This is a genomic window from Pseudomonas sp. G1002 (assembly GCF_013385455.1).
Taxonomy (GTDB): Bacteria; Pseudomonadota; Gammaproteobacteria; order Pseudomonadales; family Pseudomonadaceae; genus Aquipseudomonas.
This window is the reverse complement of the sequence record NZ_JACAPY010000032.1, coordinates 56,991-112,605: the sequence shown is the minus strand read 5'-3', so window position 1 is coordinate 112,605 and position 55,615 is coordinate 56,991. Positions and strand designations below refer to the sequence as shown.

Annotated in this window: 61 protein-coding genes and 1 tRNA gene (2 of these 62 only partly in view); 37 read left to right on the top strand and 25 right to left on the bottom strand. The window is 60.1% G+C overall.

Annotated features, from left to right (window positions below):
- Positions 1-921, top strand: partial view of a glycosyltransferase family 1 protein gene (locus tag HX801_RS21615; RefSeq protein ID WP_177022706.1) — the 3' portion only. 267 nt of this gene lie to the left of the window's left edge; the window shows 921 of its 1,188 coding nt (coding positions 268-1,188); its start codon lies beyond the left edge, outside the window; it ends in the stop codon at positions 919-921.
- A 216-nt stretch (positions 922-1,137) separates the two neighbouring features.
- Entirely contained in the window at positions 1,138-1,314 is a 177-nt protein-coding gene (locus HX801_RS21610) for a hypothetical protein (RefSeq protein WP_177010042.1), read from the top strand.
- Positions 1,315-1,396: 82 nt separating this feature from the next.
- Here HX801_RS21610 and HX801_RS21605 read toward each other — a convergent pair whose 3' ends face one another.
- The 3 genes from HX801_RS21605 to HX801_RS21595 form a co-directional block, all read right to left on the bottom strand.
- A complete protein-coding gene (locus HX801_RS21605) occupies positions 1,397-2,500 on the bottom strand; it encodes an NADH:flavin oxidoreductase (protein WP_177022705.1) in 1,104 nt (367 codons plus the stop codon).
- Positions 2,501-2,730: 230 nt separating this feature from the next.
- Positions 2,731-3,213: a glutathione peroxidase gene (locus HX801_RS21600; RefSeq protein WP_102606072.1), complete on the bottom strand. Its 483-nt coding sequence runs from the start codon at positions 3,211-3,213 to the stop codon at positions 2,731-2,733.
- Between the two features lie 135 nt (positions 3,214-3,348).
- Positions 3,349-3,834, bottom strand: a complete 486-nt coding sequence (locus HX801_RS21595; protein ID WP_003208457.1) for a peptidylprolyl isomerase — start codon at positions 3,832-3,834, stop codon at positions 3,349-3,351.
- Here HX801_RS21595 and HX801_RS21590 point away from each other — a divergent pair.
- Genes HX801_RS21590 through HX801_RS21580 form a run of 3 tightly spaced genes read left to right on the top strand, consistent with a single transcriptional unit; the run spans position 3,803 to position 7,201 of the window.
- Positions 3,803-4,141, top strand: coding sequence for a DUF3565 domain-containing protein (locus HX801_RS21590; protein WP_003208456.1), 339 nt, complete (start codon positions 3,803-3,805; stop codon positions 4,139-4,141). The two genes, HX801_RS21595 and HX801_RS21590, sit on opposite strands and share 32 nt — an antisense overlap.
- 60 nt (positions 4,142-4,201) lie before the next feature.
- Positions 4,202-6,301: a phosphate acetyltransferase gene (gene pta, locus HX801_RS21585; protein WP_017476010.1), complete on the top strand. Its 2,100-nt coding sequence runs from the start codon at positions 4,202-4,204 to the stop codon at positions 6,299-6,301.
- Positions 6,302-7,201 carry an acyltransferase gene (locus tag HX801_RS21580; protein ID WP_087693758.1) on the top strand — a complete coding sequence of 300 codons (900 nt, stop codon included), beginning with the start codon at positions 6,302-6,304 and terminating at the stop codon, positions 7,199-7,201. It abuts the gene before it with no gap.
- A 169-nt stretch (positions 7,202-7,370) separates the two neighbouring features.
- On the opposite strand, the gene cysN is transcribed toward HX801_RS21580, so the two are convergent.
- The 3 genes from cysN to HX801_RS21565 form a co-directional block, all read right to left on the bottom strand.
- A complete protein-coding gene (gene cysN, locus HX801_RS21575; protein WP_003208449.1) occupies positions 7,371-9,269 on the bottom strand; it encodes a sulfate adenylyltransferase subunit CysN in 1,899 nt (632 codons plus the stop codon).
- Between the two features lie 9 nt (positions 9,270-9,278).
- Positions 9,279-10,196: a sulfate adenylyltransferase subunit CysD gene (cysD, locus tag HX801_RS21570; RefSeq protein ID WP_003208447.1), complete on the bottom strand. Its 918-nt coding sequence runs from the start codon at positions 10,194-10,196 to the stop codon at positions 9,279-9,281.
- 256 nt (positions 10,197-10,452) lie between these two features.
- A complete protein-coding gene (locus HX801_RS21565) occupies positions 10,453-11,211 on the bottom strand; it encodes a Nif3-like dinuclear metal center hexameric protein (protein WP_177022704.1) in 759 nt (252 codons plus the stop codon).
- Between the two features lie 103 nt (positions 11,212-11,314).
- On the opposite strand from HX801_RS21565, the gene algW reads away from it, so the two are divergent.
- The 3 genes from algW (at position 11,315) to HX801_RS21550 (ending at position 15,421) form a co-directional block, all read left to right on the top strand.
- Entirely contained in the window at positions 11,315-12,469 is a 1,155-nt protein-coding gene (gene algW / locus HX801_RS21560) for a Do family serine endopeptidase AlgW (protein ID WP_003208442.1), read from the top strand.
- A 108-nt stretch (positions 12,470-12,577) separates the two neighbouring features.
- A complete protein-coding gene (locus HX801_RS21555) occupies positions 12,578-14,689 on the top strand; it encodes a TonB-dependent siderophore receptor (protein WP_177022703.1) in 2,112 nt (703 codons plus the stop codon).
- A 12-nt stretch (positions 14,690-14,701) separates the two neighbouring features.
- Positions 14,702-15,421 carry a DUF4198 domain-containing protein gene (locus HX801_RS21550; RefSeq protein WP_177022702.1) on the top strand — a complete coding sequence of 240 codons (720 nt, stop codon included), beginning with the start codon at positions 14,702-14,704 and terminating at the stop codon, positions 15,419-15,421.
- 548 nt (positions 15,422-15,969) lie between these two features.
- On the opposite strand, the gene hemH is transcribed toward HX801_RS21550, so the two are convergent.
- Positions 15,970-16,995, bottom strand: a complete 1,026-nt coding sequence (gene hemH / locus HX801_RS21545; RefSeq protein WP_134325751.1) for a ferrochelatase — start codon at positions 16,993-16,995, stop codon at positions 15,970-15,972.
- 14 nt (positions 16,996-17,009) lie between these two features.
- A complete protein-coding gene (locus tag HX801_RS21540; protein WP_177022701.1) occupies positions 17,010-17,909 on the bottom strand; it encodes a TIGR01777 family oxidoreductase in 900 nt (299 codons plus the stop codon).
- A gap of 209 nt (positions 17,910-18,118) precedes the next feature.
- Between HX801_RS21540 and HX801_RS21535 the strand changes: the two genes are divergently transcribed.
- The 12 genes from HX801_RS21535 to HX801_RS21480 all read left to right on the top strand — a co-directional run bounded on the left by HX801_RS21535 (position 18,119) and on the right by HX801_RS21480 (position 28,123).
- Entirely contained in the window at positions 18,119-19,105 is a 987-nt protein-coding gene (locus tag HX801_RS21535) for an NAD(P)/FAD-dependent oxidoreductase (RefSeq protein WP_003208434.1), read from the top strand.
- Positions 19,102-19,317 (top strand): TIGR02450 family Trp-rich protein, encoded by a 216-nt coding sequence (locus HX801_RS21530; RefSeq protein ID WP_003208432.1) that lies wholly within the window; start codon positions 19,102-19,104, stop codon positions 19,315-19,317. The genes HX801_RS21535 and HX801_RS21530 overlap by 4 nt, the downstream gene beginning before the upstream one ends.
- A 112-nt stretch (positions 19,318-19,429) precedes the next feature.
- Positions 19,430-20,401, top strand: coding sequence for a DUF523 and DUF1722 domain-containing protein (locus HX801_RS21525; RefSeq protein ID WP_008432288.1), 972 nt, complete (start codon positions 19,430-19,432; stop codon positions 20,399-20,401).
- 3 nt (positions 20,402-20,404) lie between these two features.
- Positions 20,405-21,334, top strand: a complete 930-nt coding sequence (locus HX801_RS21520) for a MerR family transcriptional regulator (protein ID WP_008432286.1) — start codon at positions 20,405-20,407, stop codon at positions 21,332-21,334.
- The gene (phrB, locus tag HX801_RS21515; RefSeq protein WP_177022700.1) at positions 21,335-22,780 is read left to right on the top strand and encodes a deoxyribodipyrimidine photo-lyase; all 1,446 of its coding nucleotides are present in this window, start codon (positions 21,335-21,337) and stop codon (positions 22,778-22,780) included.
- Positions 22,773-23,195, top strand: a complete 423-nt coding sequence (locus HX801_RS21510; protein WP_177022699.1) for a nuclear transport factor 2 family protein — start codon at positions 22,773-22,775, stop codon at positions 23,193-23,195. Before phrB ends, HX801_RS21510 begins: the two co-directional genes overlap by 8 nt.
- On the top strand, positions 23,192-23,974 hold the full coding sequence (locus tag HX801_RS21505) for an SDR family oxidoreductase (protein ID WP_008432280.1): 783 nt from the start codon (positions 23,192-23,194) through the stop codon (positions 23,972-23,974). Before HX801_RS21510 ends, HX801_RS21505 begins: the two co-directional genes overlap by 4 nt.
- Positions 23,971-25,218, top strand: a complete 1,248-nt coding sequence (locus HX801_RS21500) for an FAD-dependent oxidoreductase (RefSeq protein ID WP_177022698.1) — start codon at positions 23,971-23,973, stop codon at positions 25,216-25,218. Before HX801_RS21505 ends, HX801_RS21500 begins: the two co-directional genes overlap by 4 nt.
- Complete coding sequence (locus tag HX801_RS21495; protein WP_087693766.1) at positions 25,215-26,021, top strand: DUF1365 domain-containing protein; 807 nt, start codon at positions 25,215-25,217, stop codon at positions 26,019-26,021. The genes HX801_RS21500 and HX801_RS21495 overlap by 4 nt, the downstream gene beginning before the upstream one ends.
- A complete protein-coding gene (locus HX801_RS21490) occupies positions 26,008-27,279 on the top strand; it encodes a cyclopropane-fatty-acyl-phospholipid synthase family protein (RefSeq protein WP_087693767.1) in 1,272 nt (423 codons plus the stop codon). The genes HX801_RS21495 and HX801_RS21490 overlap by 14 nt, the downstream gene beginning before the upstream one ends.
- Positions 27,272-27,763 (top strand): DUF2878 domain-containing protein, encoded by a 492-nt coding sequence (locus HX801_RS21485; RefSeq protein ID WP_102368128.1) that lies wholly within the window; start codon positions 27,272-27,274, stop codon positions 27,761-27,763. Before HX801_RS21490 ends, HX801_RS21485 begins: the two co-directional genes overlap by 8 nt.
- Positions 27,764-27,817: 54 nt before the next feature.
- Entirely contained in the window at positions 27,818-28,123 is a 306-nt protein-coding gene (locus tag HX801_RS21480) for a YkgJ family cysteine cluster protein (protein WP_003208416.1), read from the top strand.
- Positions 28,124-28,260: 137 nt separating this feature from the next.
- On the opposite strand, the gene HX801_RS21475 is transcribed toward HX801_RS21480, so the two are convergent.
- The 6 genes from HX801_RS21475 to hemA all read right to left on the bottom strand — a co-directional run bounded on the left by HX801_RS21475 (position 28,261) and on the right by hemA (position 33,627).
- A complete protein-coding gene (locus tag HX801_RS21475) occupies positions 28,261-28,779 on the bottom strand; it encodes an acyloxyacyl hydrolase (RefSeq protein ID WP_177022697.1) in 519 nt (172 codons plus the stop codon).
- A gap of 112 nt (positions 28,780-28,891) precedes the next feature.
- Positions 28,892-29,686 (bottom strand): glutamate racemase, encoded by a 795-nt coding sequence (murI, locus tag HX801_RS21470; RefSeq protein WP_003208413.1) that lies wholly within the window; start codon positions 29,684-29,686, stop codon positions 28,892-28,894.
- On the bottom strand, positions 29,679-30,434 hold the full coding sequence (locus HX801_RS21465) for a molybdopterin-synthase adenylyltransferase MoeB (protein WP_177022696.1): 756 nt from the start codon (positions 30,432-30,434) through the stop codon (positions 29,679-29,681). The genes murI and HX801_RS21465 overlap by 8 nt, the downstream gene beginning before the upstream one ends.
- The gene (prmC, locus tag HX801_RS21460) at positions 30,431-31,258 is read right to left on the bottom strand and encodes a peptide chain release factor N(5)-glutamine methyltransferase (protein ID WP_177022695.1); all 828 of its coding nucleotides are present in this window, start codon (positions 31,256-31,258) and stop codon (positions 30,431-30,433) included. Before prmC ends, HX801_RS21465 begins: the two co-directional genes overlap by 4 nt.
- Positions 31,259-32,341 carry a peptide chain release factor 1 gene (gene prfA / locus HX801_RS21455; protein ID WP_003208405.1) on the bottom strand — a complete coding sequence of 361 codons (1,083 nt, stop codon included), beginning with the start codon at positions 32,339-32,341 and terminating at the stop codon, positions 31,259-31,261.
- A complete protein-coding gene (gene hemA / locus HX801_RS21450; RefSeq protein WP_008432265.1) occupies positions 32,338-33,627 on the bottom strand; it encodes a glutamyl-tRNA reductase in 1,290 nt (429 codons plus the stop codon). The genes prfA and hemA overlap by 4 nt, the downstream gene beginning before the upstream one ends.
- Positions 33,628-33,901: 274 nt before the next feature.
- Here hemA and HX801_RS21445 point away from each other — a divergent pair, with 274 nt between their 5' ends.
- The 14 genes from HX801_RS21445 (at position 33,902) to HX801_RS21380 (ending at position 45,296) form a co-directional block, all read left to right on the top strand.
- Positions 33,902-35,626: a tetratricopeptide repeat protein gene (locus HX801_RS21445; protein WP_008432263.1), complete on the top strand. Its 1,725-nt coding sequence runs from the start codon at positions 33,902-33,904 to the stop codon at positions 35,624-35,626.
- A gap of 4 nt (positions 35,627-35,630) precedes the next feature.
- Positions 35,631-36,248, top strand: a complete 618-nt coding sequence (gene lolB, locus HX801_RS21440) for a lipoprotein insertase outer membrane protein LolB (protein WP_008432261.1) — start codon at positions 35,631-35,633, stop codon at positions 36,246-36,248.
- 1 nt (position 36,249) lies between these two features.
- Positions 36,250-37,101: a 4-(cytidine 5'-diphospho)-2-C-methyl-D-erythritol kinase gene (gene ispE / locus HX801_RS21435; protein WP_003208395.1), complete on the top strand. Its 852-nt coding sequence runs from the start codon at positions 36,250-36,252 to the stop codon at positions 37,099-37,101.
- A 36-nt stretch (positions 37,102-37,137) separates the two neighbouring features.
- Positions 37,138-37,212, top strand: a tRNA-Gln gene (locus HX801_RS21430).
- A gap of 45 nt (positions 37,213-37,257) precedes the next feature.
- Complete coding sequence (locus HX801_RS21425; RefSeq protein ID WP_003208392.1) at positions 37,258-38,199, top strand: ribose-phosphate pyrophosphokinase; 942 nt, start codon at positions 37,258-37,260, stop codon at positions 38,197-38,199.
- A gap of 138 nt (positions 38,200-38,337) precedes the next feature.
- Entirely contained in the window at positions 38,338-38,937 is a 600-nt protein-coding gene (locus tag HX801_RS21420; protein ID WP_003208391.1) for a 50S ribosomal protein L25/general stress protein Ctc, read from the top strand.
- A gap of 165 nt (positions 38,938-39,102) precedes the next feature.
- Positions 39,103-39,687, top strand: a complete 585-nt coding sequence (gene pth / locus HX801_RS21415; protein ID WP_003208389.1) for an aminoacyl-tRNA hydrolase — start codon at positions 39,103-39,105, stop codon at positions 39,685-39,687.
- A gap of 23 nt (positions 39,688-39,710) precedes the next feature.
- Positions 39,711-40,811, top strand: coding sequence for a redox-regulated ATPase YchF (gene ychF, locus HX801_RS21410; protein WP_010177033.1), 1,101 nt, complete (start codon positions 39,711-39,713; stop codon positions 40,809-40,811).
- A gap of 402 nt (positions 40,812-41,213) precedes the next feature.
- A complete protein-coding gene (locus tag HX801_RS21405; protein WP_177009586.1) occupies positions 41,214-42,146 on the top strand; it encodes a sigma 54-interacting transcriptional regulator in 933 nt (310 codons plus the stop codon).
- A gap of 206 nt (positions 42,147-42,352) precedes the next feature.
- Positions 42,353-42,523 carry a hypothetical protein gene (locus tag HX801_RS21400; RefSeq protein ID WP_177022694.1) on the top strand — a complete coding sequence of 57 codons (171 nt, stop codon included), beginning with the start codon at positions 42,353-42,355 and terminating at the stop codon, positions 42,521-42,523.
- Between the two features lie 131 nt (positions 42,524-42,654).
- Entirely contained in the window at positions 42,655-43,017 is a 363-nt protein-coding gene (locus HX801_RS21395; RefSeq protein WP_023659153.1) for a hypothetical protein, read from the top strand.
- 7 nt (positions 43,018-43,024) lie between these two features.
- Complete coding sequence (sctJ, locus tag HX801_RS21390; RefSeq protein ID WP_102368124.1) at positions 43,025-43,831, top strand: type III secretion system inner membrane ring lipoprotein SctJ; 807 nt, start codon at positions 43,025-43,027, stop codon at positions 43,829-43,831.
- Positions 43,832-44,382: 551 nt separating this feature from the next.
- Positions 44,383-44,970 (top strand): type III secretion system stator protein SctL, encoded by a 588-nt coding sequence (gene sctL / locus HX801_RS21385; RefSeq protein ID WP_003208376.1) that lies wholly within the window; start codon positions 44,383-44,385, stop codon positions 44,968-44,970.
- A gap of 107 nt (positions 44,971-45,077) precedes the next feature.
- Positions 45,078-45,296 carry a hypothetical protein gene (locus HX801_RS21380; protein ID WP_003208375.1) on the top strand — a complete coding sequence of 73 codons (219 nt, stop codon included), beginning with the start codon at positions 45,078-45,080 and terminating at the stop codon, positions 45,294-45,296.
- A gap of 9 nt (positions 45,297-45,305) precedes the next feature.
- Here HX801_RS21380 and HX801_RS21375 read toward each other — a convergent pair whose 3' ends face one another.
- Entirely contained in the window at positions 45,306-45,632 is a 327-nt protein-coding gene (locus tag HX801_RS21375; RefSeq protein ID WP_173406097.1) for a hypothetical protein, read from the bottom strand.
- Positions 45,633-45,704: 72 nt separating this feature from the next.
- On the opposite strand from HX801_RS21375, the gene sctC reads away from it, so the two are divergent.
- From sctC to HX801_RS21360, 3 genes are read left to right on the top strand one after another with little or no spacing between them, the layout of a single operon-like run.
- Positions 45,705-47,846, top strand: a complete 2,142-nt coding sequence (sctC, locus tag HX801_RS21370) for a type III secretion system outer membrane ring subunit SctC (protein ID WP_177022693.1) — start codon at positions 45,705-45,707, stop codon at positions 47,844-47,846.
- Positions 47,843-48,037 carry an HrpT family type III secretion system protein gene (hrpT, locus tag HX801_RS21365; RefSeq protein ID WP_003208370.1) on the top strand — a complete coding sequence of 65 codons (195 nt, stop codon included), beginning with the start codon at positions 47,843-47,845 and terminating at the stop codon, positions 48,035-48,037. Before sctC ends, hrpT begins: the two co-directional genes overlap by 4 nt.
- Positions 48,038-48,042: 5 nt before the next feature.
- Positions 48,043-48,402, top strand: a complete 360-nt coding sequence (locus tag HX801_RS21360; RefSeq protein ID WP_177022692.1) for a transcriptional regulator — start codon at positions 48,043-48,045, stop codon at positions 48,400-48,402.
- Here HX801_RS21360 and sctU read toward each other — a convergent pair.
- The 10 genes from sctU to sctV form a co-directional block, all read right to left on the bottom strand.
- Complete coding sequence (gene sctU, locus HX801_RS21355) at positions 48,399-49,496, bottom strand: type III secretion system export apparatus subunit SctU (RefSeq protein ID WP_177022691.1); 1,098 nt, start codon at positions 49,494-49,496, stop codon at positions 48,399-48,401. The genes HX801_RS21360 and sctU overlap by 4 nt on opposite strands.
- Positions 49,489-50,280 carry a type III secretion system export apparatus subunit SctT gene (sctT, locus tag HX801_RS21350; protein ID WP_003208364.1) on the bottom strand — a complete coding sequence of 264 codons (792 nt, stop codon included), beginning with the start codon at positions 50,278-50,280 and terminating at the stop codon, positions 49,489-49,491. The genes sctU and sctT overlap by 8 nt, the downstream gene beginning before the upstream one ends.
- A gap of 10 nt (positions 50,281-50,290) precedes the next feature.
- Positions 50,291-50,554, bottom strand: a complete 264-nt coding sequence (gene sctS / locus HX801_RS21345) for a type III secretion system export apparatus subunit SctS (protein ID WP_003208363.1) — start codon at positions 50,552-50,554, stop codon at positions 50,291-50,293.
- 7 nt (positions 50,555-50,561) lie between these two features.
- Positions 50,562-51,215, bottom strand: coding sequence for a type III secretion system export apparatus subunit SctR (gene sctR / locus HX801_RS21340; protein ID WP_003208361.1), 654 nt, complete (start codon positions 51,213-51,215; stop codon positions 50,562-50,564).
- Positions 51,212-52,225, bottom strand: coding sequence for a FliM/FliN family flagellar motor switch protein (locus HX801_RS21335; protein WP_177022690.1), 1,014 nt, complete (start codon positions 52,223-52,225; stop codon positions 51,212-51,214). Before HX801_RS21335 ends, sctR begins: the two co-directional genes overlap by 4 nt.
- Positions 52,222-52,680: a type III secretion system HrpP C-terminal domain-containing protein gene (locus HX801_RS32060; RefSeq protein ID WP_256344277.1), complete on the bottom strand. Its 459-nt coding sequence runs from the start codon at positions 52,678-52,680 to the stop codon at positions 52,222-52,224. Before HX801_RS32060 ends, HX801_RS21335 begins: the two co-directional genes overlap by 4 nt.
- Positions 52,677-53,105 (bottom strand): YscO family type III secretion system apparatus protein, encoded by a 429-nt coding sequence (locus HX801_RS21325; RefSeq protein WP_003208357.1) that lies wholly within the window; start codon positions 53,103-53,105, stop codon positions 52,677-52,679. The genes HX801_RS32060 and HX801_RS21325 overlap by 4 nt, the downstream gene beginning before the upstream one ends.
- The gene (locus HX801_RS21320) at positions 53,092-54,450 is read right to left on the bottom strand and encodes a FliI/YscN family ATPase (protein WP_177022689.1); all 1,359 of its coding nucleotides are present in this window, start codon (positions 54,448-54,450) and stop codon (positions 53,092-53,094) included. The genes HX801_RS21325 and HX801_RS21320 overlap by 14 nt, the downstream gene beginning before the upstream one ends.
- Positions 54,447-55,346 carry an FHA domain-containing protein gene (locus HX801_RS21315; protein ID WP_177022688.1) on the bottom strand — a complete coding sequence of 300 codons (900 nt, stop codon included), beginning with the start codon at positions 55,344-55,346 and terminating at the stop codon, positions 54,447-54,449. The genes HX801_RS21320 and HX801_RS21315 overlap by 4 nt, the downstream gene beginning before the upstream one ends.
- An 85-nt stretch (positions 55,347-55,431) precedes the next feature.
- Positions 55,432-55,615 carry the 3' portion of a type III secretion system export apparatus subunit SctV gene (gene sctV / locus HX801_RS21310; RefSeq protein WP_177022687.1) on the bottom strand. The gene runs 1,913 nt beyond the window's last position, so only the last 184 of its 2,097 coding nucleotides appear in the window; its start codon lies off the right edge, out of view — the gene reads right to left on this strand; the stop codon is at positions 55,432-55,434.

Sequence of the window (55,615 nt, the reverse complement as noted above, 5' to 3'; positions counted from 1 at the left end):
CAGCGCCCGGATGTGTTGTATATCGCCACGGAAGGGCCGCTGGGTTTGTCGGCGTTGCGGGCGGCGCGGCGCCTGGGGATCAGCGTGGTGAGTGGCTTCCACACCAACTTCCAGCAGTATTCCAACCAGTACGGCCTGGGCATGCTGAGCCGGGTGCTGACCCACTATCTGCGCTGGTTCCATAACCGCTCGACCCTGACCCTGGTGCCCAGCGCCAGCCAGCGACTGGAGCTGGAGCGGCGCCATTTCGAGCGCCTGGGCATGCTCGCGCGCGGTGTCGACAGCCAGCTGTTTCACCCGGCCAAACGCGACCCAGCCCTGCGCGAGCAGTGGGGGCTGAGCGATGAAGACATCGCCGTGCTGCACGTCGGACGCCTGGCCCAGGAAAAAAATCTCGGGCTGCTCAAGCGCTGCTTCGACTCGCTGCAAACCACTTACCCACAGCGCCGGTTGAAACTGATCATTGTCGGCGATGGCCCCCAACGGACAATGCTTGAGAAATCGCTGCCTCAGGCAATTTTTTGCGGTACCCGACGCGATGAGGAGCTGGCTCGGCACTACGCCTCAGGGGATCTGTTCCTGTTCCCCAGCCTGACCGAAACCTTTGGCAATGTAGTGTTAGAGGCCATGGCCGCAGGGTTGGGGGTGGTGGCTTACGACCAGGCAGCTGCAACCCAGCATATTCGCCATGGTTACAACGGTGTGCTGGCGATGCCTGGGGACGAGGAGGCATTTTGTGATGCCGCCAACTGGTTGTTGGAGGAGCGTGAAAGTTTGCGCAGGGTCAGGCTCAATGCCCGACAACACGCCAGTCGCCAGGGCTGGCCGGCAATTATTGAGCAGTTTGAAAGCAAGTTACTGGATGTATGCAGGGGGATATCGAGTGTGTACAAAGTCGGCAGCAGCACTATGAATGTCTAGTATTCGATGTAGATATTTTTGATCTGCCCAAGCGAACACCCTTGAATGACCAGTAGACAAGCCAACTCAGTGCTGCGTGAGGGGGAATGTTGCGAGTTGCAGTTGGGAACTAGTGCGCAGGTGAACGCCACAACATCAGTGGCGGTTGTTCAGGGTCATAGGAAGAACCAGCCATAAAGCCCAAATACTCTTAGATAAAATATGTGGAGTTCTCCCATGTCGATGCCACTCAACAGCATCCAGCCTTCGTCGTTCAGTCTGCCTCCTGCGCCTTCGGGCTTAGAGAACGGGGGTATTCGCGGCAAGCGGCCTGACGATCAACAAGCAGGCCTCCTTGCATTGCAGCAGCAGCAGAAGCAGCAGGAGCAGGAAAAAAACCAGCTGAAGTTTTAATACAACTCAAGGCAACTTGGCAAAAATGCCTGGAAACTGGTTCCAGGCATTTTTTGCAGCCACGCAGTTAAACGTGTGCGCGTCAAACGAGGGTCGTCAACGCCTCACGACTGAAAGGCAGGATGTCGCCTTCACGGCCTTCGCGAACCTTCAGCGCCCAATCCGGATCCACCAGCAGCGCACGGCCCACAGCGACCAGGTCGAACTCGTCGTTGTTCAGGCGCTCCAGTAGTTTTTCCAGGCTGGCGGGTTGCGCCACTTTATCGGTGTTGACCATGAACTGCAGGAACTCGCCATCCAGGCCGACGCTGCCCACGGTGATGGTCGGCTTGCCGGTAAGCTTGCGGGTCCAGCCGGCCAGGTTCAGCTCGGAGCCTTCGAACTCCGGCTCCCAGAAACGACGGGTGGAGCAGTGGAAAATATCCACGCCGGCGTCAGACAGTGGCTTGAGGAATTCACCCAAGGCTTCCGGGGTTTGCACCAGGCGCGCCGTGTAGTCCTGCTGCTTCCACTGGGAGAAACGCAAGATGATCGGGAAGCCCGGCCCAACGGCGGCGCGGACGGCCTGGATCAATTCGATGGCGAAACGCGAACGATTGGCCAGGCTGCCGCCGTATTCGTCGGTGCGCTGGTTGGTGCCTTCCCAGAAGAACTGGTCCACCAGGTAACCATGGGCGCCGTGGATTTCAACGCCGTCCATGCCGATGCTCTGGGCATCCCTGGCAGCCTGGGCGAATGCGGCAATCACGTCCTTGATGTCTTGCACGGTCATGCCGTGGACGACGACGTTGCCGTCCTTGAGTTTTTCGGTGGGGCCGTAAGCCGGCACGCTGGCATCCGGCTCGGTGCCGATGCGCCGAACGCTGCCCACATGCCACAGTTGCGGAACGATCTTGCCGCCTTCGGCATGTACCGCGTCGACTACTTTCTTCCAGCCGGCCAGGGCGGCTTCACCATAGAAATGCGGGACGTTCGGGTAGCCGTTGGAAGCCGGGTGGCCGACCACGGTGCCTTCGGTAATGATCAGGCCGACACCGGCGGCGGCGCGGCGGCGGTAGTACTCGATCACTTTGGAGTTGGGCACGCCACCCGGAGAAAAGGAACGGGTCATCGGCGCCATGACCACGCGACTCGGCAGTTGCAGTGCACCGAGCTGGAACGGTTTGAACAAAGCTTGGACAGGCATGGGAGCACTCCATCGGAAAGGAATTTATGATGTGGATAATATGGAGTGTGCAGCGTGTTGGATAGCACTATTGATTGGGGTGATTAAGGGGTAAAAGCGGAGGGCATGGGGCTGCTTCGCAGCCCAGCGGGAGCAAGCTCCCTCGCCACAGCAAGCTCCCTTGCCATAGGAAACTCCCTGCCACAGGAAGCTCCCTTGCCACAGAAACTCACTCGACAATGCTGAAAGTATCAGCTCAATGCTTTTTCGATCGCCTGAATAATGGAGGGGTCATCCGGCGGTGTACGCGGCGAGAAACGCGCCAGCACCCGGCCGTCCTTGCCCAACAGGAACTTCTCGAAGTTCCAGGTGATGTCCCCGGGAAATTCGGCGCCCTCGCCCGCCAGCAATCGATACAGCTGGTGGCGATCGTGGCCATTCACCTCAAGCTTGCTGCCCAGGGGAAAGGTCACGCCGTAGTTGAGGCTGCAGAATTTCTGGATTTCTTCTTCAGTACCCGGTTCCTGCCCGGCAAATTGATTGCACGGCAGCCCGAGTACGGTGAAACCCTGGTCTTTGTATTGCTGATAGAGGTTTTCCAGCGCGGCGTACTGTGGGGTCAACCCACATTTGGAGGCGACGTTGACCACCAGCACGACTTGCCCCTTGAAGGGCGCCAGAGGCAGCTCCTGACCATCCAGGGCTTTGAGTTTAAGGTCGTGGAAAGCACTCATGACGAACTCCAGATATCCCATGTTCTTCGTAACGGCCATTCGAGATTACAGCCGCCAAGTCGGCAAGAATAGCCGCCAAATGAAAAAGGCGCCCGAAGGCGCCTTTTTCCAACTGACAGAGCGTCGCTCAGTCAATTAATGGTGGTGACCACCTTCGCCGTGCACGTGGCCGTGGGCCACTTCTTCCTGGGAAGCGTCACGGATAGCGACGATCTTCACCTGGAAGTTCAGGCGCTGGCCAGCCAGCGGGTGGTTGCCGTCGACGGTCACGTCGTCGCCGTCCAGGTCACGGATGGTGACGATTTGCATCTGGCCGTCCGGAGCGGAAGCGTGGAACTGCATGCCCACTTCCAGCTCGTCGACACCTTCGAACATGCTGCGGCTCAGGGTGCTGACCAGTTCGGCAGCGTATTCGCCGTAGGCATCTTCAGGTTCTACGGCAACGGTCAGTTCGTCACCGACCTCTTTGCCTTCCAGGGCCTTTTCCAGGCCCGGGATGATGTTACCTGCACCTTGCAGGTAGACCAGCGGCGCGCCGCCGGCAGAACTGTCGATGACCTCACCAGCGTCGTTGGTCAGGGTATAGTCAATGGAGACAGCCTTATTGGCGGCGATCGGCATGGGGCGAGACCTTTTGCAGAAGAATGAAGAACGGACAAGTCTAAACAAGGATTTGCCCGAAAGCGAACACAACCCGGACGGACGGGGTCGAACAACTGACCCGACGGTCGTCGGATTTCACCAGGACGAAGACCGGCACTGGGTCGTCGAGCTTTCCTGCGGCCACACCCAGCACCTGCGCCACCAGCCACCGTGGCAATCCCGGGCCTGGGTCACGGACCCGGCGCAACGCCTTGAAAAAATAGACAAGCCCTTTACGTGCGGCTGGTGTGCGCAAGGCTCAGATAAAGATAACCTTGGCACCTGATTCCCGGTAGGCAGCCAGCCATAGGCCGCCACCGAAGCCATGCACCTCCAGAGAATTCGCATGCAGACTTTTTTTATCGCGCCCACCGATTTTGGTGTGGGTCTGACCTCCATCAGCCTTGGGCTGGTGCGCACTCTTGAACGGGCCGGGCTGAAAGTCGGCTTCTTCAAACCGATTGCCCAGCCGCACCCCGGCGACACCGGCCCCGAGCGCTCCACCGAGCTGGTGGCCCGCACCCACGGCCTGAAACCGCCCCAGCCTCTGGGCCTGGCCCATGTCGAACGGATGCTCGGCGACGGCCAGCTCGACGAGCTGCTGGAAGAAATCATCACCCTTTACCAGCAAGCCGCCGTGGGCAAGGACGTGCTGATCGTCGAAGGCATGGTGCCAACCCGCAGCGCCAGCTATGCGGCCCGGGTCAACCTGCACCTGGCCAAGAGCCTGGACGCCGAGGTGATCCTGGTCTCGGCCCCGGAAAACGAAGTGCTGACCGAACTCTCCGGCCGCGTGGAATTGCAGGCCCAGCTGTTCGGCGGCCCGAAAGATCCAAAAGTGCTGGGTGTGATCCTCAACAAGGTGCGCACCGACGAAAGCATGGAAGCCTTCTCGGCGCGGCTCAAGGAGCATTCGCCTTTGTTGCGCAGCGGCGATTTTCGCCTGTTGGGCTGCATTCCCTACCAACCGGAACTCAACGCCCCGCGCACCCGCGACGTGGCCGACCTGATGGGCGCGCAGATCCTCAATGCCGGTGATTACGAAACCCGGCGCATGACCAAGATCATCATCTGCGCCCGTACCATGCGCAACACCGTGGAGCTGCTCAAGCCCGGCGTATTGGTGGTGACACCCGGCGACCGCGACGACATCATCCTCGCCGTCAGCCTGGCCGCCATCAATGGCGTGCCGCTGGCGGGCCTGTTGCTGACCAGTGACACCCTGCCCGACCCACGGATCATGGACCTGTGCCGTGGCGCGTTCCAGGCCGGGCTGCCGGTGTTGTCGGTGAGCACAGGTTCCTACGACACGGCCAACCAGCTCAACAGCCTGAACAAGGAAATCCCGATTGATGACCGCGAACGTGCGGAGATCATCACCGATTTCGTCGCCAGCCACCTCGACGCCCGCTGGCTGCACCAACGCTGCGGCACGCCGCGGGAGATGCGCCTGTCGCCGGCGGTGTTCCGTTATCAACTGATCCAGCGCGCCCAGGCGGCCAACAAGCGCATCGTGTTGCCCGAAGGCAGCGAGCCGCTGACCGTGCAGGCCGCCGCCATCTGCCAGGCACGCGGGATCGCCCGTTGCGTACTGTTGGCCAAGCCGGCCGACGTGGAAGCCGTAGCCCGCGCCCATGGCATCGAGCTGCCCGAAGGCCTGGAGATTCTCGACCCCGACCTGATTCGCCAGCGCTACGTGGAACCGATGGTGGCCCTGCGCAAAACCAAAAGCCTCAACGCGCCGATGGCCGAGCAGCAACTGGAAGACACCGTGGTGATCGCCACCATGATGCTCGCCCTGGATGAAGTGGACGGCCTGGTCTCCGGCGTCATCCACTCCACTGCCAATACCATTCGCCCGGCCTTGCAACTGATCAAGACCGCGCCGGGCTGCACCCTGGTCTCGTCGGTGTTTTTCATGCTGTTCCCCGAGCAAGTGCTGGTATACGGCGACTGCGTGATGAACCCGCACCCCAGCGCGGCGGAGCTGGCGGAAATCGCCCTGCAAAGCGCCGACTCGGCCGCCGCATTCGGTATCACGCCACGGGTGGCGATGATCAGTTACTCCAGCGGTGATTCGGCCACGGGCGAAGAAGTCGAGAAAGTCCGCGAAGCCACTCTGCTCGCCCACGAAGCCCAAAGCTCACTGCTGATCGACGGCCCGTTGCAGTACGACGCCGCCGCCAACGAAACCGTGGCCCGGCAACTGGCGCCCAACAGCCTGGTGGCGGGCAAGGCCACGGTGTTCGTGTTCCCCGACCTGAACACCGGCAACACCACCCACAAGGCCGTGCAGCGCAGTGCCGATTGCGTGAGCCTGGGGCCGATGCTGCAAGGCCTGCGCAAACCGGTGAACGACCTGCCCCGCGGGGCGCAGGTGGACGACATCGTGTACACGATCGCATTGACCGCGATTCAAGCCGCCAACCGACCGATGGATGTCTGAATGCTGGATTTTCTACCTGCCGCCGTGCGCGGGGTGATCGCCTCGCTGTTGCTGGCGTTGAATACGATTTTGCTGTGCTCGTTCCTGTTTATCGTGGCGCTGTTCAAGGCGCTGCCGTTTGCCAAGCGCTTCAGCGAATGGCTGATGAACCAGACCCACGAGGCCTGGATCAGCAACAACAAGGCCTGGATGAACCTGGTGCGACGCACCCGCTGGCACCTGAAAGGCCTGGAAGGCCTGGACTATGAACACTCATATCTGGTGACCAGCAACCACCAGAGCTGGGTCGATATCATGGTGCTGCAATACGTGCTCAACCGGCGCATTCGCCCGCTGAAGTTCTTCCTCAAGCAGGAGCTGATCTGGGTCCCGGTGATTGGTTTGGCGTGGTGGACGCTGGGCTTCCCGTTCATGAAGCGCTACACCAAGGCGTACCTGGAAAAGCACCCGGAAAAGAAAGGCAAGGACCTGGAAACTACCCGCAAGACCTGCGCGAAGTTTCGCCACAACCCGGTGGGAATCTTCAACTTTGCCGAAGGCACGCGGTTTACCCCGGGCAAGCATGCACAGCAACAGTCACCGTTTCGCTACCTGCTCAAGCCCAAGGCCGGCGGCATTGCCTTTGTGCTGGATGCCATGGGTGAACAGCTGAAGTCGCTGGTGAACGTGACCATTCACTATCCTGGTGGGCGCCCCGGTTATTGGGATTTGCTGTGCGGGAATGTGAAGGACGTTGTCGTGCAGTTTGAAGAGGTGCGGATTCCGGCCGAGTTTATCGGCAAGAATTACGAGCAGGATGGGGAGTATCGGTTGGCGTTCCAGGGCTGGATCAACCGGTTGTGGGAAGAGAAGGATGTGTTGCTCGCCAAATTGCACACAGATTATCCCGCCAGTCACTGATCAAAATGTGGGAGCGGGCTTGCTCGCGAATGCGGTGTGCCAGCCTATACATGTGGCGGCTGACACTCTGCTTTCGCGAGCAAGCCAGCTCCCCCATTTGACCGAGTTGTTTCCAAGGCCCCATAAAAAAAGCCCACCAACATGGCGGGCTTTTTTGTGCACTTGAAGCTTAGATCGCGCCGCGCTGGCGCAGCAGGTCCAGCACTTGCTTGACGCTGTCTTCCAGCGACAACGCCTGGGTGTCGATCACCAGGTCCGCATTCAACGGTACGTCATACGGGAACGACTCACCCGGGATGTTATCGCCGCCCGCCGCGTACAAACCTTGCGGATCACGCTCGGCACACACCAAAGGCGAAGCCTGCACGTACACGGTCAGCAAACGATCACCGCCGATCAGCGCCTTGGCCTGTTCACGCCCTTCAGCATCCGGGGCAACAAACGCCGCCAACGTCAGCAAGCCGGCTTCGTTGAACTGACGCGCCACGTGCGCGGCACGACGCCAGTTCTCGGTACGCCCGGCACGGTCCTGCGGCAAGCCCTTGTTCAGGTCGTGGCGCAGGTTCTGGCCGTCCAGCACAAACACCGCACGGCCCATGTCGAACAGCTTGCGTTCAACCGCGTAGGCCAGGGTGCTTTTGCCGGCGCCCGACAAGCCGCTGAACAACACGGTCGCCGGTTGCTGGCCGAAGCGCTGGGCGCGTTCTTCGGTGGCCACGTGAGCCAGTTTGCCGTGCTGCGCCGCGCTGCCATGGGTCACCGGCGGCGCGATGATCATGCCCGCAGCCACGGTGCCGTTGGTCAAACGGTCGATGACGATGAACGAACCGGTGGTGCGGTTGCTCGCGTAACCGTCCAGGGCGATGACCGTGTCGAGGCTGACCTTGACCCGGCCAATCTCGTTCAACTGCAAGGCGCTCGCCGGGCCTTCTTCCAGGGTGTTCACATCCACGCGATGCACAATGCTGGTGATGGAACCCGGCACGTAGCTGGTGGCGCGCTTGATGTCGTATTTCTTGCCCGGCAGCATCGGTTCTTCAGCCATCCACACCAGCATGGCGTCGAAAGCGTCGGTCACTTGCGGCACGTTGTCGGCATGCACCAACAGGTCGCCACGGGAGATGTCGATTTCGTCTTCCATGGTCAGGGTCACGGCCTGGCCGGGACCTGCGTTTTCCAGTTCACCTTCAAAGGTGACGATGGATTTGACGCGGCTGCTCTTGCCCGACGGCAGCACCACGACTTCGTCGCCCTTGTGCACGATGCCGCTGGCCAGGGTGCCGGCAAAACCACGGAAGTTCAGGTTCGGACGGTTGACGTACTGCACCGGGAAACGCAGGTCGGTGTAGTTGCGGTCGTTGGCGATCTCGACGGTCTCGAGGATCTCCATCAGCGACTGGCCGGTGTACCAGGGCGAACGCTCGCTCTTGTTCACCACGTTGTCGCCCTTGAGGGCCGACATCGGCACGAAGGCCAGGGTGCTCGGCTTGAACGCGATACCGTCGGCAAACTTCAGGTAATCAGCCTTGATCGACTCGAATACGCTTTGGTCAAAGCCATTGATGTCCATCTTGTTGACGGCCACCACGATGTGCTTGATGCCCAACAACGAGGCGATGAAGCTGTGGCGACGGGTCTGGGTCTGCACGCCGTAGCGGGCGTCGATCAGGATGATCGCCAGGTCACAGGTGGAGGCACCGGTGGCCATGTTGCGGGTGTACTGCTCATGGCCGGGGGTGTCGGCGATGATGAATTTGCGCTTGGCGGTGGAGAAGTAGCGGTAGGCAACGTCGATGGTGATGCCCTGCTCACGCTCGGCCTGCAGGCCGTCGACCAGCAACGCCAGGTCGATGTCGTCACCGGTGGTGCCGGATTTTTTCGAATCGCGGGTGATGGCTTCCAGGTGATCTTCGTAGATCATCTTGGAGTCGTGCAGCAGGCGCCCGATCAGGGTGCTCTTGCCGTCGTCGACGTTGCCACAGGTCAGGAAGCGCAACATTTCCTTGCGCTCGTGCTGGCCCAGGTAGGCGAGGATGTCCTCGCTGATCAAATCAGATTGATGCGACATGACAGCCCCTTAGAAATAGCCTTGACGTTTTTTATCTTCCATCGAGCCTGCACCATCGTGGTCGATGACACGGCCCTGGCGCTCGGAAGTTCGCGTCAGGAGCATTTCCTGAATGATGTCCGTCAGCGTCTCGGCTTCGGACTCCACCGCGCCCGTCAACGGGTAGCAGCCAAGGGTACGGAAACGTACTTTCTTTTTGACGATTCGGGCTTTGTCTTCGTCGGACAGGTGCTCGAGGATGCGGTCGTCGTCGATCATGATCAACGTGCCGTTCTTCTCGATCACTTCGCGTTCGGCGGCGAAGTACAGCGGGACGATCGGGATGCCTTCCAGGTAGATGTACTGCCAGATATCCAGCTCGGTCCAGTTGGACAGCGGGAACACACGGATCGACTCGCCTTTGTTGACGTTGCCGTTGTAGACGTTCCACAGCTCCGGGCGCTGGTTTTTCGGGTCCCAGCGGTGCTTGCTGTCGCGGAACGAGTACACGCGCTCTTTGGCACGGGATTTCTCTTCATCGCGACGGGCACCGCCGAATGCAGCATCGAAACCATACTTGTCGAGCGCCTGTTTCAGGCCCTCGGTCTTCATGATGTCGGTGTGCTTGGCGCTGCCGTGGGTGAACGGGTTGATGCCCTGCGCCACACCGTCCGGGTTGACGTGAGTGATCAACTCAAGACCAAGCTCTTCGACCATCTTGTCGCGGAACTTGTACATCTCCTGGAATTTCCAGCGGGTGTCGACGTGCATCACCGGAAACGGCAGCTTGCCCGGAAAAAAGGCCTTGCGTGCCAGGTGCAGCATCACGGCGGAGTCTTTACCGATCGAGTAGAGCATCACCGGGTTATCGAACTCGGCGGCGACCTCGCGGATGATGTGGATGCTTTCCGCCTCCAGCTGTTTCAGATGCGTCAGTTTGTCGACCATGGTTACTCACGGAAAAACGATCTTATGGACGGCCAGCGGGCCGTGTTCGAGCGGGGCATGCTAGCACAGCGCCTGATTCTATTGAGGGGGCTGGCTAGATCGAAACGGTATATCAATATACCGCCCGGTTTGGCTCAACTCGATCAAATGTGGGAGCGGGCTTGCTCGCGAATGCGGTGTGTCAGTCAATGCATATGGCGACTGATGCACCGCATTCGCGAGCAAGCCCGCTCCCACATGTGTCCGGTGGTGTTCGTTAGATCGGGTTTGGGCAATCGATGAAGAGGTGTTCGAGGGCGAAGCGCCGTGCGAGGTAATCGCCCAAGGCTTGCACGCCGTAACGCTCGGTGGCGTGGTGCCCGGCCGAGATAAAGCTGATGTCGTTTTCCCGGGCGCTGTGGAAGGTCTGCTCCGAAGCTTCGCCGCTCAGGTACAGGTCGACACCGGCCAGCACCGCCTGGTCGATATAGCCCTGGCCACCACCGGTGCACCAGCCCACGCGGCGGATCATCTCGCTGCCTTCGATCAGCAGCGGCTCACGGCCCATGGCTTCCTGCACGCGGCGGGCAAAATCACGGGGCGACGCCGGCTCGGCCAGGGAACCCACCAGGCCGACGACCTTGAGGTTGTCCGGGTCCAGCGGGCCTTCGACGGTGATGTCCAGTTGCCGGGCCAGTTGCACGTTGTTGCCGACCTCAGGGTGCAGGTCCAGCGGCAAGTGATAGGCCAGCAGGCTGATGTCGTGCTTGAGCAGGGTTTTCAGGCGGCGCTGCTTCATGCCGGTGATGCACGGGCTTTCGCCTTTCCAGAAATAACCGTGGTGCACCAGCACCAGGTCGGCCTGGGCTTCGACCGCCGCGTCCAGCAATGCCTGGCTGGCGGTCACGCCGCTGACGATGCGCAGCACTTGCGGACGGCCCTCGACCTGCAGGCCGTTGGGGCAGTAATCGGCGATTTTGGCACTATTAAGGTAGCGGTCCGCTTCCTCGACTAAGGTGCTCAGGGCAACGGCCATAAAAGACTCCTAAATATCCCGTTCAGAGGCGCTCACGGCCTCGTATAATGCGCGACATTATGGGCGCTCTCCCGCCCCCTGCAACCTGTCAGGATTTTTCTTAATGCTCAAGGCACTGCGTTTTTTTGGATGGCCATTGTTGGCTGGCGTGCTGATCGCGATGCTGATTATTCAGCGTTATCCACAACTGGTCGGCCTGCCGACCCTTGATGTCAACCTGCAACAGGCACCGCAAACCAGCGCGGTGGTACAAGGCCCGGTGACTTACGCCGATGCGGTGGTGATCGCCGCCCCCGCCGTAGTCAACCTGTACACCACCAAGGTCATCAACAAACCGGCGCACCCGCTGTTTGAAGACCCACAGTTTCGTCGCTATTTCGGCGACAACTCGCCCAAGCAGCGGCGCATGGAGTCCAGCCTCGGCTCCGGCGTGATCATGAGCCCGGAAGGCTACATCCTCACCAACAACCACGTGACCACCGGCGCCGACCAGATTGTGGTGGCCCTGCGTGATGGCCGGGAAACCCTGGCCCGCGTGGTCGGCAGCGACCCGGAAACCGACCTCGCGGTGCTGAAAATCGATTTGAAAGGCCTGCCCTCGATCACCATCGGGCGCTCCGAAGGGCTGCGCGTAGGTGACGTGGCGCTGGCCATCGGCAACCCGTTCGGCGTCGGCCAGACCGTGACCATGGGCATCATCAGCGCCACCGGGCGTAACCAGTTGGGCCTCAACAGCTATGAAGACTTCATCCAGACCGACGCGGCGATCAACCCGGGCAACTCCGGCGGCGCGCTGGTGGATGCCAACGGCAACCTGACCGGCATCAACACCGCGATCTTCTCCAAGTCCGGCGGCTCCCAGGGCATCGGTTTCGCGATTCCGGTGAAGCTGGCCACTGAAGTGATGAAGTCGATCATCGAGCATGGCCAGGTGATTCGTGGCTGGCTGGGGATTGAAGTCCAGCCGCTGACCAAGGAACTGGCCGAATCGTTTGGCCTGACCGGGCGCCCTGGCATCGTGGTCGCCGGGATCTTCCGCGACGGCCCGGCGCAGAAAGCCGGCCTGCAACTGGGGGATGTGATCCTCAGCATCGACGGCGAGCCGGCCGGAGATGGTCGCAAGTCGATGAACCAGGTGGCGCGGATCAAACCCACCGACAAGGTGGCGATCCAGGTGATGCGCAATGGCAAGGAAATCAAGCTGTCGGCGGAAATCGGCCTGCGTCCGCCGCCTGCACCGGTGAAAGAAGAGGAATAACGGCTTCGGGAGCCCGTTCGCGGGCTCCTGTTACCTAATATTTCAAAAGAAATTCATTCTCATTAGTCATGTTATATTGTTTCAATATCGCTATTGGAACGCTCTATCATGCCGTCTCGAAGATTTGCCCCGCTGGCGGGAATCGCCCTGGGTTTGCTGGTGGACCCGGCCTACGCCGAAGACACCGCCCCCGTTGAACTGGAAGCCACCCGCATCACCAGCGAGGCGTACGAATCAGCCACCGGCCCGGTCAAGGGCTATCGCGCTACCCGCTCCGCCAGCGCCACAAAAACCGACACCGCCTTGCGGGATATCCCACAGTCCATCAGCGTGATTCCCGCTTCGGTACTCAACGACCTGGGCAGCACCAACGTCGAGCGTGCCCTTGAGTTTGCCGGCGGCGTGTCCAAACAGAACAACTTCGGCGGCCTGACGCTCTACGAATACAGCGTTCGCGGCTTCACCACGTCAGAGTTTTACGTGGACGGTTTCAGCGCCAACCGCGGTTACCCGAGCACGCCGGACGCGGCGAATATCGAGCGCATCGAGGTGCTCAAGGGCCCCGCCGCCAGCCTGTATGGCCGTGGTGACCCAGGCGGCACGGTGAATATCGTCAGCAAAAAGCCGCAGCCCGAGGCCTTCACCACACTGCAGACCAGCGCCGGCAGTTGGGACCGCTACCGCACCGCGCTGGACGTGAACACGCCGCTGGACAGCGAGGGCAACGTGTTATCGCGGGTCAACCTGGCGGAGGAAGACAACCACAGCTTCCGCGACCACGTTGAAGCCAGGCGGGTCTTCGTCGCGCCCTCCATCAGTTGGCAACTGGACCCGGACACACACCTGCTGGTGGAAAGTGAATTCGTGCGTCACCGCTCCACTTTCGACCGCGGCATCGTCGCGCCCAACAACCGCTGGAGCGGCGTCTCCCGCTCGACCTTTCTCGGCGAGCCCGACGACGGCGATATCCGCAACCACAACAACCGCCTGCAAGCCAGCCTCGAGCATCACCTCAACGATGCCTGGCAACTGCGCCTGGCCAGCCATTACAAACAAGGCAGCCTGTGGGGCAACGCCTCGGAAAACCGCGCGCTGGATGCCGATGGCCACACCCTCAGCCGCCGCTACCGCGAGCGCTCCACCGGTTGGCATGACAGCATCACCCAGCTCGAACTGCGCGGTCGGTTCGACATCGGCAGTTGGCAGCACGAATTGCTGATCGGCACCGAGTACGAGGACTACCGCAAGAAAGAACGGGTGACCGCCATCGCCGGCGGCGATTACGCCATCGACATCTATGACCCGGTCTATGGCCAGCCCAAACCGAACGGCAAGCGCTCCGGCACTGACTTTTTCGAACAGGTGAAAAGCCAGGCGCTGAACCTGCAAGACCAGATCATCTTCACCGACCGCCTGCGCGGGATGATCGGCGCGCGGTTCGAACACTTCGAGCAACACACCGACGACTTCAGCCGCAACCATGCCAAAAGCCGGCAGACCCACGACACCCTGACCCAACGCGCCGGCTTGCTCTACCAACTGACGCCTGAAGTGGGCCTGTTCGCCAACGCCTCCACCTCGTTCAAACCCAACAATGGCCTGGACGCCGGCGGCAAATCCTTCAAGCCGGAAGAAGGCGTGGGGTATGAAATCGGGATCAAGAGCGAGCTGTTCGACGACCGCCTGAGCACCACCCTCGCCGCCTTCCATATCGAGAAAGAAAATGTCCTGGCCCTGGACCCGGCTACCGACACACAGCGCGCCATGGGCAAGGCCCGCAGCCAGGGTTTTGACCTGCAACTGACCGGCCAGGTGACTGACGCCTTACGGGTGATCGGCGCCTTTGCCTACATCGACGCCGAAGTGACCAAAGGCGACAAAGCCATCCCCACCGGCAGCCGGATTCTCGGCGTAGCCAAACGTAGCGGCAGCTTGCTCGGCGTGTATGAATTCCAGGACGGCCTGTTGCGTGGCTCCGACCTCGGCGCGGCCTTTACCTACGTCGGCGACCGCTCCGGTGAAGCCGGGGGCCGCTTTGAATTACCGGCCTACCACACCGTCGATTTACTGGCCCATTACAAGGCTAGCGACAACGTCACCGTGGGCCTGAACCTCAACAACCTGTTCGATGAAAAGTACTACGAGCGCTCCTACAGCAACTACTGGGTCAATCCCGGCGAGCCGCGCAACTTCACCGTCAGCCTGACCCTCAACCTGTAAAAGGACGTCACCATGCAAGCCTTCAAATCCCTGGCCGTGCTCGGCCTGCTGTTTGCCACCCAAGTCTCGGCCCACGGACTGTGGACCGAACAACGGCGCGGCAACATCGAAGTGATCTACGGCCACGGCGCCGAAGACAACGCGTTCAAGGCGCAGAAAATCAGCGGCGCCTGGGCTTATGACGCCAGCGGCAAAATGATCCCGGTGACCGTGGAACGTCTGCCCGACCATGCGCGCCTGAAGCCGCTCAAATCGCCGGCTGTACTGGCGGTCGCCCTGGATAACGGGATGTGGTCACAGACGCCTGACAAGAAGTGGATCAACGAGGGCCGCAGCAAGGTGCCGGGGGCGATTGAGTCGACCCAGACCTTCAAGTACAGCCTGGCGATCTACCAGCCGGGGGCGAAGTTGCCGAAGCTGGATCAGATCAAGCTACTGATCTTGCCGGAAGTTGATCCGCTGACGGTCGGCCCGGGTAAATCACTGCCGGTACGGGTGCTGCTGGATGGCAAGCCGGCGGCTGGGGTCAAGCTGATCGGAGACTATCGCAACGCACCGAACACCCTGAGCACCGAGACCGATAAAGACGGTCGCGCCCAGGTGCTGGTGAGAAATGAAGGATTGAATGTGATTGCGGCGCAGGTGGAAATCCCGCTCAAAGACAATGCTGATGTCGCGACTCGCGGACTGTTCAGTTCCCTGACTTTCCTGGGCGAGCCGCATCACGAGTAACCCCGCAAATCCAAAGTGGGCACAGTCAATGTGGGAGCGGGCTTGCTCGCGAAAGCGGTGTGTCAGTCGCCATCTTCATTAACTGACCCACCGTCTTCGCGAGCAAGCCCGCTCCCACATTCAGTCCTCACTCGGCTTGATTACAGCGCGACCGGCGCTCTTTCCAGTTCCCTGAGCTTTCAGGGCGAGCCGCATCACGAGTAACCCCGCAAATCCAGAGTGGGCACAGTCAATGTGGGGGCGGGCTTGCTCGCGAAAGCGGTGTTTCAGTCGCTATCTTCATTAACTGACCCACCGTCTTCGCGAGCAAGCCCGCTCCCACATTTAGTCCTCACTCGGCTTGATTACAGTGCAACCGGCGCTCTTTCCAGTTCCCTGACCTTCCTGGGCGAGCCGCATCACGAGTAACCCCGCAAATCCAAAGTGGGCACAGTCAATGTGGGAGCGGGCTTGCTCGCGAAGGCGGTGTGTCAGTCGCCATCTTCATTAACTGACCCACCGCCTTCGCGAGCAAGCCAGCTCCCACACTCAGGCCTCACCCGGCTTGACTACAGCGCGACCGGCGCTCTTTCACACAGGGTATTGAGCGCCGCCGCCCACTGCGGGTCATCGTTCAGGCACGGCACCAACACCAACTCCTCGCCCCCCGCCTCGCGGAATTGCTCCAGGCCGCGATCACCAATTTCCTCCAGTGTCTCGATGCAGTCCGCAACAAACGCCGGGCACATCACCAGCAGCTTCTTCACGCCCTGCTGAGCCAACGCTTCAAGGCGTGCCTCGGTGTACGGTTCGATCCACTTGGCCCGGCCCAGCCGCGACTGGAACGCCACCGACCATTTGCCATCCGGCAAGCCAAGGCGCTCGGCAAAATCCCGCGCAACGCTGAAACACTGCGCGCGATAGCACGTGGCAAGCACCTCGGGAGAGGCGTTCTGGCAGCAGTTGGCGTCCTTGAAGCAGTGTTGCCCCGTAGGGTCGAGCTTTTTCAGGTGGCGCTCGGGCAACCCATGAAAGCTCAGCAGGAGGTGATCGAAATCCTCTTCCACATAGGCTCTGGCGCTGTTGGCCAAGGCGTCCAGGTACTCCGGTTCATCGTAGAACGGCTGCAGAATCGAAAACTCGATCGCCAGCTTTTTGTGCCGCACCACGCGCCGGGCCTCTTCGATTACCGTGGTCACGGTGCTGTCGGCAAACTGCGGGTACAACGGCGCCAGGGTCACTTTCTGGATGCCTTGGGACGCCAGCCGGGTCAGTACGCTTTCAATCGACGGCTCGCCATAGCGCATGGCCAACTCCACCGGCCCCTGGGTCCACTGTGCAGTCATCTGTTGTTGCAAGCGACGGCTAAGAACTACCAGCGGCGAGCCTTCGTCCCACCAGATCGAGGCGTAGGCATGGGCCGATTGCTCCGGGCGCTTGATCAGGATCAGCGACACCAGCAAACGCCGAACGGGCCATGGCAGGTCAATGACGTAAGGGTCCATCAGGAACTGATTGAGGTAGCTGCGCACATCCGCCACCGAAGTGGACGCCGGTGAACCCAGGTTGACCAGTAACAACGCGTGATCCGTCATGCAACATCCTATCTCTAGAGGCGGCTGGACAAGTCGTCCAGGGCCGCATGCAACTCAGTGAACTGGAAAGTGAAACCGGCCGCCAACAGCGGCTGCGGCAAAGCCCGCTGGCCACCCAGCAACAAACCGGACAACTCGCCCAGGCCGATACGCAAGGCAAACGCCGGCATGGGCATGAACGCCGGGCGGTGCAGCACCTTGCCCAGGGTCTTGGCGAACTCCAGGTTGCGTACCGGGTGTGGCGCGCAGGCATTATAAGGACCGCTGGCATCGGTCTTGTGCAGAAGAAAATCAATCAGGGCGATTTGATCCTTTATATGGACCCATGGCATCCACTGCCGACCATTGCCGATAGGCCCGCCCAGCGCCAGTTTGAACGGCAGCAACAGCCGCGACAAAAAGCCGCCCTCCGCCGCCAGCACCAGCCCGGTACGCACCAGTACCACGCGGATGCCCAATGCCTCGGCACGCTGGGCGGTTTCTTCCCAGGCAATGGATAACTGGCTGCCGAAATCGTCCTGCACCGGGCCGCTGTCTTCGGTCAGCTCGCGCTCACCGCCGTCGCCGTACCAGCCCACCGCGGAACCGGAGATCAACACCGCCGGTTTGTGCTCAAGGTCCTCAAGCCAGGCCAGCAGGGTTTCGGTGAGGCCGATACGGCTGCTCCACAACAGCGCCTTGCGTTTATGCGTCCAGGGCCGGTCGGCAATCGGCGCGCCGGCCAGGTTGACCACCGCGTCCACCGCCTCGTTTATGTCTTGCAGGCGGGCGACGCCACGCACCTGGGCGCCGCACAATTTAGCCACTTGTTCGGGATGGCGGCTCCAGACCGTGAGGCGATGGCCCTGGGCAAGCCAGTATTGGCAAAGTTGACGGCCGATCAAACCGGTACCGCCGGTCAGCAAAATGTGCATGAGTTGTTCCTCGTGTAACGTTCGCCGACCACCGTTAGTCTATTTTATAAACAGGGATGTTTTAATCGGGCGCAACGCTGGTTAAACCTTCAGGTTTAACCATAGGTCACGCCAAACGATCAGGTACGCCAAAACTTATACCAAAAAACAATATTGTACAGCTATTGGTGTCGGCGTAGTCTGTACCCAACGGTAAAACGAGGCCTCCCATGACTGTTCCCATCGCGATCATTGGCACCGGCATCGCCGGTCTCTCCGCCGCCCGAGCGTTGAAAGACGCGGGGCACGTTGTACAACTCTTCGATAAAAGCCGCGGCAGTGGCGGTCGCATGTCCAGCAAGCGCAGCGATGCGGGCTCGCTGGACATGGGCGCACAGTACTTCACCGCCCGCGACCGGCGCTTCGTCAACGAGGTGCAACGCTGGCAGGCCAATGGTTGCGCCGAGCAATGGAAGCCACAGCTGTACAACTTCAAGTCCGGCCAACTGACGCCCTCCCCCGATGAACAGATCCGCTGGGTCGGCACGCCGCGCATGAGTGCGATCACCCGCGCCCTGCTCGATGACTTGCCGGTGCAGTTCGGTTGCCGCATCACCGAGGTGTTCCAGGGTAAACATCACTGGAACCTGCTGGACGCCGACGGCGAAAGCCACGGCCCGTTCAGCCACGTGATCATCGCCACCCCGGCGCCCCAGGCCACCGCTCTGCTGGCCGCTGCGCCCAAGCTGGCGAGTGTCGCCGCCGGGGTCAAGATGGACCCGACCTGGGCCATTGCCCTGGCCTTCGACAAGCCGCTGGATACGCCCATGGAAGGCTGCTTCGTCCAGGACAGCCCGCTGGACTGGCTGGCGCGCAACCGCAGCAAACCGGGGCGCGACACCACCCTCGACACCTGGGTTTTGCACGCCACCAGCACCTGGAGCAAGCAACACCTGGACCTGTCCAAGGAAGCCGTGATCGAACACCTGCACGGCGCCTTCGCCGAGCTGCTGCACAGCGCCATGCCGGCGCCATCCTTCACCCTCGCCCACCGCTGGCTGTACGCGCGGCCGTCCACCAGCCATGAATTTGGCGTGCTGGCCGACGCCGACCTGGGCCTGTATGTATGTGGCGACTGGTGCCTGTCAGGCCGCGTGGAAGGTGCGTGGCTCAGCGGCCAGGAGGCGGCGCGGCGGTTGATCGAGCACCTGCGATGAACCGCATCAATCCCGCCAAGCTGCTGCTGTCGAAGTGGACAGCAGCTCGCCCGCAGCACAAGGAAAAACATTTTCTGGTGACCAAACTGCTGCGTGATGACGAAGGCGATGTGCAGGAAATCGAGCTGGAAGCCGTGATGAGCCATCGCGTGCAGCGCCTGGCCTGGCAAACCCTGCAGAACGCCGAAGACTGGAAAATCGGCTGGAAATAGCCATTCCGCAAATACCTGTACAAATTATTTGACTTGTACAGCTTCAAACCTATGATGAGATTAAGTTGTACAGAAATTTAACTCTGTACAGGAATTTCATCGAGGTTTGGCCATGTCCAGCACCCTGCCCGCCACCGGCAAACCGAAAATCGCCATCAGCGCCTGCCTGTTGGGCGAGAACGTGCGCTTCAACGGCGGGCATAAACAATCCCAGCTGTGTAGCCAGACCCTGGCCGATTATTTCGACTTCGTGCCGCTGTGCCCTGAAGTCGCCATTGGCCTGGGCATCCCCCGCGAACCGATTCGCCTGGTGGGCGACCCGCTCAATCCACAGGCCGTTGGCACCGTAAACCGCGAACTTAACGTGACCCAGCCGCTGGACGATTACGGCCAGCAAATGGCTGCTGAACACACCGACCTCTGCGGTTACATCTTCATGCAGAAATCCCCGTCCTGCGGCCTGGAGCGGGTCAAGGTCTATCAGGACAACGGCATGCCCATCGACGGCGGCGGGCGCGGCATCTACGCCCAGGCGTTTTGTGCGCGCCACCCCAACCTGCCGGTGGAAGAAGACGGTCGGCTGAATGACCCGGTGCTGCGGGAAAACTTCCTGACCCGGGTGTTCGTCTACGCCACCTGGCAGCAACTGCTCGCCGAAGGCCTGACCCGTCACCGCCTGCTGGAATTTCACTCGCGCTACAAATACCTGCTGATGGCCCACAGCCCGGTGCATTACAAAAGCCTCGGCAACCTGCTGGGCAGCATGCCCAGGGACGTCGACCTGGGCGCCTTGGCCGCCGGCTACTTCAGCGAACTGATGAGCGCCCTGACCCAGTGCGCCACACGCGGCACCCACACCAACGTGCTGCAACACATCAGCGGCTACCTCAAGCAAGCCATCAGCGCCGAAGACAAACAGGAAATGCAGACCATCATCAGCCAATACCGCCAGGGCATCGTGCCGCTGGTGGTACCGCTGACGCTGCTCAAGCACCACTTTCGCCAGCATCCGGACCGCTATATCGCGCAGCAGGCCTACCTGCAACCGCACCCGGAAAACCTCAGCCTGCGTAATGCGATTTAACCTATGACTTTTCCCCTGCAAGAACCTGGCGAAGACATCGCCGAGGCCATCGAACAAGGCTGGCTGCCGATCCGCGAAGTGGCGCGCCAGACCGGCGTCAACGCCGTGACCTTGCGCGCCTGGGAGCGGCGCTACGGCCTGATCGTGCCCCAGCGCACGCCCAAGGGGCACCGCCTGTTCAGTGCCGAGCACGTGCAACGCATCCATACCATCCTGACCTGGCTCAACCGCGGTGTGCCGGTCAGCCAGGTCAAGAGCCTGATCGACACCGCGCAAGCCACCAGCGAACCGCCGGTGGAAAACGAATGGCACAACCGCCGCCAGCACCTGGTGCAGGCCATCAGCGAACTGGCCGAGCGCCGGGTGGATGATGCCTTCAACCAGGCCATGGCGCTGTACCCGCCGCGCACCTTGTGCGAGCAACTGTTATTGCCGTTGCTCAAGGAGCTCGAACTGCGCTGGCAAGGCCAGTTCGGCGCGCAGATGGAACGGGTATTTTTCTATTCCTGGCTGCGCAGCAAATTCGGTGCGCGGATGTATCACAACAACCGCCAGCTCAACGGCGCCCCCCTGCTGCTGATCAATCATTCCGACCTGCCGCTGGAGCCGCACCTGTGGCTCACCGCCTGGCTCGCCAGCAGCGCCGATTGCCCGGTGGAAGTTTTCGACTGGCCATTGCCGGTGGGCGAACTGGCCCTGGCCGTCGAGCATCTGCAACCCCGCGCGGTACTGCTGTATTCGAGCAAGGCACTCCATACCTCGGTGCTGGGCAAACTGTTGAGCGGCTTCAGTTGCCCAAAACTGATAACCGGACCAACGGTATGCATCCACCAGGCGGAGCTGTCCGTATTAACCCAAGAGATTCCTGAATTGCTCCTGGCCGAAGACCCGTTGTCGGCCCATCAGGTACTGATCCAGCGTGGACTTATTTAAATGCACTTGATCTGGCTGCGCACCGACCTGCGCCTACATGACAACACCGCCCTCGCCGCCGCCGCACAGCGTGGCCCGACAGCGGCCGTCTACCTGATCAGCCCCGGGCAATGGCTGGCCCACGATGACGCGCCGTGCAAGGTCGATTTCTGGCTGCGCAACCTGCAGCGCTTGAGCTCGGCGCTGGGCGAGTTGAACATTCCGTTATTGATCCGCCATGCCGACACTTGGGATCAAGCACCTGAAGTCCTGGCAGGCCTGTGCCAGGAACTGGCGGTGGAGTCGGTACACGTCAATGACGAATACGGCATCCACGAAGAGCGCCGCGACGCCGCCGTGGCCAAGGCCCTCGAAGCTCAAGGCATCACGTTCCACACCTATCTGGACCAGTTGTTTTTCCAGCCCGGCAGCGTGCTGACCAAGACCGGCACCTACTTCCAGGTGTTCAGCCAGTTCCGCAAGGTCTGCTACAGCCGCCTGCATGGCGCCTTGCCGCGTTTGGTCGCCACTCCCAAGGCGCAGGCACCGCTCAAACTCAAAAGCGACGAGGTTCCGGATCACGTCGAGGGCTTCGCTACCCCGAGCGAAGCCTTGCGCGCCCTGTGGCCTGCCGGCGAAGCCGAAGCCCGGCGCCGTCTCGACCAGTTCGCCGACGCACAAATCAGCTACTACAAGGACGAACGCGACTTCCCGGCCAAGCCCGGTACCAGCCAGCTTTCGGCCTACCTTGCAGCGGGCGTGGTTTCACCGCGCCAGTGCCTGCATGCCGCGCTGCAAAGCAACCAGGGTGAATTCGAAAGCGGCGACATCGGCGCGATTACCTGGATCAACGAGCTGCTGTGGCGCGAGTTCTACAAACATATTCTGGTGGGCTACCCACGGGTCTCGCGCCACCGCGCATTCCGCCCGGAGACCGAAGCTGTGGCCTGGCGCAACAGCCCGGAAGACTTGAAAGCGTGGCAGGAAGCACGCACCGGCCTGCCGATCATCGACGCCGCCATGCGCCAGCTGCTGGAAACCGGCTGGATGCACAATCGCCTGCGCATGGTGGTGGCGATGTTCCTGACCAAAAACCTGCTGATCGACTGGCGCGAAGGCGAGCGCTTTTTCATGCGTCACCTGATCGACGGCGACCTGGCAGCCAACAACGGTGGCTGGCAGTGGAGCTCGTCCACCGGCACCGACTCGGCCCCGTACTTCCGGATTTTCAGCCCCTTGAGCCAATCGGAAAAATTCGACGGCGAAGGTGTGTTTATCAAGCACTGGCTGCCACAGTTGTCGGCGATGAACAAAAAGGAAGTGCACAACCCCGACGCCGTGGGCGGCCTGTTTGGTGTGGCCGACTATCCTCGTCCTATCGTCGATTTGAAAAAATCCCGCGAGCGCGCCCTCGCCGCTTTCCGCAGCCTGCCTTCACGCCAGGCGGTCGGAGGTGCTTATGAGTGATTTCCTGCGCCGCTTCGCCCAGGTGTTCGCCAGTGTGGACAAGCACAACCTGCACCTGCTCGACGGCCTGTACAGCCAGGACATCAGTTTCACCGACCCACTGCACGAGGTGCACGGGCTACCGGCGTTGCACCGCTACTTCGCCGAGCTGTACGACAACGTTACCCAATTGCGCTTTGACTTCCATGGCTTTGATCAAGTGGCGGAAGGCGAAGGCTACCTGCGCTGGACAATGAGCTTCTGCCACCCGCGCCTGGCCAAGGGCGAAGTGATTCGTGTGGAAGGCTGCTCGCACCTGCTGTGGCGCGACAAGGTGTATCGCCACCGGGATTATTTTGACGCTGGACAGTTGCTGTATGAACACGTGCCGTTCCTTGGCGGTGTGGTCAGCTGGCTGAAAAGGAGAATGGGATGAGCCTTAACCTTCCACGTCGTTACTGGTTGACCGGTGCCAGCAGCGGCATCGGTGCCGAACTGGCCAAGACGCTGCTCGAAAGCGGTGCCCATGTGGCCCTCAGTTCCCGCTCCAAGGCGCCCCTGGAACAGCTTGCCCAGCAATATCCCGGGCAAGTGCTGGTGGTGGCCGGCGACCTGACCAACAGCCAGACCGTACGCGAGATCGGTGAACACATCGCGGTGGCCTGGGGTTCGCTGGATACGGTGATCCTGAATGCCGGCACCTGCGAATACGTGGATGCCAGGCAGTTCGACGCCTCGATCATCGAGCACGTGGTGCGCACCAACCTGCTGGCCAGCAGTTACTGCATCGAGGCCGCGCTGCCGCTGTTGCGTGCCGGTCATACACCGCACCTGGTCGGTGTGGCCAGTGCGGTGACCTACCTGCCGATGCCCAGGGCGGAAGCCTATGGTGCGTCGAAGGCAGGCCTGCGTTACCTGTTCGAGTCCCTGCGTATCGACCTGTCACCTGAAGGGATCGACGTCACCGTGGTCAGCCCGGGGTTTGTCGACACGCCGCTGACCGCCCGCAATGATTTCCCGATGCCCCTGAGCTGGCCGGCGGACAAGGCCGCGCGACATATCTTCGCCAAGCTGCAAAACCGCCCATTGGAAATTGCCTTCCCTGCCCTGTTTATTGCCGCCTTGTGGCCACTGTCGAAACTGCCGAACCGCGTCCAGTTGATCATTGGCAAACGCATGCTGCGCAGCCCGCCGCCGAGAAAGGACGACCTGTGAAGATCGCCATTATCGGCAGCGGCATTGCCGGGCTGACCAGCGCCTACCTGCTCAGTCGCCGCCACGACATCACCCTGTTCGAAGCGGGCGACCGCATCGGCGGGCACACTCACACGGTGAATGTCACGGTGGAAGGCAAAAGCCATGCGGTGGACACCGGCTTTATCGTGTTCAACGACTGGACCTATCCCAACTTCATCAAGCTGCTGGGGCAAATTGGCGTGACGTACAAACCCACCGAGATGAGCTTTTCGGTGTGCGACCCGAACGCCGGGTTCGAGTACAACGGCAACAACCTCAACAGCCTGTTTGCCCAGCGCCGGAATATTCTGTCGCCGGGGTTCTGGGGCATGTTGCGCGATATCCTGCGCTTCAACCGCCAGGCGCCCCTGGACCTGCAAGAGCAACGCATCAGCGCCGAGATGACCCTGGGCGAGTACCTGCAAGCGGGCGGCTACGGCCAGCGATTTATCCAGCACTACATCGTGCCGATGGGCGCGGCGATCTGGTCGATGTCCCTGGCTGACATGCTCGGGTTTCCCCTGCAATTCTTCGTGCGGTTCTTCAAGAACCATGGCTTGTTGTCGGTGAGCAACCGGCCGCAGTGGTGCGTGATCGAAGGCGGTTCCAGCCGCTATATCGAACCGCTGACCCAGTCCTTCCGCGAAAATATCCGCCTCAATTGCCCGGTCACCCGGGTTGAGCGTTCAGCCATCGGCGCAGTTATCCACAGCGCCGCCGGCAGCGAGGCATTCGACAAGGTGGTGTTCGCCTGCCACAGCGACCAGGCTCTGGCCTTGCTGGGGGATGCGAGCCTGGCCGAGCAACAGATCCTTGGCGCCCTGCCCTACGCCGACAATGACGTCGTCCTGCACACCGATACCCGTCTGCTGCCCGACCGCAAACTGGCCTGGGCCAGCTGGAATTACCGCCTGGATGGCCGCGCGCAAAAACAGGCGGCGGTGACCTACGACATGAACATCCTGCAGGGCATCGACAGCACCACCACCTTTTGCGTGAGCCTCAACCAAACGGCGCTGATCAACCCGCTCAAAGTCCTCGCCCGCTACACCTACGCCCACCCGCAATACAGCCTGGCCGCCGTGGCCGCCCAAGCGCGCTGGGAAGAACTGCACGGCACGCAGCACACCTATTATTGCGGCGCCTACTGGGCCAACGGTTTCCACGAAGACGGCGTGGTCAGCGCATTGCGCGTGGCCAAGGCGTTCGGGGAAATCCTGTGAACAGCGCCCTGTACAGCGGCTGGATCGCCCATCGGCGGTTTACGCCAAAGGGCCATGCCTTCCGCTACCGGATCGGCCTGCTGTACCTGGACCTCAGCGAACAGGACGAAGTGTTCGGCTTGTCGCCATTGGCGGGCGAGCGCTGGGCGCCGTTCGCGTTTCGCCAGCAGGATTACCTGCGTGAATTGACCCGTCACGGCATGAGCTTGACCGATGCCGTACGCCAAGAAGTCGGCAAGGCCCTGGGGCGCATCCCCTCGGGCGTTATCTGCCTGCTGACCCAGGCCCGCAGTTGGGGCCTGGCCTTTAACCCGGTGAGTTTCTTCTACTGCTTCGAGGCCGACGGAACGCTGGCCGCGATCCTTTGTGAAGTGACCAACACCCCGTGGCGCGAGCGCTATCACTACGTGCTGCCAGCCCAGGCGCTGCCTGCCGGTGAGCATCAGCACTTCGCCGTGGCCAAGGCGTTTCATGTGTCGCCGTTCTTGCCCCGGGACCTGGAATACCGCATGAGCTTCAGCCCGCCCGCCGCCAGGCTCGGCGTGCATATGGCCGACTGGCAGGGCGAACTGAAAGTCTTCGACGCCACCTTGAGCCTGCAACGCGAAGCCCTGAACCGCGCCAGCCTGCACCGCTACCTGTGGCGCTTCCCGTGGATGACCGCCAAGACCTGCCTGGCCATTTATTGGCAGGCCTTGCGCCTCTTGCTTAAACGCACGCCGATTTTTTCCCATCACGCCGCCGAAGGCGCTTCTCGCACCGCAGTCGGTTACACCAAGGATCGCCGCCATGAAATCCCCTAGCTTATCGGTCAAATCCAACCGCTTGAACGTCAACGGCATGACCGCCGCGCTGCTGCGCAAAGCCGTGCTTCGCCAGCTCGGCCAACTGCGCCACGGCCAGTTGGTGGTGATCGAGGACGGCGAACGGCAAGTCTTCGGCGCACGGGAAGCGCACCTGCTGGGGGAGATCCAGATCCTCGATTCAGCCGTGTGGGGGCTGGTGGCGGCCAACGGCTCCATCGGCGCCGGCGAGGCATTTATCCATGGTTACTGGAGCAGCCCGGACCTGACCGCCGTGGTACGAGTGATGGTCAGTAACCTCGACGTGCTGGATGCGCTGGAAGGTGGCCTGGCCAAACTGGCGCGGCCCTTCACCCAGGGCCTGCACTGGCTCAACCGCAATACGCGCAAGGGCTCGCAGAAAAACATCGCCGCCCACTACGACCTGGGCAACGACCTGTTCGAGGAATTCCTCGACCCGACCATGATGTATTCGGCCGCGCAGTTCCTCACCGCCGATGACACACTGGAACAGGCACAACTGAACAAGCTGGAACGCATCTGCCAGAAGCTCGCGCTGAAACCGTCCGACCACCTGCTGGAAATCGGCACCGGCTGGGGCAGCATGGCGATTTATGCCGCGCAGCAGTACGGCTGTAAGGTCACCACCACGACCCTGTCCAAAGAGCAGTTTGCCTACACTGAAAAACGCATCGAGGCCCTGGGTTTGCAGAATCAGGTGACGTTGCTGCTGGAGGACTACCGCGACCTGACCGGGCAGTACGACAAGCTGGTGTCGATCGAGATGATCGAAGCCGTGGGCCACCGCTTCCTGCCGACCTATTTCAAACAGTGCGCGCAGTTGCTCAAGAGCAACGGCCTGATGTTGCTGCAAGCCATCACCATTCGCGAGCAGCGCTACGAACAAGCCAAGAGCAGCGTGGATTTTATCCAGCGCTATATCTTCCCCGGCGGCGCCCTGCCCTGTGTACAGAAGATGCTGGAGGTCGTCAGCCGCGACACTGACATGAACCTGCTGCACATGGAAGACTTCGGCCTGCACTACGCGCGAACCCTGCGCCTGTGGCATGAGAACTTTCGCCGCGCCCACAGCCGCCTGACGGAAATGGGCTACGACGAATACTTCCTGCGGCTGTGGGAGTTTTACCTGTGCTACTGCGAAGGCGGCTTTATGGAGCGCACCATCGGCACCGCGCAGATGCTGCTGGCCAAGCCGGCGGCGCTGACCCAGCCACTGCTCGGGCGCTTTGATGCTTAAACCACTGGCAAATGCCGTGCTGTTCCAGTGCGGCTGGTTTGCCTGTGTGCTGGGCGGCGACAGTCTGTGGCTGTTGGTGGGGTTGGCGGTGCTGGTAATCCACCTGCTGTGGATAAGTTCGTGGTCAGCGGAAGGCCAGGTGATTCTTGCCGTCACCATGTTGGGCACCGTGATCGACACCGTGCTACGAGCATTCGGCGTGTTTCATTTCAGCCTGCCCGGACCGTTGGCACCATGGTGGCTGATCCTGTTGTGGGCATTGCTAGCGACCACGCTACGCCATTGCCTGGCCTGGAGCGCGCAGCCCTGGTGGCGTGCGAGCTTGTTGGGGGCGGTGGGCGGGCCGTTGTCCTATTACGCGGGCAGCCAACTGGCCGGGGTGAGTTTCGGCTATGGCACCGTGCCGACCGTCATCGGCCTGGCGTTACTCTGGGGGATGATTTTTCCGTTGTTGCATTGGGTCGCCAGGCAGTTGGCACATTGACGTCCGTCAGGCCTTTCACACACCTATGAGCCGCTTGCCTTACACTGCGCGCCTATGACCAACATCCCCCATACCCAAATCGCCGAACCTGCCGTCACCTGCTCCACCTGCGCCGCGTGCTGCTGCCAGCTGGAAGTCATGCTGATCACCGACACCGGCGTGCCCGATCGCTTTATCGATACCGACGATTGGGGCGGCGAAGTCATGCTGCGCCTGGATGACGGCTGGTGCGCGGCGCTGGACCGCGACACGATGATGTGCACGATTTACGAGAAGCGGCCGCTGATCTGCCGGGAATTCGAGATGGGCGCGCCGGAGTGCATCGATGAGCGCCAGGGGATTGCGACGGTGTATCGCTGATTTCGGAACCAATGAGTAGCCAATGTGGGAGCGGGCTTGCTCGCGAAAGCGGTGTGTCAGTCAACTGATTCGTGGCTGATATACCGCTTTCGCGAGCAAGCCCGCTCCCACAATGGTTTTGCAGTGTGCTTAAAAAACTACAACGGCAGCGTGTAGTGCAGCGAATAACTCTCTACACCATCGTTATTGCTGCTGATCCCGGCATTGGAGTAATGGGTGGCCCGAATCCCCACTTCACTGCCACCGACAAAGCGCAAGCCAAAGCCCAGCCGGTCTTCAAACTGGAAAGCCTGGCCGATATTGTTGTCTTCTACCCGCGTGCGGGAGAACATGGCCACACCCACGCCGGCCTCGATGTACGGCTTCACCCTCTCCCCGGCAAACTCATACACAAACACGGGTGAGAACGACAGGCTGCTGACGCTGGCCCGCTTGTCACCGTCCCAGTAGGTGTAGGCGCCGCTCCAGTACCCGGTCACGCGCCCCGTATCGGTCTGCCACCAGCTTTTATCCCAGTCCGAGGTCAGCCCCAACCGATAGGTCATGGTCGAATCGCTCGTACTTCCCACCCCAAGTTCCAGGCCTGCCGCCTGTGCGGAAAAAGAGTGCCCCAACATTGCGGCCGCAATCGCAGCCAAACAGAACAAGCGCTTCATAGAGAAACATCCCTTCCGAACGAAGTTGTATGATTTTGTACCGGCTAACTTGCTATAGAAGCTGCCGTATAGCCAGAAGTTCAGCGGATAAAGGCGTTATTTCACGTTTTTTTCACACGCCAAAACTACGCACAACTCCGGGAGATTTCCATAGGGTCGGTAGGATATTTCTTAGATGCTGCGGATCGCCGCTGGTCCAGAACTGTACAGGCGGCGGATTGCCAGTGGCCAGCAGTTCGCGATCACTCAAAAGACGTTGCAATTGACGCGCTACTGCCGCCCCGGTGTCGATCAAAATGATCGTCGGCGGGAGCATCTCGGCGAGCAGGGGCTTGAGGAACGGGTAGTGGGTGCAGCCAAGGATGATGGTGTCGCAACCGGCCGCAATCAGCGGCTCCACGTAGCCTTGCAACAGCAGGCGCAGGGCCGGGCTGTCCAGGTCGCCGGTTTCTATCAGCTCCACCAGGCCCGGGCAGGGTTGGGTGATCACCCGCACATCGGTGGCGAAGCGGTCAAGCAAGGCGGCGAACTTGGCGCTTTGCAGGGTGCCGGTGGTCGCCAGAACGCCGACGACGCCACTGCGGGTCGCGGCAGCCGCGGGTTTGACTGCCGGTTCCATGCCCACCAATGGCCAGTCGGGATAGTCCTGGCGCAAATCGGCAACCGCCGCAACGGTCGCCGTGTTGCAGGCAATCACAAACGCTTTGGCGCCCTTCTCACGGAAGAACGCCGCCACCTGTCGCGAACGATCGAGGATGAACGCCGGGGTTTTCTCGCCGTAGGGGATATTCCCGCCATCCGCCACGTACAGCAGCGACTCATGGGGCAGCAGGCGCTGGATTTCGTCCAGTACCGACAGGCCGCCGACACCGGAGTCGAACACACCAATCGGCGCATCCTTAACCATGTTGGCTACCGCAGACGCTGCAGCCGGGATCGCGCTTGACCCGCAACTCGCGAAAACGCGTGGTCAGGGCGTCGATCAACAACAGCCGCCCCACCAGCGGCTCGCCGAAACCGGCCAGCAATTTCAAGGCTTCCAGGGCTTGCAGGCTGCCGACCAAACCCACCAGCGGGCCGATGACACCAGCTTCGCTGCAGGTCAGTTCGGCGTCGCTGCCGTGCCCGTATAAACAGTGGTAGCAGGGGCTTTCGGCGCGACGAGGGTCGAACACCGACAGCTGGCCTTCGAGGCGAATCGCCGCACCGCTCACCAAAGGCTTGCCGGCAGCGACACACGCAGCGTTGACTGCTTCGCGGGTGGAGAAGTTGTCGCTGCAGTCCAGTACCACATCGACCGCCGCCACGGCGGCCGCGAGGGAATCCTCATCCAGCGCGCTGCGATGGGCAACCAGCTGTATTTGAGGATTGATCGCGCTCAGGCGGCGAATCGCCGAGTCGACCTTGCTCAGGCCGACGCTGTCGGTGTCGTGAATGATCTGGCGTTGCAGGTTGGTCAGGTCGACAGTGTCGAAATCCGCCAAATGCAGCTCACCCACACCCGCCGCCGCCAGGTACAGCGCCACCGGCGAACCGAGGCCACCCAGGCCGACGATCAGCGCGCGGCTGTTTTTCAGGCGCAACTGGCCTTCGATGTCGACATGCTGCAACAGAATCTGCCGGCTATAGCGCAACAGCTCCTGGTCGTTCATCACGGGCGGCGTCCCAACGTGATGCGTTCGTGGCCGCCCAGGTCGATGCGGCTGTGGACTTCTTCAAAGCCTTCCCCCAGCAGCAGGTCGCGCACGGCGGGCGCCTGGTCGTAACCGTGTTCCAGCAGCAACCAACCCGCGGCGTCGAGGTGCGCAGGCGCCTGGGCGATGATCAGCCGCAGGTCGTCCAGGCCGTCATGCCCGGATACCAGCGCGCTGGCCGGTTCAAAGCGCACGTCACCGGCCACCAGGTGCGGGTCGGTGTCGGCTATATAAGGCGGGTTGCTGATGATCAGGTTGTAAGTGTGGCCTTCGAGGGCACTGAACCAATGGCTGTTCAGCACCGTGGCGTTGTTCAGGTGCAGGCGCTGGCGGTTGCGTTCGGCCAGGGCCACAGCTTCCAGCACGCGGTCGACCGCCGTGACTTGCCAGGCCGGGCGTTCGCTGGCCAGGGCCAGGGCAATCGCACCGCTGCCGGTGCCCAGGTCCAGGACCTTGGCCGGTGTGGCAGGCAGCAATTCCAGGGCGGCTTCCACCAGCATCTCGGTTTCCGGACGCGGGATCAGCGTGTGCGGTGCCACTTCCAGGTCGAGCTTCCAGAAGCCTTGCTGGCCGAGGATGTAGGCCACGGGCTCGCCGGCACGACGGCGTTGCAGGTAGTCGGTAAAGGTCAGCGCGTGTTCACTGCTGACGATTTTTTCCGGCCAGGTGTGCAGGTAGCTGCGGGACTTGCCCAAGGCAGCGGCCAGCAACAATTCCACGTCCAGGCGCGCAGTCGGCGAGTCCGGCAGGTCGGCGGCGCGTAACAAACTGGCAATAATGGTCATTTATTCACCTATCGCCGCAAGCTGGTCGGCCTGGTATTCAGCCAACAATGGCTCGATTACCGCATCGACGCCACCGGCGAGGATTTCGTCCAGGGAGTACAGCGTCAGGTTGACGCGGTGGTCGGTGACCCGGCCCTGGGCAAAGTTGTAGGTACGAATGCGCTCGGAACGGTCGCCCGAGCCCACCAGCAACTTACGCTCGCTGGCAATCGCATTGGCGGCGGCGCTGGTCTGCTGGTCATTCAGCTTGGCCGACAGCCAGGACATGGCCCGCGCACGGTTCTTGTGCTGGGAACGTTCTTCCTGGCACTCCACCACGATGCCCGAAGGCAAGTGAGTGATACGGATCGCCGAGTCAGTCTTGTTGACGTGCTGGCCACCGGCGCCCGATGAGCGGTAGGTGTCGACCCGCAGGTCTGCGGGGTTGATCTCGATGGCTTCCTGCTCGTCGGGCTCGGGCAACACGGCCACGGTGCACGCCGAGGTGTGGATACGGCCCTGGGATTCCGTGGCCGGCACCCGCTGCACGCGGTGCACGCCGGATTCGAACTTCAGTTTGCCGTAGACATTCTCGCCCTCAACCCGGGCGATGACTTCTTTATAGCCGCCGTGTTCGCCTTCGTTCTCGGACAAAATCTCCACACGCCAGCCGCGACGCTCGGCATAGCGCGAATACATGCGGAACAGGTCGCCGGAGAAAATCGCCGCTTCGTCACCGCCGGTGCCGGCGCGGATTTCAAGGAATACGTTGCGCCCGTCGTTCGGGTCCTTGGGCAACAGCATGCGTTGCAGGTCGCCTTCCAGTTCGATCAGCTTGTCCTTGGCTTCTCGCACTTCTTCAACGGCCATTTCGCGCATGTCCGGGTCGCTGTCCTTGAGCAGCGCCTGGGCGCCTTCGAGGTCAGCCTGAACCTTGAGCAACTGTTTATAGGTGCCCACGATCGGTTCAACTTCCGCGTATTCCTTGGAATAGGTGCGGAACTTGGTCTGATCGGAGATGACCTCGCCATCGCCGAGCAAGGCGGTCAGTTCTTCGAAACGGTCCTGAAGGACGTCCAGTTTATTGAGCAGTGACGCTTTCATTGCGGTTTTTTATCCGAAGAGCTTTCTGTCGCGCCCTCACCGAGGGCAAAGAGTTCCTGAGCCATGGCCAGCGCATCGAGGCGGCCTTCGGCGGTAAGCTTTTTCAACTGGACACTGGGAGCGTGCAGCAATTTGTTGGTCAGGCCGCGCGCCAGTTGCATCAGCACGTCTTCGGCGCTGCTGCCGTTGGCGAGCATACGCTGGGCCTTGATCAATTCCTCGTCCCGCAGGCGTTCGCCTTGCTGACGGTAGGCCTTGAGCACGTCCACTGCCGCCAGTTCACGCAGGCGCACCATGAAATCGTCGGCACCGGTGCTGACCATTTCCTCGGCAGCCTGGGCAGCGCCCTGGCGACTCTTGAGGTTTTCGGCGACCACTTCGTGCAGGTCGTCGACGCTGTAGAGGTAAACGTCGTCCAACTCGCCGACTTCAGGCTCGATATCCCGGGGAACGGCGATATCCACCATGAAGATCGGCTTGTGCTTGCGCAGTTTCAGGGCGCTTTCCACCGCGCCCTTGCCGAGGATCGGCAACTGGCTGGCAGTAGAGCTGATGACGATGTCGCTGCGCACCAGCTCGGCCGGGATGTCGGAGAGCAACACCGCGTGGGCACCGAACTGCTCGGCCAGGATGCTGGCGCGTTCCAGGGTACGGTTGGCGACGACGATGCGCTTTACGCCCAGCTCGTGCAGGTGGCGGGCGACCAGGGTGATGGTCTCGCCGGCGCCGATCAGCAGGGCCTGGCTGCGCTGCAAGTCACTGAAAATCTGTTTGGCCAGGCTGACGGCGGCAAACGCCACGGACACCGGGTTTTCACCGATGGCGGTGTCGGTGCGCACCTGCTTGGCGGAGTTGAAGGTGGCCTGGAACAGGCGCCCCAGCAGCGGGCCGATGGTGCCGGCCTCGCGGGCCACGGCGTAGGCGGACTTCATCTGGCCGAGAATCTGCGGCTCGCCCAACACCAGCGAATCCAGCCCGGAGGCGACGCGCATCATGTGACGAACTGCCGCATCCTCTTCGTGCACATATGAGCTTTGGCGCAGCTCATCGAGGCTCAAATGGTGGTAATCGGCCAGCCAGCGCAGCACCACATCCGCTGAAAGATGTTCCTGCTCTATATAGAGCTCGCTGCGATTACAGGTCGAAAGGATCGCAGCTTCGCGACTGTCGGTGAGCCGGCAGAGCTGCTGCAAGGCCTCAACCAACTGCTCGGGAGTAAAAGCCACGCGCTCGCGGACGTCTACAGAAGCAGTCTTGTGGTTAATACCGAGTGCAAGGAAGGCCATTCAATATCGCTGATGATGTCGGGAAGCCGACAATTGTCCTACTTCGAATGATTCAGAACAACCACCGTAGGCTATTGTCCTAGTAGCTTACGCCTATAAAGGCCATCTGTAGGAGCGAGCTTGCTCGCGATGGTCGTTAACGATAACGCTGGCTTACGGGATAAAACGCGTTGTCCTCTGGTTCTTCGCGAGCAAGCTCGCTCCTACACGGTTATGTTTGGCCGAAGGCTTGTGTCATGATGATCCGACCGCAGGTTAGTCGTCCTCTTCCTATATGAATAGATCTTCCGCGTTGCTCCTTGCTTTTGTCTTTCTCAGCGGCTGCCAGGCCATGGCACCCGTGTCGCCGGACGGTACGCCGCCGGTAGAAGACAGCACCCCCGCCCCTGAAAAGCCCAAGGTTTATTCCTCGTTCAGTGAAGAGACGATCTTCAGCCTGCTGAGCGCGGAGCTGGCCGGCCAGCGCAATCGTTTCGACATTGCCCTGGATAACTACGTGACCCAGGCCATTAATACTCAGGATCCGGGGATTTCGGAGCGGGCGTTTCGCATCGCCGAGTACCTGGGCGCCGATCAGGCGGCCCTGGACTCCTCGCTGATCTGGGCGAAAAACGCCCCGGACGATCTCGAGGCGCAACGGGCAGCGGCCATTCAACTGGCCCGCGCCGGACGCTATGACGACTCCATGGTGTATATGGAGAAGGTCCTGCAGGGCAAGGGCGACACGCATTTCGACTTCCTCGCGCTGTCGGCCGCCGACACCGATCAGGACACCCGCAACGGCCTGATGAAGAGTTTCGACCGCCTGCTGCAAAAACACCCGAACAACAGCCAGCTGATTTTCGGCAAGGCGCTGTTGTTGCAACAGGATGATGAGCCCGAGGCTGCGCTGAAGCTGCTGGAGCAACACCCGCCGGAAGAGGGCGAGATCGCGCCGATCCTGCTGCGCGCCCGCCTGCTGCAAAACCTCAACCGCGGCAAGGAAGCGATTCCGCTGCTGGAAAAAAGCATCAAGAAGTACCCGGGCGACAAGCGCCTGCTGCTGACCTATGCCCGCATGCTGGTCGAACAGGACCGCATGGAAGACGCCAAGGTGCAGTTCGCCAACCTCGTGCAGCAATACCCGGACGATGACGAATTGCGCTACTCCCTGGCGCTGGTGTGCCTGGAAGCCAAGGCCTGGGATGAGGCCAAGGGTTACCTGGAAGACCTGATCGCCCGCGAGAGCCACGTGGATTCGGCGCACCTGAACCTGGGCCGCATCGCTGAAGAGCGTAACGACCCGCAGGCTGCATTGCTTGAATACGCTCAGGTCGGCGCCGGCAATGACTACCTGCCGGCGCAACTGCGCCAGGCCGATATCCTGATGAACAACGGCCGTACCGACGAGGCGGAAAAACGCCTGGCTGCCGCACGGGATGCCGAACCGGACTACGCGATCCAGCTGTACCTGATCCAGGCCGAGACCTTGTCGGCCAACAAGCAGGGCGATCGCGCCTGGAAAATCCTCCAGCAAGCCTTGCTGCAGTATCCGGACGACTTGAACCTGCTGTACACCCGCGCCATGCAGGCGGAAAAACGCAATGACCTGGCGCAGATGGAAAAAGACCTGCGCCTTATCATCAAGCGCGACCCGGACAATGCCATGGCACTGAACGCCCTGGGTTACACCTTGTCCGACCGTACAACGCGTTACGCCGAAGCCAAGGAGCTGATTGAAAAGGCTCACCAGCTCAACCCGGAAGACCCGGCCGTACTCGACAGCCTCGGCTGGGTGAATTACCGCCTGGGCAACCTGGACGAAGCCGAACGCTTGCTGCGCCAGGCGCTGGAGCGCTTCCCCGACCAGGAAGTCGCCGCACACCTGGGCGAAGTGCTCTGGGCCAATGGCAAGCAGCGTGAAGCGCGACAAATCTGGGAGAAGTTCCTCAAGGAACAGCCCGAAAGCCCAATCCTGCGCAGCACCATCAAGCGCCTGACCGGATCCGAGACCCTTTAATTTTATGTTTTTGCGCCACGTTATCGTTTTCAGCTTTATTGCCCTGCTTGCCGGCTGTTCCGGTCTTGGCACCCGTGAATCTGTCGAAGGCCCGGGCAACCCGGCGCAGTGGCAGCAGCACAAGGATCAACTGAGCAGCCTTGATGGCTGGCAGATCGAGGGCAAGGTGGGCATTCGCGCCCCGAAAGATTCGGGCAGCGGCACCTTGTTCTGGCTGCAACGCCAGGACTATTACGACATTCGCCTGTCTGGCCCGCTGGGCCGCGGTGCGGCTCGCCTGACCGGCCGGCCGGGGCAAGTCAGCCTGGAAGTGGCCAATCAGGGCCGCTATGAAGCGCCAACGCCGGAAGCCCTGCTGGAAGAACAGATGGGCTGGAAACTCCCCGTATCGCACTTGGTGTGGTGGGTACGCGGTCTTCCTGCGCCAGACAGCAAGAGCCGCCTGAGCCTCAATGGCGACAGCCGCCTGGCTTCGCTGGAACAGGATGGCTGGCAGGTCGAATACCTGAGCTATGTGCAACAGAACGGTTACTGGCTGCCCGAGCGCATCAAGCTGCATGGCACCGACCTTGACGTCACGCTGGTGATCAAGGACTGGCAACCGCGCAAGCTGGGGCAGTGAGATGAACGAGCAACGCCTGACCCTGCCCTCCCCGGCCAAACTGAATTTGATGCTGCACATTCTCGGTCGCCGTGAAGACGGCTATCACGAGTTGCAGACGATTTTTCAATTTCTCGACTACGGCGATGAGCTGACCTTCGCCGTTCGCGATGACGGCGTGATCCAGTTGCACACCGAATTCGACGGCGTGCCTCACGACAGCAACCTGATTGTGAAGGCCGCGAAAAAACTCCAGGAACAATCCGGTTGCCCATTGGGCATCGACATCTGGATCGAAAAAATCCTGCCCATGGGCGGCGGCATCGGTGGCGGCAGCTCAAATGCCGCAACGACATTGCTCGGCCTGAATCACTTGTGGCAACTGGGTTGGGACCACGATCGCCTGGCGGCGCTGGGCCTGACACTGGGCGCGGACGTCCCGGTTTTCGTGCGTGGGCACGCCGCTTTTGCCGAAGGCGTGGGGGAGAAACTCACCCCTGTAGACCCCGAAGAGCCGTGGTATGTCGTGCTTGTTCCGCAAGTATCTGTAAGTACAGCAGAAATTTTTTCAGATCCACTGTTGACACGTAACTCTCCTCCCATTAAAGTGCGCCCCGTTCCCAAGGGAAACAGTCGAAATGACTGCTTACCGGTTGTAGCAAGGCGTTATCCAGATGTACGTAACGCTTTGAATTTGTTAGGTAATTTTACCGAAGCAAAATTAACCGGAACTGGAAGTTGTGTGTTTGGGGGCTTCCCAAGCAAAGCTGAAGCTGATAAAGTCTCGGCCCTTCTTACAGAGACCCTTACAGGGTTTGTAGCAAAGGGAAGCAACGTTTCGATGTTGCATCGCAAGCTGCAAAGTCTGCTCTAAAGGAACCGAGTACTGGGTACTCGTTGCAACAGATACAGGGGCGTCGCCAAGCGGTAAGGCAGCAGGTTTTGATCCTGCCATGCGTTGGTTCGAATCCAGCCGCCCCTGCCATTTTCTATACTCATCCAGGTTACCCTCAGCCTCTAGGTACTGCGCGTGTCCAAGATGATGGTCTTTACGGGGAATGCTAACCCCGATCTGGCTCGGCGTGTTGTACGTCAGCTGCATATCCCTCTCGGTGACATCTCTGTCGGTAAATTCTCCGACGGCGAAATTACAGCCGAGATCAATGAAAACGTCCGCGGTAAAGATGTCTTCATTATTCAGCCGACTTGCGCTCCGACCAACGATAACCTGATGGAACTCGTCGTGATGGCTGATGCCTTCCGCCGCTCCTCAGCGACTCGAATCACAGCTGTAATCCCTTACTTTGGTTATGCCCGTCAGGATCGCCGTCCGCGTTCCGCACGTGTGGCTATCAGCGCGAAAGTCGTTGCTGACATGCTGACCGTGGTAGGTATCGACCGTGTTCTCACGGTTGACCTGCACGCTGACCAAATCCAGGGGTTCTTCGATATTCCGGTAGATAACATCTACGGCTCCCCCGTCCTGGTGGATGACATCGAAGACCAGCGCTTTGAAAACCTGATGATCGTGTCCCCGGACATTGGTGGCGTCGTGCGTGCACGGGCTGTTGCCAAATCCCTGGGCGTGGATCTCGGGATCATCGACAAACGCCGCGAGAAAGCCAATCACTCTGAAGTGATGCATATCATCGGTGATGTCGAAGGGCGTACCTGTATTCTGGTTGATGACATGGTCGACACCGCCGGCACCCTGTGCCACGCGGCGAAAGCCTTGAAAGAGCACGGTGCAGCAAAAGTCTTCGCCTACTGCACACACCCTGTGTTGTCGGGCCGAGCGATCGAGAACATCGAGAACTCAATGCTGGACGAACTGGTGGTGACTAACACCATCCCGTTGTCCGCTGCCGCTCAAGCCTGTTCGCGTATCCGTCAACTGGATATCGCACCGGTAGTTGCCGAAGCGGTTCGCCGCATCAGCAACGAAGAATCGATCAGCGCGATGTTCCGTTAAGGGTCAAACCTTAGCAGCATCAACCTGACGAAAAGCGCCCCGCCCCAGCATTCTGTTGGGGCGGGGCTTTTTTGCCCATATCGCCTTTAGCGCTGGTCGCAAACGCTAGGGCGAATGTGGTTATTTTGGAGATACAACATGAACGATTTTACTTTGAATGCTGAACTGCGTTCCGACCTGGGGAAAGGTGCGAGCCGCCGCCTGCGTCGTCTCGCAAGCCTGGTTCCAGCTGTAGTTTACGGTGGCGAAAAAGCCCCTGAATCCATCAGCATGCTGGCTAAAGAAATCGCCAAACTGCTCGAAAACGACGCGGCTTACAGCCACATCATCGAGCTGAACGTTGGCGGCACCAAGCAGAACGTCATCATCAAGGCACTGCAACGTCACCCAGCTAAAGGCCACGTGCTGCACGCTGACTTCGTACGCGTAGTAGCTGGTCAGAAACTGACCGCTATCGTGCCTGTGCACTTCGTTGGTGAAGAAGCTCCGGTCAAGAAAGGCGGCGAAGTTTCGCACGTTATCGCCGAGATCGAAGTGACCTGCCTGCCGAAAGACCTGCCTGAGTTCATCGAAGTCGACCTGTCGGCTCTGGAAATCGGCGCAATCGTTCACCTGTCCGACCTCAAGGCTCCTAAAGGCGTTGAGTTCGTTGCACTGGCTCACGGTGACGACAAAGCTGTTGCAAACGTACACGCTCCACGCGTTGCACCAGAAGCTGAAGAAGGCGCTGCAGAGTAATTCACTCTGTAATGCCGGAGCTTGAGGAAACATCGCGGACCGGAACGTAGCGAGAAAGCGGGCGAGAATGCGAAGTTGGCCTCTAACGGTTAATGAGTTTTTGTCGTCCACTTTCGCCGCACCAACGGCGATGTTATCCACAACTCCAAAGGAAGGGCCCCTGTCGTGACTGCCATTAAACTGATCGTTGGCCTGGGAAATCCAGGCGCCGAATACGAACAGACCCGGCATAACGCGGGGGCCCTTTTTGTTGAGCGTATCGCCCACGCCCAAGGCGTCAATCTTGTGGCCGATCGCAAATATTTTGGCCTGACCGGACGCTTTTCGCATCAGGGTCAGGATGTTCGTCTGTTGATTCCCACCACCTACATGAACCGCAGCGGCCAGGCTGTCGCGGCGCTTGCGGGCTTCTTCCGGATCAAACCCGAAGAAATCCTGGTGGCCCATGACGAACTAGACCTGCCACCCGGCGTTGCCAAGCTCAAGCAAGGCGGCGGCCATGGCGGGCATAATGGCCTGCGCGACATCATCGCGCAGTTGGGCAATCAGAATACGTTCTACCGCTTGCGGCTTGGCATTGGCCACCCGGGCGTTGCCAGTATGGTTTCAAATTTCGTCCTGGGTCGTGCGCCACGCGCCGAACAGGAAAAACTCGATGCCAGCATCGATTTTGCCCTCGGCGTGCTGCCGGATATCTTCGCCGGTGAATGGAACCGTGCGATGAAAAACCTGCACAGCCAGAAGGCCTGACTCTTTACCCGAGGGGAAACACCATGGGATTCAATTGCGGCATCGTCGGCCTACCTAACGTCGGCAAGTCCACCCTGTTCAACGCCCTGACCAAATCCGGTATTGCGGCGGAGAACTTCCCCTTCTGCACCATCGAACCGAACACCGGTATCGTGCCGATGCCCGATACACGCCTGGACGCCCTGGCGGCCATCGTGAATCCAAAGCGCATCCTGCCGACCACCATGGAGTTCGTCGACATCGCGGGCCTGGTAGCCGGCGCGTCGAAAGGTGAAGGCCTGGGCAACAAGTTCCTCGCCAACATCCGCGAGACCGATGCCATCGCCCACGTGGTCCGCTGCTTCGAAGACGAGAACGTGATTCACGTCTCCAACAGCGTCGACCCGAAACGCGATATCGAGATCATCGACCTGGAGCTGATCTTCGCCGACCTCGACAGCTGCGAGAAGCAACTGCAAAAGGTCACGCGTAACGCCAAGGGCGGCGACAAGGACGCAGTGGTCCAGAAAGCCTTGCTGGAGCAACTGATTGCCCACTTCACTCTGGGCAAGCCGGCACGCAGCCTGATGAAGAACATGAGCACCGACGAAAAGGCGGTGATCAAGGGCTTCCACCTGCTGACTACCAAGCCGGTGATGTACATCGCCAACGTGGCTGAAGACGGTTTCGAGAACAACCCGCTGCTCGACGTGGTCATGGCCATTGCCGAAGAAGAAGGCGCGATGGTTGTTCCAGTGTGCAACAAGATCGAAGCGGAAATCGCCGAGCTGGAAGACGGCGAAGAGAAAGACATGTTCCTCGAGGCCCTGGGCCTGGAAGAGCCTGGCCTGAACCGCGTGATCCGTGCCGGCTACGAAATGCTGCACCTGCAGACCTACTTCACCGCCGGTGTTGAAGAAGTACGCGCCTGGACCGTCAAGGTCGGTGCCACTGCCCCGCAAGCGGCTGGCGTGATCCACACCGACTTCGAAAAAGGCTTCATCCGCGCCGAAGTCATCGCCTACAACGACTTCATCCAGTTCAAGGGTGAAGCCGGTGCCAAGGAAGCCGGTAAATGGCGCCTGGAAGGCAAGGAATACATCGTCAAGGATGGCGACGTGATGCACTTCCGCTTCAACGTATAAGCTTTACCTGCGGCCTATGCCGCAAAACAAAAAGCCGATGCACTGCATCGGCTTTTTTGTGGGCGATGTTTGCAACTTTCTACAAAGATCGACTTTGAAATATCCCCTGACATCTTAATACGGCAAACATATAAAACAACCACAGCTCTCAATACGTAAAAATACGTCAATCCTCCCTGACACCCCCGAGTTTAAGATTATTCCGACCCATTATCAGGCAATCACGAGCGAGCGCCCACTTGATAATATTTAACTTAAGATTTTTTGGTTTTTCACACATCACAAACGTCTATTTCGCACTCTCCGACAGAATGACAAATCAGCTAAATTCCGTTCTACTTATCCATATCAGCAGGGAAGCCCCTCAGTAAAACAATGAGAAACAATAGGAGCAACAGCGATATGTCGGCCTCCTATCAAAGCACGTTTGAAACGGATGATCCATTTACTGAATGCCCAACCATTGAAGCCACTATCAACAATACTGCGGCTTTAAACATCGACATACTTTTGCTGGGGGAAACCGGCACCGGTAAAGATACCCTGGCCCAACGCATCCATCGCTTATCGGGCCGGCGAGGCAACTTCGTCGCCGTCAACTGTGCTGCAATTCCCGAAAGCCTGGCGGAAAGCCAACTGTTCGGGGTCAACAGCGGCGCCTACACCGGTGCGATGCAATCACGGGCAGGCTTTGTCGAAGCCGCACACTTGGGTACCTTGTACCTCGACGAAATAGACAGCATGCCCCTCACCCTGCAAGCCAAACTGCTGAGGGTACTGGAGTCCCGGGGCGTTGAACGATTGGGTTCTACCCGCTTTATCCCGGTGGACATGCGCGTTATCGCGTCCGCCCAGCATTCGCTGCACGAAATGGTCGAGCAAGGATTGTTCAGGCGCGACCTGTATTTTCGCCTGAACGTAATCAGCATCAGCCTCCCTCCCCTGCGCGAACGTCGCGAGCAGATTATCCCCTTGTTCCTGAACATCGTCCGCCAGGAAGCCGAGTACTTTAAATACCCGATACCCCTGGCATCCAGCTCGCTGCTGCAACAATTGCTATGCCATTCCTGGCCGGGCAACGTCCGCGAACTGCGCTCGACAGCCAAGCGCTTTGTGTTGGATCTTCCGCCGCTTTCAGAGTCGATGAGGGACCATCAGGACATAGAGATGAACCTCAAGGCGCGGCTACAGCAAATCGAGAAATCGCTGATTGAAGAGTCGCTGCGCCGTCACGGCGGCAACGTGGATGTAGTAGCCGGGGAATTGGGGGTTGCCAAGCGCACGCTGTACTACAGGATGAAACAACTGGATATATCACTCGGCGGAACAGGTTAAACCCAGGACCAGCAGTTTTTCTGGAACTGAAATCTTCATTTAACCACTCAAGGAAAGGCCATCTACATGATCAGCAACTTCGCCGATCGGGCCAGCCATGTGCTTGGTTCATATGCCTGACGGGCAACGATGGGTCTACGTTCGTGGTTAAGCATCAACGCACAAACAAACAAAAAATTTAAATCAAGCAACTCAGAGGTGATGTTATGAGTAAAATCGATGTTAACGAGCGGGTTACTGCCAGCAGTCTTGGTGGCGGAGACAATTCCGATATCGAAGCGGCAAAAAAAGCTGAAATGCGTCGACTAAAAATAGAGGAGGTTAAAAACGAAATAATGACAAAAGAACTCGAAAACATAGGCAAACTAAGGTTTTAAACCTTTGCTTCCTCTATTAAACATAGAGGAAGCAACCCGTTTGCTAGCATGGCTCATGCTGAACCGTCGAAAAAAACCAACATTACTCCCAAACCAACAAGAACGTTCCTAGCGTCTTGCCGGAGGTTTACATGCGCGTGCTCGCTGACGACTTCACAGAACGCCCGGTTTCACGAACGGTTGAATCACGAGGTATTGATACCTCTGCTTCCGACATGAATTTTTTCCAAGCCAGCCTGGTTGATCGCGCGTCTTCCCCGGGTAGCCAAAATTCAATGGTCGGTACGAACGCGCTATCCGAACAGTCTTCTCATTTAACGAGGCTATCAAAACGTGCGACCAAAGGTTTGCGTGACCTGAGCCTTAATAAAAAATCAACGGAAATGCATCAAATTGCCAAGTCACTTTCAGACGCCCATCGGGAGCTGTCCATGTCAGTCAAGGTCATCAGCAAAACCGTGCAATGTTGCGAGAAAATAACCAACCTTCAGTAGGTAAGTCATGCTCCGCTGGATCACCACCCCATTAGTTTTATCATTGGCATTGCTGCTGGCCGGTTGCGGTGAAAAAGTAGAACTCCATAGCCGACTGTCCGAACAGGAGGCTAATGAGGTTGTTGCAGAACTCGCGGATAAACAAATCCGGGCCCAAAAAGTGCCAGCCAAAGACGGCGTTGTTGTGCGCGTCAACGCGTCGGACATCAGCAGGGCGGTCCGGACGCTCGAGGCCGCTGGCCTGCCCAAACTGGCCCGGTCGACCCTGGGCGATATCTTCCGTAAAGAAGGCGTTATCTCAACACCGCTGGAAGAACGTGCCCGCTATATCTATGCATTGTCTCAGGAGCTGGAGGCAACCTTGTCGAACATCGACGGGGTCATCGTCGCTCGAGTCCATGTCGTGCTCCCCGAACGGATTGCCCCGGGTGAGCCCGTACAACCGGCATCAGCCTCGGTGTTCATCAAACATGATCCACGACTTGAGCCTGATAATATCCGACCCCGAGTACGCAGGATGGTGGCCAGCAGTATCCCCGGCATGGCAGCTGCTGTAGAAAACACTCAAAAATTAACCGTAGTGTTTGTCCCCGCCGCGGCGTATCTGGAGCAGCAACGTCTGACCTATTTTGGTCCGTTCCTGGTTCAGGATAACGATCTCGGTTTCTGGCGCATGAGTCTTACCGCATTCCTCATCATAATGACGCTTGCGGGGGCTGGCGCGTTTATCTGGCGCAAGCGGGGGGTGAATCAACAACATGACTCATCTGTCGTACCGGCTCATGCCTCACTAAACCCGTCTGTTCATGAGTAATCAGCTGGCGTGGGTTCGATGGTGGGCCCGCCCATGGGAAACGCCAGCGTGTGACTGGGAGGTCCTCAGCCCATATATCGCCTCGACCGATCTATGTCGCAGCCGGCATGAACGAGTGAGCACCGCACTGGCCATCACCCCCTGCCTGCCACCCTCACCCTCCCCTGCCTTGCTGCACCTGGTGCAAGCCTCCCCACCACAACGCGAACGCATGCTGACGCTGATCGGCAGTGTCTGCCAGCCTGTACGCGACCACTTGCTGGAGGAGGATGAATACCTCTGGTGTCAGCGCCTTGCCAAAGCGCTCCCTGCGGACTCACGGGTACTGAACACAGACGATCCTCTGCAGTACCTGCGCGCCTGGGTTGAGCCTGCGGTATGGCAACGCCTACGACTTGGCTTTGCGAATAAACGGGTAGTCGACCTGGAGAGATATTCCAACCTGCCCGACCGTCATGGTCGGCTGGATACTCTGTGGCGAGCCGTCATCTGGCGAGCTACCGCCATCACGAATGATCACGCGTGGCCCTGATCAGGAGCAAACAACCTGCATGTTATGCCGACGTAAAATTGAGCTGAATAAAGGCCAGGACCTGCCACAAACCCTGATTGCCCGAGAGATGCTTATCGACTGTGCTCAGGCGGGCACATTACTTATTCGCGCCAAAGCCGAAGCGCGCGAACTACTACGCCAGGCCGAAGAGCAGCGCGAAATACTTTACGCAAATGCTTGCCGTGAGTTCTGGGAACGCGCCAACACTCAGTTGCAACGCTGGGAGATTGAACGCCAGGCTATCTGCGACAACATTGAACCCATTGCCGCCTCCATCACCAGCCTGGCCATTCGTAACCTGCTGGAGGAAACAGTCTCCCCCCAACGCCTGAGCGTCCTGCTAAAGCAATTACTGGCCACCCAGGTCCCGCGAATCGAAGCCACTTTGCTCTGCAATCCATTGGACCGTAAAAACGTAGACCAGTGGCTGAGCAGGCACACAGACCTTCCCTGGACACTGCGCACCGAGGAGAACATCGCACCTCAAATGCTCATTCTGGAAACGCCCGAAGGTGGATTTCGGATCGACTGGGATTCGATGGTGGAAACCCTATGGAATTCCGGCACGTCGGGTTCAACCCAATAACACGCAGGGGCTGCGGTTCAACGAGCGCTGACGTTTAACGAAATACCCGTGGAACTGGAATCACGCGTCGAGCCACACAGGACGTAACATCCTCTGGAGCAAAACCAATGAGCTTTGATTATCGCCTGCAAGCGAATCTCTACAGGCAACTGGAAAATTCGCAAAAGCGCTTTGAAAAGATAGAACGCGATGGATTGAACAACGACGAAGCCCTGGCGGCAATGAATGACGAAAAAGTCTTCCTCGCGGCCACGTTATCAGCCAGTTCCACCTACACCAATTACATGAGCGAAACAGCCAAGACCGTTATCGAAGGCATACAGTGAGTGGAAGCGTTACTCGGTCGTTGGTTGAGTAGCAGCGAACCGCTGATCACGTTGTTTGAAGATAATGACGAAATCAAGGTGCGGCGCGACCAACAAGCTTTTTTGATCAGTGTTCAACTGACCCACCATCGGGTCGACAAAAGAGCCTTGGAGGCGTGGATGCGCCTCGGACTGGAAAGTCTGAGGCATTTCCAGGGTGCCTTGGCGCAGGAAGCAATGACTGGTCATCTTTGGCTGCTTCAAAAACTCCCTGGCGACTGTGCCCTGCCCCACCTGCTTGGCAAACTCGAAACCCTGCTGAACCAGCGTGATACCTGGCGGGGCATTGTTGCGCACCTTGCCAGCCCAGCCCGGAAACTTAGGCCTACTTCGCTTCGGTCGCTGCGTCACTAAAACAGAGAATTCTCAATGCCTAACAAGATCGACAAGCACATCCGCTTGCGCGTCAATTCGCCTGCCGCCGCCGTAAAGCCTGCCCGTTGGCGCTACCTGATCCTCATGCCCTGGTTGTTGGCGCCCCTGGAAAGCACCCTGGCCGCCGTCCCCAGCGAATGGAAAAACACCGCCTATGCCTATGAGGCCGAACACAAGCCCCTGCGGGATGTGCTGGAAGACTTCGCCCAGACCTTCGGCACCCAACTGCAAATCGACGGCCTCCTCGAAGGCAACGTCAACGGCAAGATACGCGCCAATACCCCACAATCGCTTCTCGACAGGCTCGGCGTAGAGCACCGCTTCCAGTGGTACCTGTACAACAACACGCTGTACGTCAGCACCCTGGACCAACAGGAATCTGCACGCCTGGAGGTCTCCTCCGAGACCATCGCCGACCTCAAGCAGGCCCTCACCGATATAGGCTTGCTCGATAGCCGCTTCGGCTGGGGCGAATTGCCTGAGGACGGCGTCGTACTGGTCTCCGGGCCCAAGCGCTATATCGAACAGATCAAGCAGTTCAGCAGCCAGCGCAAGTCCCCGGATGAAAAGCAGAGCGTCCTCAGCTACCCGCTGAAGTTCGCCAATGCGGCGGACCGCCAGATTGATTATCGCGGCGAGAAACTGACCATCCCAGGCGTTGCCAGCATGCTGCGGGGGCTGCTGGAACCTCGCACGGCCTCGACGCTTTCAGGGATGAGCCCACGCCCTCCCTCTGCCTCCCAACCCTCACCCATAACCCCGGTATTTCCGCGCCTGAGTAACCCGATGCTGGGGCAAATGCTCGGCCAGGCGATGAACCCGGTGCCGTCGGACACCGGCATGTCACTCACCCCTCGGGCACCGGTCTCCACCAGCAAAATCCGAGTCGAAGCCGATGTGCGCAACAACGCCATCCTGATCTACGACCTGCCGGAGCGCCAGGCGATGTACCGTGAGCTGATCAGCCAGCTCGACGTAGCCCGCAAGCTGGTGGAAATCGATGCGATCATTCTTGATATCGAGCGCACTCAACTGCGGGAATTCGGGATTAGATGGGGTTTTCAAAACAGCCGTTTCCGGGGTGGCGTGAACATGGCGCCCGGGTCTTCATCACAGCTGTCGATCGAGCACCGTGATCGTTTCAACGCCGATATTCGCGCATTGGAGCAACGTGGCCTGGCGACCATGGTGTCCAACCCGTCGGTGCTTACTTTGGAAAACCAGCCGGCGGTGATCGATTTCAACCGCACCCAATACCTCACCGCCGGCACCGAGACTGCAACCATCCTGCCCATCACGGTCGGCACCAGCTTCCAGGTGGTACCGAGGGTGATCACTACCCGCGGCAATCACCAGATCCACCTGGTGGTTGATATCGAGGACGGTAACTTCGACGAGTCCAACCCCGCGCGCACCAGCCCCGATGTACGCCGCGGCAAAGTCAGCACCCAGGCGGTCATGGCGGAAAAACGTTCGCTGGTGGTCGGTGGCTTCCATGTCACTGAACGCACCGACAAACAAAGCAAGATCCCTCTGCTGGGAGACATTCCGCTGCTGGGCAAGGCCCTGTTTTCTTCCTCCGAGCGCCAGAACAACCGGCGCGAACGCCTGTTTATCCTGACGCCGCGCGTGATCGGCGATCAGGCTGATCCTTCACGCTACTTGCCCCAGGAGGATCAAGCCGAACTGCAGGCCGCACTCAAGCCATTGGCCCGGCGGTATGCCGAGCATCAACCGGTGATCAAGCGCAGCGACATCACCAGCACCCTGGCTCACCTCGTCAGCGGGCAAGTACCCACGGCCTTCAAGGCCGCGCCCATGCCACTGGGCCTGGACACCTTGTGCAGCACCCGCGAGCTATTGGCCCTGAACACCGAACGCAGCCAATGGTATGCAGGCCCGCAGTTCAATGTGGCCGTGGTGGTGGTACGCAATCAGTTCAACCGTAACGTGCGCATCGATGAAAGAGAATGCAGCAACTCCCAGACCCTGGCCGTCAGCGTCTGGCCACGTGCCTGGCTCAAGCCGGGAGAAGAGGCGGAGGTATTTATCGCCATGCGGCCCGTGGTCAAAGATGAACACATCGGTGTGTCCCGCCCCTCCCTGATCACCCCCACCCGGAAGAACGCGCCATGAAACGCCTACTCACCCTCCTCGGCCTGGCCCTGCTTATCGTTGGTTGTACGCCGACGTGCAAGGGCGACTCCTGTTCACGCCCGCAATCGGGCGCCGATAAGCTGGTGGTCTGGTGGCCGCCGCAGATGCGCGTCGAATCGGGCCCTGCCGGCGAGCGCTCCGACTATCAAACGATCTCACTGGAACGGTAAGTTCCATGGGGCCGAACGATACGTCGTCTCGCCAGGTATTCCTGGATAACCTGGTGGGCGGCAAGGACGCCCACCTGTCCCTCGGCCCGGGCATAAGCGTGTGCCGGTTAAAGGCCGGTGGTAAACCCGGGCTTGCGTTGCTGGTCGACCGTGGAGCGCTGGAAGCCGGACAGTTGGAACGGGTACTGGAGCGGCTTTTTGAACAGGCGGTGGCGTTTGACGGCTGCTTTGCCTGTCTCGATGCCAGGGATGCCCTGGTGATCTGGCACGCGCTGCCGGCAGGTGCAGAGGAGGCAGATGAGATCATCGGCAAGCTGCTTTCGCTGGGCTGCCTCGATATGCTGGACGTGCACCGCTACCGTTAACGTTGCTTAAGCTCCGGAAACTCCAGCGTTTCACGCTTGGCCTCGTCATTGAGTTCACGCAGGGTGCGGTAGAGGAACGCTACCGCCTGCAACGTCTCCCGGGGAATGTTCGCCCCAAGCTTCTTCTCGTACAGCGTGCGCGCGAGCCATACACACTGGATCACCGGCACGTCGGCCGCCTTGGCCCGGTCTATCAGTTTCCGGGCCTCGGCATCCGTGCCTTTATCCACCAGCAGCGGCAGCGGCGTTTTGCCCGGCCGGTAGTACAGCGCGACAGCAAAGTGCGTCGGGTTGACCACCAACATGTCGGCCTCCTCCAGCTTGGGCAACTTGACCTTCGGCTCCTCCTGGGCCAGCTGTTGGGCCAGGGCGCGGCGCTGCCCCTTGACGTGAGGATCGCCCTCCATGTCCTTGTATTCCTTGACCACCTCGACCTGAGTCATGCGCATGCTCTTGGCAAAGAAGTGCTTCTGCAGCGCCATGTCGATCAATGCCAGGACCAGCAGCAATCCCAGGCAAGCGTGCAGCAGATGGCGAAACAGGATGATCAGCGCGAGGATGTAACTCTGCAGGTCGCTGGTGGCCAGATTGATCAAGGCCCCTAGTGACGGCCTGATCACCACGTACAAAATCAGCGCAAGCAGTAGCGCCTTGGCCAACCCCATCAACAGGTTCGTCACTGACTTGGCAGAGAACATCTGCTTGACCTGGCTGAGTGGGTTGAGACGGCTGAAATTCAGCTTCAGGCTTTCCGGCGCAAACAGGAAACCGAACTGAATCCAGCCGCTGATCAACTTCACCGCGATCGCCAATCCGGCCATCAGCAAGGCGAAGGAAAAAAACACGATCAAGCCTTCCGTCAGCACTTCCTCCAGCGCCCGCACAAAGGGCTGCCCGAAACGTGACATGGGCAACACCAGCAACTGCTGGAAGCGCTGCATGCTGGTTTCGGCGGTGAACAACGCGATTTCGCTGAGGGCGGTCAACACCAGTAGCTTACCGACGTCCTGGCTTTGGGCGACCTGGCCTTTCTGGCGCTGATCCTTGAGTTTCTTGGGCGTGGCCGCGTGTTTTTTCTCACCCGAATCACTCATGTCCCGAGCCCCTGAACATCAGGCCGAGGGAATGCTTGAGGTCTCCCAACTGCGCCATGCGCCCGACGATCAAGTCCTGCAACAGCGGGAAGTACAGCAGCAGGATAACCAGCCCCGCCAGGCTCTTGACCGGCGTTGCCAGGGTAGAGACTTGCAATTGCGGGCTGTACAGGCCCAACAAGGCGAAGCCGAACTCCAGGAACAGCAGCACGGCAATAAACGGTGCGGCATACAGCATCATGTGGGTAAAAGTATCGCCCAGCAGCCCGATGAATACACTGAACCCATTGACCGCCGGCAGCGGCAACCAGGCGGTTGGCGGCCAGATCAGGTAGCTGTCCCAGATCACTTGGGTCAGCACGCTCAAGCCCAGGACGGCAATCAGCAAATAAATCACCAACTGTTTGAACAGGTGCCCGATCGGCGTCGCATCCGGCCCCAGCGAGGGGTTGAGTTGGCCACCCGCCAAAGCCCCCCGCTGGTTATCCAGCAGTGCGCCCACTGACTCGAACATCCAGAACGGCATGGCCAACAGAATCCCCAGCAAAAACCCCAGGGCAGCTTCCTTGAGTACCAACCCGCTGATCATCAGCGCGGAGTAATCCTTGGCAGCCAGGACGGCATGAATGCCGGGCGCCGGAATCAACGCCATGACCATCACGATGATGTGGCGGGGCATACCGCGTATATGTTGGAAACAAAACGCAGGCACCAGAAATGCACAGGGATAAATGCGCGCCATGGCCACGAGCAGGCTGGGCAGGAATTCAAGATAAAGCAGCACACGCAGGCCCTCAGTTCAATGCCGAGCGGGCAATCATGTCGAACATCAGGTTGATCAGTTGGATCAGCTCCACGCCAATCCAGCGACCGGTCAAAATCAGCGTGATGCCCACCGCAACCAGCTTGATGCCAAAGGGCAGCGTCTGGTCCTGTATCTGCATCAGGGCCTGCACCAGCGACGTCAACACACCGACGACCACCGCCACGATCAGCGGCGGCGCCGACAGCACCACCACCAGCAACATGCCCTGCTTGAACAGCACGATCGGTTCCATAGGGCACTCAGAGGTAAGAAAGGAACAGGCTGTCGAGCAGCCGCGACCACCCGGAAACCATGACGAACAACAGCAGTTTGAGCGGCAGCGAAATGGTCATGGGCGAGACCATCTGCATACCGAGGGCCAACAGCAGGTTGGACACAATCAAATCGATGACGATGAACGGAATGTAGATCAGAAAGCCGATCTCGAACCCCGCCTGCAGTTGCGACAGCACGAAGGCCGGGACCAGCAGGATCAAGTCTTCGCGCTGGGTGCTCTGCGCCATTTCAGGCGGCCACATGCGCGCACTGTTTTCCAGCAGGTGAGTCAACACATCGGCATCGGTGTTGCGCAGCATGAACGCACGCAACGGCTGTATGGCCGCCTGCCCGGTTTCCAGAAGGCTTTGCACGCTACTCGTGTCCACGGGCGAGGCCTTGACGTTCTCGGCAATCTGGTACCCCACGGGCGCCATGATGAACAGTGTCGCGGCCAGCGCTATTCCGTTGATGGCCATGCTCGGCGGTACCTGCTGCACGCCGATGGCGTTACGGGTGATCATCAGCACAATCACGATCTTCAAGAACGATGTGCAGATGATCAGCAGCATTGGCATCAGCGACAACGAACCTAAAAACAGCGCCAGGACAAGAGGGTCGACCCCCTGAAATGTCATCGCGAAAAAATCACGCGGGACAACTGCAAACCAAGGCGCCCATCTACTTCCACCAACTGCCCTTGCCCTATCGGCCTGTCGCCGTAATAAAGCCCGGCCATGCCCGGCGCGTACCCGGCAATGCCCAACACCGCACCGGGGGCGAGATTGCGCAGTTCGCCCAGGGTCAGGTTCAGGGTGCCACAACGTACCGTCAGGGTCATGTTCAACTCATCGAAAGGCTCGTGGCCAAAGACATCCACTACCGGTTCATCCAGCTCATCCCCCGGGTACTGCGATGTTGCAAAATCCTCGTCCACGGACGTTTCCTCGATCGAAACAAGCGTCAGGCACAACGGCCCGGATTCATCATCAATGCACCCTTGCAGCCGGTGCTTGCCGACATACAGGTGACCATTGCCCTGCACATCGAAAAAGGGTTGCTCAAGCATCACCACGTCACCGGCACGGACACCGCTCAATTGCGTGATGGATAGCTTCAGGCGGCCCAGGGTCATCGCCACTGCCAACTGGAACGACGCCGGCAATGGCCCCGCTATCGACTGCCACGGACCGGCCTCGCACAGTGCCAGCAAGCGCTCTGGAGTCAGCCACAGGTAACCCACGACCCTGGACTTCCCCAGCGTCACCGTGAAGCGACAACCGAAGTTCAATTTCCTGGGTGCCGGCAGCAACCGCAGGAAGCCAAACAGCCCCCGCACCTGCGGGCTCAGGTGGTGCTGGAACAGTTCCCAGAACCACGAGTCTGGATCGTTATCGGCCTCTGCCAGCGTCACCGGGCACTCCCCCAGCAGGCTGAACAGCGGCCCTGGTTCGGCGAAAGCCAGCACCCCGCAGGCGCTCTCGAAAAACAGCGGCTTGACGCCTGCGGGGGCACGGCCCGGTTCCATCAACAGTTCACCGTTCTGCCCCGCGACCTGAAACGCCATGCGCAAGCCGCGCCCCAGCCTGCGCCGCGCCGCGACATTGGCGCCGCTGACCACCGGCAAGGTTAAAAACGGCATGATCATGCCGGGTCCACAGGTGCCAGGTGTACGGTGACAGGCTGCGCCAACGCGCCGGCCAGCCCGTCCTCAAGGTGCTGGCGCACCCCAGGCAGCCAGCGCGCGGTGCGCTCTTCCTGCGCCTCCAGCTCAACGTTCCAGGTACCTTGCTCGCGGCGCACGCTGGCGTTGATCCGCCCCAGGCTCGGCAGGTAAAGCACAGCGTGCAAAGGCCACTGAACAGCGGCGTGAATCCGCGGTGCCAACTGCTCGGTCATGGCCGCGATCATCGCGGCATGACTTGATGCAGGAGTTCCCGGTAGGGCGGAACCGAAACCGCCCCCTTCATCATCGTTGCCAAACAGCTGGGCAAATAACCGTCCGTGCTCCCATGGCACTATCGCCCCCAGGCCGGGTTCACGTTCATCCCGAGGCTCGCCCGGACGCGGGCGCTCAGGACTGTTCACTGGAACTTGCGTCATGTTTCTTCCTGCACGGCTTCTTCCTGCCCCAACAAAAGGGACAGTTCCTGGAGTTTTTCAACCTCGCGCAAGCACTGGGTAACCTGCTTCTGCGCGCTGTCGATGTGGATCAACTGCTCATCGCGCTGGCCGTGCAGCTCATGTAACTGCCCTTCTTCGCGGCGGGTGTCGGCGGACAACGTGCGCTCCTGGGCATTCCAGGACTTGATGTCCTGGAACGAGATCACTTGCCCTTGATGCTTGCTCAGCAACTCAGCGGTTTTCCGGGCTTCGTCCAGCCGCGTCTGCTCAAGGGCATCCGCCGCCTGCCGGATCTGCAACAGCAGCGCTTGCTGTTGCCTTTTGGCGGCACGCAGCGCGCGCTCCGCCCGGTCAGCCCGGTGCTTGCGCAAACGCCGCAAGGTATCGATTTCAGAAAGGGACATCGGTGGTCAACTCCATCAATTGGTCCAGCGTCATCGCCATCGCGGCCGGCTCACGCAGGTCCTGGCGCAGAAAGCCATCGACGGCCTGGCGGCTGTCCACCGCCAGGTCGGTCAGGGCATCACTGCCGGGTTGGTACTCGCCCAACTTGAGCATCAGTTCGATCTGCTGGTACGCCGACAACAAGCGGCGCAAGGCGGTGCCCGCCCTTATATGCTCGGGCGTGGCGACGTTGCTCAAGATCCGCGAAAGGCTGCCCAGCACATCCACCGCCGGGTAGTGGCCACGCTCGGCCAGCTTGCGTGACAACACGATGTGGCCGTCGAGCAGGGAGCGCACTTCATCCGCTACCGGATCGTTCATCGAGTCCTGCTCGATCAGCACGGTGTAGATGGCGGTAATCACTCCGTCACGGGTCAGCCCGGCCCGCTCCACCAGGCGCGGCATCAGGCTGTATACCGACGGTGGCAAGCCGCCGCGGCCCAGGGGCTCGCCCGCGGCCAGGCCGATTTCACGCTGGGCCCGGGCAAATCGGGTCAGGGAGTCAATCAGCAGCAGTACCCGCTGGCCCTTGCGCCGGAACCCTTCGGCCAGCGCTGTCGCAGTGAACGCCGCGCGGGCGCGTTCCATGCTCGAGCGGTCGGAGGTGGCACACACCAGCACCGCCTTGGCGCGCAATTGATCATCCAGCTCATGGTCGAGAAATTCCCGCAGCTCGCGGCCGCGCTCACCAATCAACCCGAACACGATCACATCGCACTCGACGTTTCGGGCGATCTCGGCCAACAAGGTGGTCTTGCCGCAGCCCGCGCCGGCGAACAGGCCGACGCGCTGGCCTTCTCCCAGCGTGATCAATCCATCGATCGAGCGTACGCCGGTGGACAACGCCCGGCTGATCCTCGGGCGTTCGGTAGGTAACGGCGCCTCGCACAACACCGTGCTCGCCTCTGCGATGTCGGCCTCCACAAAGGCGCTGGGGCCATCGCCCGCAATCGGCCGGCCAAACCCATCGAGCACCTGGCCGAGCAAATCGTCGCCGACCCGTACCCGGTGTGGCACCCCCAGGCGTTGCACACTGGCACCCACGCGCACGCCTTCAAGATTGCCCAACGCACTGAGCACTGCATCCTGCTGGTCGAAACCGATGATCTCCGCCAGCATGTATTCACCGATGGACTTTTCGACCTGGCACAAATCACCGATGCGCGCCTGGGGCAGCCGGCATTGCAACAACATGCCGTTCACCCGCTGGATACGACCGCGCACCGACACCGGCGCGAAGCTGACCAGCGCACTCGACTGGCGTTGCTCCCAGGCCTCAAGACGGGCTTGCAGGTCCTGGCTCACCAGCGCACCTCGAAGCGTTGCTTACCGTCGAACACCACTTTGGTGTTATCGATCAGTACCAGTCGCAAGCCGTCCACTTCATCCCCCACAAACAGTCGGTTCCCCTGCTCCAGAACCACGTGACCGTTGGGGCCGCCGACAATCTGCAAAATCTTGAAAGGGAACGTTCCGTCGCGAGTCCTGACCCGGCTCATCACCGGCACCACGGTATCGAACTGTTCGCCAAACCGGCTGAGCATGCGCGATACCAACTCCATGTCTTCCTGGAGTACATCGCCGTCGAGCAGCACCTGGTCATTGACCAACTGGATGCTTATACGGTTGATCAATTCGCGCTCGCTGAGCATCCTGAGCAACTGCTGGCGCACCTCGAAAGGTGAGGCCAGCTCGTTCTTGCGGATCACCGGTGACATCAACGACGCCTGGGCTTCGCGGTCACCGCTAGTGGTCATGCCCAGCGCGGTGATGATGACCGCAACGACGACGACCAGGCTGATCAAGCGTTTCTGCTGCGTGCTCGAAATTGAAGAAAGCTTCAGCGGCACGAGGGGCTCGGCCGCAGGCGTGGGCGCCTGTTCGGCAGTCACCGTCGGCTGAGGCCAGGGCTGGTCGGCGCGGGTGACGCAGAGCCGAACGTTGCCAATCGAAAATGTCGTGTTGAGTGCCAGGTCGGCAATCTGCGCCAGGATCAGGCCGGCGGCATCCTGCATCACCCCTCCCTCGGCCTGCACCAACCAGCGCTGGTCAACACACTGCAATCGCACATGACGCTCGGCAATGCCCGGGTCGTATAGCGCCAGGTCAGCGTCAGGGTGCGCACCAATGCTCCATTGCTCGCCGAACAACGGCAACGCAGCCCCCTGGTGCATACCATCGAGTACTCGTAGCTCAAACATTGTCAGGCCCTCATGGCCGCACGGACCAACCGGCCCCACGCAGCACCGTCCGTTTCAAGGCAATGCGCAATCGCCAAAACAGTACTCATGCCACGGCCCCACGCAGCAGATCGTCATGACTCAGGTCAAACCGCCCCAGCACCTTGACCTTCGACGAACTGCCCAACTCGGCAAACGACAACACCGGCACATGGTTGAACTCTTCCACAAGCAATGTCCGCAGGGGGCTGCGCAAGTCTTGCGCAACCAGCAGCACACTTTTGCTCTTG

Excerpts from the sequence above, each read along its gene's own strand:
- phrB (WP_177022700.1), top strand. The coding sequence starts at position 21,335 with ATGCACTTGATCTGGCTGCGCACCGACCTGCGCCTACATGACAACACC.
- murI (WP_003208413.1), bottom strand. The coding sequence starts at position 29,686 with ATGGTTAAGGATGCGCCGATTGGTGTGTTCGACTCCGGTGTCGGCGGC.
- HX801_RS21550 (WP_177022702.1), top strand. The coding sequence starts at position 14,702 with ATGCAAGCCTTCAAATCCCTGGCCGTGCTCGGCCTGCTGTTTGCCACC.
- sctR (WP_003208361.1), bottom strand. The coding sequence starts at position 51,215 with ATGACATTTCAGGGGGTCGACCCTCTTGTCCTGGCGCTGTTTTTAGGT.
- HX801_RS21520 (WP_008432286.1), top strand. The coding sequence starts at position 20,405 with ATGACTTTTCCCCTGCAAGAACCTGGCGAAGACATCGCCGAGGCCATC.
- HX801_RS21525 (WP_008432288.1), top strand. The coding sequence starts at position 19,430 with ATGTCCAGCACCCTGCCCGCCACCGGCAAACCGAAAATCGCCATCAGC.
- HX801_RS21315 (WP_177022688.1), bottom strand. The coding sequence starts at position 55,346 with ATGTTTGAGCTACGAGTACTCGATGGTATGCACCAGGGGGCTGCGTTG.
- HX801_RS21380 (WP_003208375.1), top strand. The coding sequence starts at position 45,078 with ATGAGCTTTGATTATCGCCTGCAAGCGAATCTCTACAGGCAACTGGAA.
- HX801_RS21590 (WP_003208456.1), top strand. The coding sequence starts at position 3,803 with ATGGAGACAGCCTTATTGGCGGCGATCGGCATGGGGCGAGACCTTTTG.
- HX801_RS21420 (WP_003208391.1), top strand. The coding sequence starts at position 38,338 with ATGAACGATTTTACTTTGAATGCTGAACTGCGTTCCGACCTGGGGAAA.
- HX801_RS21530 (WP_003208432.1), top strand. The coding sequence starts at position 19,102 with ATGAACCGCATCAATCCCGCCAAGCTGCTGCTGTCGAAGTGGACAGCA.
- HX801_RS21505 (WP_008432280.1), top strand. The coding sequence starts at position 23,192 with ATGAGCCTTAACCTTCCACGTCGTTACTGGTTGACCGGTGCCAGCAGC.
- HX801_RS21335 (WP_177022690.1), bottom strand. The coding sequence starts at position 52,225 with ATGATCATGCCGTTTTTAACCTTGCCGGTGGTCAGCGGCGCCAATGTC.
- HX801_RS21405 (WP_177009586.1), top strand. The coding sequence starts at position 41,214 with ATGTCGGCCTCCTATCAAAGCACGTTTGAAACGGATGATCCATTTACT.
- algW (WP_003208442.1), top strand. The coding sequence starts at position 11,315 with ATGCTCAAGGCACTGCGTTTTTTTGGATGGCCATTGTTGGCTGGCGTG.
- HX801_RS21360 (WP_177022692.1), top strand. The coding sequence starts at position 48,043 with ATGGGGCCGAACGATACGTCGTCTCGCCAGGTATTCCTGGATAACCTG.
- sctL (WP_003208376.1), top strand. The coding sequence starts at position 44,383 with ATGTTATGCCGACGTAAAATTGAGCTGAATAAAGGCCAGGACCTGCCA.
- hemA (WP_008432265.1), bottom strand. The coding sequence starts at position 33,627 with ATGGCCTTCCTTGCACTCGGTATTAACCACAAGACTGCTTCTGTAGAC.
- HX801_RS21535 (WP_003208434.1), top strand. The coding sequence starts at position 18,119 with ATGACTGTTCCCATCGCGATCATTGGCACCGGCATCGCCGGTCTCTCC.
- ispE (WP_003208395.1), top strand. The coding sequence starts at position 36,250 with ATGAACGAGCAACGCCTGACCCTGCCCTCCCCGGCCAAACTGAATTTG.
- HX801_RS32060 (WP_256344277.1), bottom strand. The coding sequence starts at position 52,680 with ATGACGCAAGTTCCAGTGAACAGTCCTGAGCGCCCGCGTCCGGGCGAG.
- HX801_RS21325 (WP_003208357.1), bottom strand. The coding sequence starts at position 53,105 with ATGTCCCTTTCTGAAATCGATACCTTGCGGCGTTTGCGCAAGCACCGG.
- pta (WP_017476010.1), top strand. The coding sequence starts at position 4,202 with ATGCAGACTTTTTTTATCGCGCCCACCGATTTTGGTGTGGGTCTGACC.
- HX801_RS21565 (WP_177022704.1), bottom strand. The coding sequence starts at position 11,211 with ATGGCCGTTGCCCTGAGCACCTTAGTCGAGGAAGCGGACCGCTACCTT.
- hemH (WP_134325751.1), bottom strand. The coding sequence starts at position 16,995 with ATGACGGATCACGCGTTGTTACTGGTCAACCTGGGTTCACCGGCGTCC.
- sctC (WP_177022693.1), top strand. The coding sequence starts at position 45,705 with ATGCCTAACAAGATCGACAAGCACATCCGCTTGCGCGTCAATTCGCCT.
- sctU (WP_177022691.1), bottom strand. The coding sequence starts at position 49,496 with ATGAGTGATTCGGGTGAGAAAAAACACGCGGCCACGCCCAAGAAACTC.
- HX801_RS21600 (WP_102606072.1), bottom strand. The coding sequence starts at position 3,213 with ATGAGTGCTTTCCACGACCTTAAACTCAAAGCCCTGGATGGTCAGGAG.
- HX801_RS21510 (WP_177022699.1), top strand. The coding sequence starts at position 22,773 with ATGAGTGATTTCCTGCGCCGCTTCGCCCAGGTGTTCGCCAGTGTGGAC.
- HX801_RS21445 (WP_008432263.1), top strand. The coding sequence starts at position 33,902 with ATGAATAGATCTTCCGCGTTGCTCCTTGCTTTTGTCTTTCTCAGCGGC.
- hrpT (WP_003208370.1), top strand. The coding sequence starts at position 47,843 with ATGAAACGCCTACTCACCCTCCTCGGCCTGGCCCTGCTTATCGTTGGT.
- HX801_RS21595 (WP_003208457.1), bottom strand. The coding sequence starts at position 3,834 with ATGCCGATCGCCGCCAATAAGGCTGTCTCCATTGACTATACCCTGACC.
- HX801_RS21540 (WP_177022701.1), bottom strand. The coding sequence starts at position 17,909 with ATGCACATTTTGCTGACCGGCGGTACCGGTTTGATCGGCCGTCAACTT.
- HX801_RS21580 (WP_087693758.1), top strand. The coding sequence starts at position 6,302 with ATGCTGGATTTTCTACCTGCCGCCGTGCGCGGGGTGATCGCCTCGCTG.
- HX801_RS21475 (WP_177022697.1), bottom strand. The coding sequence starts at position 28,779 with ATGAAGCGCTTGTTCTGTTTGGCTGCGATTGCGGCCGCAATGTTGGGG.
- prfA (WP_003208405.1), bottom strand. The coding sequence starts at position 32,341 with ATGAAAGCGTCACTGCTCAATAAACTGGACGTCCTTCAGGACCGTTTC.
- HX801_RS21605 (WP_177022705.1), bottom strand. The coding sequence starts at position 2,500 with ATGCCTGTCCAAGCTTTGTTCAAACCGTTCCAGCTCGGTGCACTGCAA.
- HX801_RS21480 (WP_003208416.1), top strand. The coding sequence starts at position 27,818 with ATGACCAACATCCCCCATACCCAAATCGCCGAACCTGCCGTCACCTGC.
- prmC (WP_177022695.1), bottom strand. The coding sequence starts at position 31,258 with ATGACCATTATTGCCAGTTTGTTACGCGCCGCCGACCTGCCGGACTCG.
- cysN (WP_003208449.1), bottom strand. The coding sequence starts at position 9,269 with ATGTCGCATCAATCTGATTTGATCAGCGAGGACATCCTCGCCTACCTG.
- sctJ (WP_102368124.1), top strand. The coding sequence starts at position 43,025 with ATGCTCCGCTGGATCACCACCCCATTAGTTTTATCATTGGCATTGCTG.
- ychF (WP_010177033.1), top strand. The coding sequence starts at position 39,711 with ATGGGATTCAATTGCGGCATCGTCGGCCTACCTAACGTCGGCAAGTCC.
- HX801_RS21490 (WP_087693767.1), top strand. The coding sequence starts at position 26,008 with ATGAAATCCCCTAGCTTATCGGTCAAATCCAACCGCTTGAACGTCAAC.
- HX801_RS21555 (WP_177022703.1), top strand. The coding sequence starts at position 12,578 with ATGCCGTCTCGAAGATTTGCCCCGCTGGCGGGAATCGCCCTGGGTTTG.
- HX801_RS21395 (WP_023659153.1), top strand. The coding sequence starts at position 42,655 with ATGCGCGTGCTCGCTGACGACTTCACAGAACGCCCGGTTTCACGAACG.
- lolB (WP_008432261.1), top strand. The coding sequence starts at position 35,631 with ATGTTTTTGCGCCACGTTATCGTTTTCAGCTTTATTGCCCTGCTTGCC.
- cysD (WP_003208447.1), bottom strand. The coding sequence starts at position 10,196 with ATGGTCGACAAACTGACGCATCTGAAACAGCTGGAGGCGGAAAGCATC.
- HX801_RS21400 (WP_177022694.1), top strand. The coding sequence starts at position 42,353 with ATGAGTAAAATCGATGTTAACGAGCGGGTTACTGCCAGCAGTCTTGGT.
- HX801_RS21485 (WP_102368128.1), top strand. The coding sequence starts at position 27,272 with ATGCTTAAACCACTGGCAAATGCCGTGCTGTTCCAGTGCGGCTGGTTT.
- sctS (WP_003208363.1), bottom strand. The coding sequence starts at position 50,554 with ATGGAACCGATCGTGCTGTTCAAGCAGGGCATGTTGCTGGTGGTGGTG.
- HX801_RS21610 (WP_177010042.1), top strand. The coding sequence starts at position 1,138 with ATGTCGATGCCACTCAACAGCATCCAGCCTTCGTCGTTCAGTCTGCCT.